Source organism: Actinoplanes awajinensis subsp. mycoplanecinus (assembly GCF_001509495.1).
Taxonomy (GTDB): Bacteria; Actinomycetota; Actinomycetes; order Mycobacteriales; family Micromonosporaceae; genus Actinoplanes; species Actinoplanes palleronii.
The window spans coordinates 1-57,149 of record NZ_LLZH01000235.1; the positions used below are offsets into that span (position 1 = coordinate 1).

General features: G+C 71.7%; 47 protein-coding genes and 1 pseudogene (1 of these 48 running past the window's edge). 26 read left to right on the forward strand and 22 right to left on the reverse strand.

Annotated elements, in window-relative coordinates; all coding sequences use genetic code 11:
• A pseudogene (locus ADL15_RS53190) lies at positions 1-111 on the forward strand (IS5/IS1182 family transposase); the annotation flags it as partial.
• Positions 112-270: 159 nt separating this feature from the next.
• Here ADL15_RS53190 and ADL15_RS51700 read toward each other — a convergent pair.
• Positions 271-723 carry a transposase gene (locus ADL15_RS51700; RefSeq protein ID WP_083971666.1) on the reverse strand — a complete coding sequence of 151 codons (453 nt, stop codon included), beginning with the start codon at positions 721-723 and terminating at the stop codon, positions 271-273.
• 231 nt (positions 724-954) lie between these two features.
• Here ADL15_RS51700 and ADL15_RS24015 point away from each other — a divergent pair, with 231 nt between their 5' ends.
• Complete coding sequence (locus tag ADL15_RS24015) at positions 955-2,439, forward strand: MFS transporter (RefSeq protein WP_269748372.1); 1,485 nt, start codon at positions 955-957, stop codon at positions 2,437-2,439.
• A 123-nt stretch (positions 2,440-2,562) separates the two neighbouring features.
• A complete protein-coding gene (locus ADL15_RS24020; RefSeq protein ID WP_067695445.1) occupies positions 2,563-3,531 on the forward strand; it encodes an Lrp/AsnC family transcriptional regulator in 969 nt (322 codons plus the stop codon).
• 76 nt (positions 3,532-3,607) lie between these two features.
• Here the strand turns inward: ADL15_RS24020 and ADL15_RS24025 are convergent, their stop codons facing one another.
• A complete protein-coding gene (locus ADL15_RS24025; RefSeq protein WP_067695448.1) occupies positions 3,608-4,417 on the reverse strand; it encodes a GNAT family N-acetyltransferase in 810 nt (269 codons plus the stop codon).
• Between the two features lie 273 nt (positions 4,418-4,690).
• Between ADL15_RS24025 and ADL15_RS24030 the strand changes: the two genes are divergently transcribed.
• Positions 4,691-5,875 carry a serine hydrolase domain-containing protein gene (locus tag ADL15_RS24030; RefSeq protein ID WP_067695451.1) on the forward strand — a complete coding sequence of 395 codons (1,185 nt, stop codon included), beginning with the start codon at positions 4,691-4,693 and terminating at the stop codon, positions 5,873-5,875.
• A gap of 3 nt (positions 5,876-5,878) precedes the next feature.
• Here the strand turns inward: ADL15_RS24030 and ADL15_RS24035 are convergent, their stop codons facing one another.
• Together ADL15_RS24035 and ADL15_RS24040 are read right to left on the reverse strand one after the other, a co-directional pair.
• Positions 5,879-6,373 (reverse strand): hypothetical protein, encoded by a 495-nt coding sequence (locus ADL15_RS24035; RefSeq protein ID WP_067695454.1) that lies wholly within the window; start codon positions 6,371-6,373, stop codon positions 5,879-5,881.
• Positions 6,374-6,404: 31 nt separating this feature from the next.
• Positions 6,405-7,406 (reverse strand): zinc-binding dehydrogenase, encoded by a 1,002-nt coding sequence (locus ADL15_RS24040; protein ID WP_083971669.1) that lies wholly within the window; start codon positions 7,404-7,406, stop codon positions 6,405-6,407.
• Between the two features lie 133 nt (positions 7,407-7,539).
• Here ADL15_RS24040 and ADL15_RS24045 point away from each other — a divergent pair, with 133 nt between their 5' ends.
• The 3 genes from ADL15_RS24045 to ADL15_RS24055 all read left to right on the forward strand — a co-directional run bounded on the left by ADL15_RS24045 (position 7,540) and on the right by ADL15_RS24055 (position 9,897).
• The gene (locus tag ADL15_RS24045) at positions 7,540-8,364 is read left to right on the forward strand and encodes an alpha/beta fold hydrolase (RefSeq protein WP_067695460.1); all 825 of its coding nucleotides are present in this window, start codon (positions 7,540-7,542) and stop codon (positions 8,362-8,364) included.
• Between the two features lie 65 nt (positions 8,365-8,429).
• Positions 8,430-9,104 carry a Clp protease N-terminal domain-containing protein gene (locus tag ADL15_RS24050; RefSeq protein ID WP_067695463.1) on the forward strand — a complete coding sequence of 225 codons (675 nt, stop codon included), beginning with the start codon at positions 8,430-8,432 and terminating at the stop codon, positions 9,102-9,104.
• Between the two features lie 61 nt (positions 9,105-9,165).
• The gene (locus ADL15_RS24055) at positions 9,166-9,897 is read left to right on the forward strand and encodes a DUF7873 family protein (RefSeq protein ID WP_067695466.1); all 732 of its coding nucleotides are present in this window, start codon (positions 9,166-9,168) and stop codon (positions 9,895-9,897) included.
• A gap of 406 nt (positions 9,898-10,303) precedes the next feature.
• Here the strand turns inward: ADL15_RS24055 and ADL15_RS24060 are convergent, their stop codons facing one another.
• Positions 10,304-10,678, reverse strand: a complete 375-nt coding sequence (locus ADL15_RS24060) for a VOC family protein (RefSeq protein ID WP_067695469.1) — start codon at positions 10,676-10,678, stop codon at positions 10,304-10,306.
• A 62-nt stretch (positions 10,679-10,740) separates the two neighbouring features.
• Here ADL15_RS24060 and ADL15_RS51705 point away from each other — a divergent pair, with 62 nt between their 5' ends.
• A complete protein-coding gene (locus ADL15_RS51705) occupies positions 10,741-11,871 on the forward strand; it encodes a helix-turn-helix transcriptional regulator (protein WP_083971670.1) in 1,131 nt (376 codons plus the stop codon).
• A 40-nt stretch (positions 11,872-11,911) separates the two neighbouring features.
• Positions 11,912-12,529 (forward strand): DUF4240 domain-containing protein, encoded by a 618-nt coding sequence (locus ADL15_RS24070; RefSeq protein WP_067695472.1) that lies wholly within the window; start codon positions 11,912-11,914, stop codon positions 12,527-12,529.
• Between the two features lie 134 nt (positions 12,530-12,663).
• Here the strand turns inward: ADL15_RS24070 and ADL15_RS24075 are convergent, their stop codons facing one another.
• Complete coding sequence (locus tag ADL15_RS24075) at positions 12,664-14,070, reverse strand: TIGR00374 family protein (RefSeq protein ID WP_067695477.1); 1,407 nt, start codon at positions 14,068-14,070, stop codon at positions 12,664-12,666.
• 79 nt (positions 14,071-14,149) lie between these two features.
• Between ADL15_RS24075 and ADL15_RS24080 the strand changes: the two genes are divergently transcribed.
• Complete coding sequence (locus tag ADL15_RS24080) at positions 14,150-14,737, forward strand: TetR/AcrR family transcriptional regulator (protein WP_067695480.1); 588 nt, start codon at positions 14,150-14,152, stop codon at positions 14,735-14,737.
• 37 nt (positions 14,738-14,774) lie between these two features.
• Here the strand turns inward: ADL15_RS24080 and ADL15_RS24085 are convergent, their stop codons facing one another.
• Both ADL15_RS24085 and ADL15_RS24090 read right to left on the reverse strand, forming a co-directional pair.
• A complete protein-coding gene (locus ADL15_RS24085) occupies positions 14,775-15,419 on the reverse strand; it encodes a response regulator (protein WP_232344313.1) in 645 nt (214 codons plus the stop codon).
• Positions 15,419-17,515: a sensor histidine kinase gene (locus tag ADL15_RS24090; protein WP_198170991.1), complete on the reverse strand. Its 2,097-nt coding sequence runs from the start codon at positions 17,513-17,515 to the stop codon at positions 15,419-15,421. Before ADL15_RS24090 ends, ADL15_RS24085 begins: the two co-directional genes overlap by 1 nt.
• 114 nt (positions 17,516-17,629) lie before the next feature.
• Here ADL15_RS24090 and ADL15_RS24095 point away from each other — a divergent pair, with 114 nt between their 5' ends.
• Positions 17,630-18,037 (forward strand): hypothetical protein, encoded by a 408-nt coding sequence (locus tag ADL15_RS24095; RefSeq protein WP_067695489.1) that lies wholly within the window; start codon positions 17,630-17,632, stop codon positions 18,035-18,037.
• Between the two features lie 496 nt (positions 18,038-18,533).
• Here the strand turns inward: ADL15_RS24095 and ADL15_RS24100 are convergent, their stop codons facing one another.
• Positions 18,534-18,992 carry a hypothetical protein gene (locus tag ADL15_RS24100; protein ID WP_067695492.1) on the reverse strand — a complete coding sequence of 153 codons (459 nt, stop codon included), beginning with the start codon at positions 18,990-18,992 and terminating at the stop codon, positions 18,534-18,536.
• 553 nt (positions 18,993-19,545) lie between these two features.
• Here ADL15_RS24100 and ADL15_RS24105 point away from each other — a divergent pair.
• Entirely contained in the window at positions 19,546-20,604 is a 1,059-nt protein-coding gene (locus tag ADL15_RS24105) for a hypothetical protein (RefSeq protein ID WP_067695495.1), read from the forward strand.
• 6 nt (positions 20,605-20,610) lie between these two features.
• Here the strand turns inward: ADL15_RS24105 and ADL15_RS24110 are convergent, their stop codons facing one another.
• Positions 20,611-32,001, reverse strand: a complete 11,391-nt coding sequence (locus ADL15_RS24110; RefSeq protein WP_198170992.1) for a non-ribosomal peptide synthetase — start codon at positions 31,999-32,001, stop codon at positions 20,611-20,613.
• Positions 32,002-32,186: 185 nt separating this feature from the next.
• Between ADL15_RS24110 and ADL15_RS24115 the strand changes: the two genes are divergently transcribed.
• Positions 32,187-32,663, forward strand: a complete 477-nt coding sequence (locus ADL15_RS24115) for a hypothetical protein (RefSeq protein ID WP_157441576.1) — start codon at positions 32,187-32,189, stop codon at positions 32,661-32,663.
• Between the two features lie 93 nt (positions 32,664-32,756).
• On the opposite strand, the gene ADL15_RS24120 is transcribed toward ADL15_RS24115, so the two are convergent.
• Complete coding sequence (locus ADL15_RS24120; protein ID WP_067695504.1) at positions 32,757-33,068, reverse strand: sulfurtransferase TusA family protein; 312 nt, start codon at positions 33,066-33,068, stop codon at positions 32,757-32,759.
• A 134-nt stretch (positions 33,069-33,202) separates the two neighbouring features.
• Here ADL15_RS24120 and ADL15_RS24125 point away from each other — a divergent pair, with 134 nt between their 5' ends.
• From ADL15_RS24125 to ADL15_RS24135, 3 genes are read left to right on the forward strand one after another with little or no spacing between them, the layout of a single operon-like run.
• Positions 33,203-34,138: a hypothetical protein gene (locus tag ADL15_RS24125; RefSeq protein ID WP_157441577.1), complete on the forward strand. Its 936-nt coding sequence runs from the start codon at positions 33,203-33,205 to the stop codon at positions 34,136-34,138.
• Positions 34,135-35,145 (forward strand): hypothetical protein, encoded by a 1,011-nt coding sequence (locus ADL15_RS54390; protein ID WP_198170993.1) that lies wholly within the window; start codon positions 34,135-34,137, stop codon positions 35,143-35,145. Before ADL15_RS24125 ends, ADL15_RS54390 begins: the two co-directional genes overlap by 4 nt.
• A gap of 20 nt (positions 35,146-35,165) precedes the next feature.
• Positions 35,166-36,191, forward strand: a complete 1,026-nt coding sequence (locus ADL15_RS24135) for a hypothetical protein (RefSeq protein ID WP_067695510.1) — start codon at positions 35,166-35,168, stop codon at positions 36,189-36,191.
• Here ADL15_RS24135 and ADL15_RS24140 read toward each other — a convergent pair.
• Positions 36,188-36,679 carry a carboxymuconolactone decarboxylase family protein gene (locus ADL15_RS24140; protein WP_067695513.1) on the reverse strand — a complete coding sequence of 164 codons (492 nt, stop codon included), beginning with the start codon at positions 36,677-36,679 and terminating at the stop codon, positions 36,188-36,190. The two genes, ADL15_RS24135 and ADL15_RS24140, sit on opposite strands and share 4 nt — an antisense overlap.
• A 70-nt stretch (positions 36,680-36,749) precedes the next feature.
• Between ADL15_RS24140 and sigJ the strand changes: the two genes are divergently transcribed.
• The 3 genes from sigJ to ADL15_RS24155 all read left to right on the forward strand — a co-directional run bounded on the left by sigJ (position 36,750) and on the right by ADL15_RS24155 (position 39,869).
• Positions 36,750-37,616: an RNA polymerase sigma factor SigJ gene (gene sigJ / locus ADL15_RS24145; RefSeq protein ID WP_067695517.1), complete on the forward strand. Its 867-nt coding sequence runs from the start codon at positions 36,750-36,752 to the stop codon at positions 37,614-37,616.
• A gap of 432 nt (positions 37,617-38,048) precedes the next feature.
• Positions 38,049-39,293 carry a glycosyltransferase gene (locus tag ADL15_RS24150; RefSeq protein WP_067695520.1) on the forward strand — a complete coding sequence of 415 codons (1,245 nt, stop codon included), beginning with the start codon at positions 38,049-38,051 and terminating at the stop codon, positions 39,291-39,293.
• A 9-nt stretch (positions 39,294-39,302) separates the two neighbouring features.
• Positions 39,303-39,869: a TetR/AcrR family transcriptional regulator gene (locus ADL15_RS24155; RefSeq protein ID WP_083971676.1), complete on the forward strand. Its 567-nt coding sequence runs from the start codon at positions 39,303-39,305 to the stop codon at positions 39,867-39,869.
• Positions 39,870-39,873: 4 nt separating this feature from the next.
• On the opposite strand, the gene manD is transcribed toward ADL15_RS24155, so the two are convergent.
• Genes manD through ADL15_RS24190 form a run of 7 tightly spaced genes read right to left on the reverse strand, consistent with a single transcriptional unit; the run spans position 39,874 to position 49,092 of the window.
• The gene (manD, locus tag ADL15_RS24160; RefSeq protein ID WP_067695524.1) at positions 39,874-41,079 is read right to left on the reverse strand and encodes a D-mannonate dehydratase ManD; all 1,206 of its coding nucleotides are present in this window, start codon (positions 41,077-41,079) and stop codon (positions 39,874-39,876) included.
• The gene (locus ADL15_RS24165; RefSeq protein WP_067695528.1) at positions 41,076-41,909 is read right to left on the reverse strand and encodes an ABC transporter permease; all 834 of its coding nucleotides are present in this window, start codon (positions 41,907-41,909) and stop codon (positions 41,076-41,078) included. Before ADL15_RS24165 ends, manD begins: the two co-directional genes overlap by 4 nt.
• The gene (locus ADL15_RS24170; RefSeq protein ID WP_067695531.1) at positions 41,906-42,793 is read right to left on the reverse strand and encodes an ABC transporter permease; all 888 of its coding nucleotides are present in this window, start codon (positions 42,791-42,793) and stop codon (positions 41,906-41,908) included. The genes ADL15_RS24165 and ADL15_RS24170 overlap by 4 nt, the downstream gene beginning before the upstream one ends.
• Positions 42,790-43,827: an ABC transporter ATP-binding protein gene (locus ADL15_RS24175; protein WP_067695534.1), complete on the reverse strand. Its 1,038-nt coding sequence runs from the start codon at positions 43,825-43,827 to the stop codon at positions 42,790-42,792. Before ADL15_RS24175 ends, ADL15_RS24170 begins: the two co-directional genes overlap by 4 nt.
• Positions 43,824-45,032 (reverse strand): ABC transporter substrate-binding protein, encoded by a 1,209-nt coding sequence (locus ADL15_RS24180; protein WP_067695537.1) that lies wholly within the window; start codon positions 45,030-45,032, stop codon positions 43,824-43,826. The genes ADL15_RS24175 and ADL15_RS24180 overlap by 4 nt, the downstream gene beginning before the upstream one ends.
• A 13-nt stretch (positions 45,033-45,045) precedes the next feature.
• On the reverse strand, positions 45,046-46,122 hold the full coding sequence (locus ADL15_RS24185) for a LacI family DNA-binding transcriptional regulator (RefSeq protein ID WP_083971677.1): 1,077 nt from the start codon (positions 46,120-46,122) through the stop codon (positions 45,046-45,048).
• 51 nt (positions 46,123-46,173) lie between these two features.
• Complete coding sequence (locus ADL15_RS24190) at positions 46,174-49,092, reverse strand: helix-turn-helix transcriptional regulator (protein WP_067695540.1); 2,919 nt, start codon at positions 49,090-49,092, stop codon at positions 46,174-46,176.
• Positions 49,093-49,182: 90 nt separating this feature from the next.
• Here ADL15_RS24190 and ADL15_RS24195 point away from each other — a divergent pair, with 90 nt between their 5' ends.
• On the forward strand, positions 49,183-49,998 hold the full coding sequence (locus tag ADL15_RS24195; protein ID WP_067695545.1) for a class I SAM-dependent methyltransferase: 816 nt from the start codon (positions 49,183-49,185) through the stop codon (positions 49,996-49,998).
• 393 nt (positions 49,999-50,391) lie between these two features.
• Here ADL15_RS24195 and ADL15_RS24200 read toward each other — a convergent pair whose 3' ends face one another.
• Positions 50,392-51,108: a hypothetical protein gene (locus tag ADL15_RS24200; protein WP_067695548.1), complete on the reverse strand. Its 717-nt coding sequence runs from the start codon at positions 51,106-51,108 to the stop codon at positions 50,392-50,394.
• 201 nt (positions 51,109-51,309) lie between these two features.
• On the opposite strand from ADL15_RS24200, the gene ADL15_RS24205 reads away from it, so the two are divergent.
• The 4 genes from ADL15_RS24205 (at position 51,310) to ADL15_RS24215 (ending at position 53,985) form a co-directional block, all read left to right on the forward strand.
• Entirely contained in the window at positions 51,310-51,846 is a 537-nt protein-coding gene (locus tag ADL15_RS24205) for a hypothetical protein (RefSeq protein ID WP_157441578.1), read from the forward strand.
• 132 nt (positions 51,847-51,978) lie between these two features.
• Positions 51,979-52,560: an alpha/beta fold hydrolase gene (locus ADL15_RS24210; protein WP_232344307.1), complete on the forward strand. Its 582-nt coding sequence runs from the start codon at positions 51,979-51,981 to the stop codon at positions 52,558-52,560.
• 23 nt (positions 52,561-52,583) lie between these two features.
• Positions 52,584-52,847, forward strand: a complete 264-nt coding sequence (locus ADL15_RS55580; RefSeq protein WP_232344308.1) for a hypothetical protein — start codon at positions 52,584-52,586, stop codon at positions 52,845-52,847.
• 61 nt (positions 52,848-52,908) lie between these two features.
• Positions 52,909-53,985: a GGDEF domain-containing protein gene (locus ADL15_RS24215; RefSeq protein ID WP_067695554.1), complete on the forward strand. Its 1,077-nt coding sequence runs from the start codon at positions 52,909-52,911 to the stop codon at positions 53,983-53,985.
• A 129-nt stretch (positions 53,986-54,114) separates the two neighbouring features.
• Here ADL15_RS24215 and ADL15_RS24220 read toward each other — a convergent pair whose 3' ends face one another.
• Positions 54,115-54,897 (reverse strand): SDR family NAD(P)-dependent oxidoreductase, encoded by a 783-nt coding sequence (locus ADL15_RS24220; protein WP_067695557.1) that lies wholly within the window; start codon positions 54,895-54,897, stop codon positions 54,115-54,117.
• Between the two features lie 86 nt (positions 54,898-54,983).
• Between ADL15_RS24220 and ADL15_RS24225 the strand changes: the two genes are divergently transcribed.
• Entirely contained in the window at positions 54,984-55,820 is an 837-nt protein-coding gene (locus ADL15_RS24225) for a helix-turn-helix transcriptional regulator (RefSeq protein WP_067695560.1), read from the forward strand.
• On the opposite strand, the gene ADL15_RS24230 is transcribed toward ADL15_RS24225, so the two are convergent.
• Positions 55,783-56,943 (reverse strand): alpha/beta hydrolase-fold protein, encoded by a 1,161-nt coding sequence (locus ADL15_RS24230; RefSeq protein ID WP_067695562.1) that lies wholly within the window; start codon positions 56,941-56,943, stop codon positions 55,783-55,785. The genes ADL15_RS24225 and ADL15_RS24230 overlap by 38 nt on opposite strands.
• A 194-nt stretch (positions 56,944-57,137) precedes the next feature.
• Between ADL15_RS24230 and ADL15_RS24235 the strand changes: the two genes are divergently transcribed.
• A protein-coding gene (locus tag ADL15_RS24235) for a DUF4360 domain-containing protein (RefSeq protein WP_067695565.1) crosses the window boundary here: on the forward strand, positions 57,138-57,149 show its 5' end (the start). 630 nt of this gene lie beyond the right edge of the window; 12 of the gene's 642 nt are visible here — the first part of the coding sequence; the start codon lies at positions 57,138-57,140; its stop codon lies off the right edge, out of view.

Below are 57,149 nucleotides of genomic sequence, written 5' to 3' on the forward strand. Positions count from 1 at the left end.
AAGACCTGGAAACTACTGGTCAAGCTGCGCTGTTGCCCTCGCCGCGCCACCGCGATCGTGCAGGCCATCCTCGTTCTGCACCACGTCGAAGCCAACCGCCACGCAGGATGAAAAAGGCTCAGTGCGCCAAGATCTACTGAGGCGCACACCATTTTCTTTTCCGGCTCGTAGACCATTTTGAGGTTGAGCTGCCGGTAAATCTCGGCCTTGTCCTCCGATTGAGGGGCGCGGATCACGGCGGCAGTGGCAGATTCCGGGTGTCCCCGCCACTCATAGAATCCGGAACGATAAACCCGCAGCCAGCCACATATCGCAATAATATTTGCGCACGCCATCATTGCGTAGTGATGTTTTGTCAGCGCCCTCGGCATCGATTAATTCGGGCGTGTCGCTCACCGATGATCCTTGGTGAAGTACGCGGCTGCTTTTCAGGAATTCGTTCTCCATCCGCAGGTCTCGCGTTTCGCGTTCCAATTGCCGGATCCGGGCACGCTCGGTCACGGTCAGCCCCGGTTCATCGCTGACCTGCTCACGCCGATATCGCGCCACCCAGCTCCCGCGAGTCCCTTCCTGGATGCCGAGTTCCTTGGCTACTTGAACGATCAGACGCGATGTCTCGATCACCAGTTTGACAGCTTCTTCCCGGTACTCACGGGGAGGAGTTTTCTTCGCACGCGGCAAGGGATCCCTTTTCGGTCCACCCCCGATTTCACATGGGCACATGTCCGGAAGGTTCGGAGCGGCTCAGCAGGTCCATGTCCGCCGTATCGTGCGGCTTCCTGCACGAGAAACGCTGAGAATCCGGTCGGGCCACCGGCCAGCGCGGCGTGAGTGCCGGATAACTGCGTTCTGCGTTGATCACGTGACGGAATTCGCTGCGACTATGCCTCTGGCTGGACCCCGTCAAAGCCCCTGCCGATGCTGGAGCCACCTCAGACGGAAGGAATAAGAGTCATGCACAAATGGTGGCCTTTAGTGGTGGTCTGTCTAGGATCTTTCATGTTGATCGTGGACACCACCGTGGTGACCGTCGCGCTGCCGGACATGGCCCGTTCTCTCGATGCGCCGCTGTCCGACATGCAATGGGTGCTCAACATCTACACGCTGGCACTCGGCATCGTCACGCTCAGCGCGGGATCGCTGGGTGACCTCTACGGCAAGCGCCGCATCTTCATCATCTCGCTGCTGCTCTTCGCGCTCGCCTCCCTGACCTGCGGGCTGGCCGGCAATGCCGCAGTACTCATCGCGGCGCGCGGGGTACAGGGAGTGGGCGGCGCGGCGATGATCGGTACCACCCTCGCTCTGCTCGGCAGCAGTTACGAAGGTAAGGACCGTGGCGTCGCGATCGGCTACTGGAGCGCGGTACTGGGGATGGCGGCAGCCGCCGGGCCGATCCTCGGTGGTGTGCTCACCCAGTACCTGAGCTGGCGGGCAATCTTCTACATCAACGCGCCGATCAGCATCGTGGCGCTGGTGCTAGCAGCTATGTTCGTCCCCGAATCCCCCCGTGAACAGCGGGCCCGCGTCGACATTGCGGGCATCGTGACTTTCGCGGTCTTCGCCGGATCGCTGATCTACGGACTAATCACGGCCGGCGAGCACGGCTGGACAGGGACCACGACACTGGTGTTTTTCGGCATCGCCGCGGCGGCACTGGTGGTCTTCGCCCTGCTGGAGCGGGCGCAGCAGAATCCGATGCTCGACATCCGGCTGTTTGCCAACGCGTCCTTTGCCACCGTCATGTTCGGTGTCGTGAGCTCTGCGGTGGCGTTCGCCTGCCTGGTTTACACCTCCATCTGGCTACAGGGTGTGTTGCGCCTGTCGCCGTTGGGCGCAGGCATCGCGCTTGTCCCGATGGCGGTCACCTCGTTCTTGGCCTCATCGCTGATCGGCAAACGGCTGCACCGGGTGCCGCCGCGGGTCACCATCGGCCTGGGCCTGCTCTTCAATACCATCGGGTGTGGCTTGGAATTCCTCATGCTGCACGCTTCGGCGACTGCGTGGACGCTGGCACCCGGCCTGGTAGCGATCGGGCTCGGCATCGGTATCGGGGGTCCCGGTACGAACGCCGCGGTCCTGGCCTCAGTGCCCAAGGAGCGCAGCGGTATGGCGTCCGGTGCAATGGCCACGTTCCGGCAGTTCGGCCAGGCGCTCGGGGTGGCCGCGCTCGGCGTGGTGTTCCTCTCATCGATCTCCAACCGGCTGCAGGGCGACACCGCCGACCCACGCGCCACAGCGGCGGCGGTGGCATCCGGTGGGGCACCCGATCTACCGGCATTGCCGGATGCCGGAGCTCATGCGTTGGGTCTGGTGTTCCTGTCCACGGCGGTGCTGAGCGGACTTGCGTGTCTCTTCACGGTGTTGTGGGTTCGCGGGGCCAAGGAGCCGGTACCGGATCAGAGGCCTGCCCCGGCCACGGGTCACCCAGCCGAGGCGTGAGACCGCAGCGCGGATACCCAGGCACGACCGACGCGGCGACCGGCTGTCCGAGTGGCCGACCGCTGGGGAATATCAATCTCTGCGGGGAATTCGACGGAATCCGTCACCCGATAAGCTGATCTGATGGATGACGTCAAGCTTGACCCCGTAGATCGAGGTTTGATTCACGCCCTCCAGATCGACGGCCGAGTGCCGTTCGCTCGAGTAGCTGACGTGCTGGACGTCTCCGAGAACACCATCGCGCGCCGCTACCGGCGCCTACGGTCCGCCGGGCTCGTACGAGTCGTAGGCGCCGTCGTCGGTACACGACTGGGCCAGATCGCCTGGACGGTACGCCTACGATGCACACCCGATGCCGCCGCGGCGATCGCCCGGGCCCTGGCCGCCCGAACGGACACCTTCTGGGTCCACGTGATGTCCGGTGGCACCGAGATCTCCTGCGTCGTACAGGCAGCCACCGACGGGGAACAAGACGGGCTGCTACTGCAAAAGCTTTCCCGTACCGCCCGGGTCACCTCCGTGACGGCCCACTCGATGCTGCAGGGATTCGCGAGCCCCCGAGGCTGGGCCGGCTTGCGTTACCTCAGCAACGAACAATCCGAACGGCTTCGCCCCGACATCGTCGTTGATGTCGAGACGCCGGTAACCCTGACCGCCGAGGACGAACAACTGCTGGATCAGTTGGGCCGCGACGGACGAGCCAGCCACAAGGCGCTCTCCGACACGACCGGCTGGTCCGAGTCGCGCGTGAAGCGACGCATCGAGCAGCTGGAGCGCCTTGGTGTCCTCTCCTACGAGCTGGACATCCCGTCCACGGTGCTCGGCTATCAGGTCGAGGCACGACTCTGGATGTCCGTCCGCCCCTCCGGACTGGTGTCCGTGGCAACCGAGCTCTCCAGCCATCCGGAGGTGTCGTTCGCCGCGGTCACCACCGGTCCTACCAACCTCGTCGCTGCCGTCATCTGCCGGGACTCCCGCGACCTGTACCGCTACCTGACAGAACGAATCGCCAGCCTGGACGAGGTGCACAACGTAGAGACCGCACCGGTCAACCGCACGATCAAACGCAACGGAGCCATCTTGGCAGCCTGAGCGGGTTCACGCGCCGGCCACAGGCTTCAGATGGGCGGCGCGGCTGAAGCAGGTCCAGATCGCGGGCTGACGGGATTCAAGCCTGCGACCCCTCGACCCGCGGTAGTGGTGTCCATTGGTAGTGCGTCGACGTGGTGATGTCGTGGAAGCCGCAGCGGCGCAGGATCGGGGCGCTGGCCGGGGACGCGTCGACGTGCAGCAGCCGGAAGCCGCGGGCGGCCGCCTCCCGCGCCCGGGCGGCGAGCAGCGCCCGGTAGATCCCCCGGCCCCGCCACTCTTCCAGGGTCACGCCGCCGAGCAGCGCCACGAACTCGGTGCCCGGGTTGTAGATCACCCAGGCAGAGCAGACGACCCGGCCGCCGGCCTCGGCCACCAGGACGGTGATCTGGCCGGGATCGGCTGAGACCTGCGAGTGCAGGTCCTCCGCCACCCAGGACAGGTCGACGCCCAGCACCTCGGTCTCCAGGTCGGCGATGCGGCGCAGGTCGCCGGGTGCGCTGACCGCCCGCAGCGTCACGCCGCCGGGCAGGACCGGGTCGGCGGCCACCTCGTCGGCGACGCCGATCAGCACCGCCGACGACGGCTCGGCCACGAAACCCGCCGCGACCAGCCGCTCGGGCAGCTCCGCGGGCAGGTCGTGCGCCCGCACCTTCCACTCGACGCCCTGACCACGGGCCTGGAAGTAGTCCCGCTGCCGGGCGATCAACCGGTCCAGTGCGGCGCCGGTGACGCCGACGTCGCGCGGCGCCCGGAGCCGTCCCACGTGCCCGCCGACGATCCGGAGCACCGGTCCGTCGTACTCGTGGGTGACGCCGGTCGGGACGGCGCCGGTCGGCATCCGCATCTGCGTGTCGTAGGCGGCCAGCAGTGCGGCGACATCAACCATGCCCCATGCGATCACTTCTGGCCGAGCACGTGCAACAGAGAAACCATGAAGTGGCGTCTTCCTGAGGCAGATAACCGACACGACCGAGCCGTCCACCGCTCCGGACTGTCGGCGCATCTCGTCTCCCTCACCACGAACGCTGGTACCTCACCTGGCCGGGCGCCTGCCACCGGGACCGCCCGTAGGGGTCGCACCAGGGACCCGGGGCATTGACTGTCGTCACTGGCGGTGGCAGCGTCGGCTGCGTCAACGTCGCTCGGGGGGAGACGCATCATGCCCAGTCGTCGCACTGTCCTGGCCGGATCCGCGGCCGCCGCGTTCGTTGCCGGCGCGGGAACCGCCGCACCGGCCGCAGCATCGTCCGGCGGGCTGGACCGGGAGGCGTTACAGGCCGCCCTGGACCGGATCGTCGCCACCGGGGGGACCGCCGCGCTGGCCCGGGTGGACAGCCCGACCGGCAGCTGGCGCTCGTCCAGCGGGGTGGCGCAGCTGGGGCGGCCGGCCCGGCCGGTGGTCACCGGGCAGTTCCGGGTCGGCAGCATCACCAAGACCTTCGTGGCCACCGTGATCCTGCAGCTGGTCGGTGAACGGCGGCTGAGCCTCGAGGACACCCTCGAACGGTGGCTGCCGGGCGCGCTGCCGAACGGCGCGCAGATCACGGTCCGGCAGCTGATGCAGCACACCAGCGGGGTGTTCGACTACACCGAGGCGCTGTTCACCAGCGTCGAGGACGTCCTGCGCGTGCGGTACCAGACCTTCCGGCCGGAGGAGCTGGTCGCGCTCGCGGCCGGGCAGCCGCCGGTGTTCGAGCCGGGCACCTCCTGGTCGTACTCCAACACCAACTACGTGCTGCTCGGGATGATCGTGCGCCGGGTGACCGGGCATGCGTACGGAAGAGAAGTCGGCCGGCGGATCCTGCGGCCGCTGCGCCTGCACAGCACCGAGGTGCCCGGCACGGACACCACGATCGACGGGCCGCACGCGCACGGGTACGAGCCGATCGAGCAGAACGGCGTGGTCGTGCCGCTGGACTTCACCGACCTCAACCCGTCGATGGCCTACTCGGCCGGCGAGATCGTCTCCAGCACGGCGGATCTGAACCTGTTCTACCGGTCGCTGCTCGGCGGGCGGCTGCTGCGCCGGGCGCAACTGGCCGAGATGCTGGCGAATCCGGTGGGCGAGCTGAACTACGGCCTCGGCATCTACCAGCAGCCGCTGCCCGGCGGCCCGACCTTGTGGGGGCACACCGGCGGCATCTTCGGGTATCTCACCTACTCGTTCACCACCGCGGACGCCGCCACTCAGGCGACCGTGTCGGTCAACCCGTGGCTCGGCGATTTCAGCGCCGCCCTGATCGACCTGCTGCTGATCGCGTTCGGCGCCACCGCGCCGGTCGCCAGGGCCGCCGCGCCGACCGGCCTGCTCCTGGCACCGGGTTTCCGCGTCCCGGCGGCGTGACCGTCACCGTGGACTGATCGTGGTCCGGCCGCCCGGCGCTCCGTACAACCACAGGGTGCCGGGCGGTGGACCGGGCAGCGCCCCGCGCAGCAGCTGGGCGAGCGCCCGGCCCAGCTCAGCCACCGGCCCCGGCTCGTACGCGTGGTCCCCGCGGAAGATCAGGTGCCAGTCGTCGGACTGCCCGGGGGTGCGCGGCGGCCGTTCGAGCAGCCGCGCCGCGCTCTCCTCGAACAGCTCGGCCAGTTCCTCGCGCCCCTCGGCGTCCAGGTCGAGGGAGACGTCGAAGAACAGGTCACTGACCATCGCCTGCCGGCGCAGTTCCTCCACCCCGGACACCCACCAGTCCGGGCGGTGTTCCGGCGGGATGCCCTCGACGTCGCGGAGCAGCTGGGCGAGCAGGATCGACAGGGCGCCGTCGTACGCCCAGATCTCCCGCCCCGGATCCGGCAGATCCGGTGGCGGCCCGCCATAACAGCCGATCGACCTGGTTTTGCTCACCGTTCCATGGTCGCCTATCCGCGCCCGCAGGTCACGGCATGAGAATCAACCGGATCGGGTTGTTCTCCTTCGCGTCGAGCTGCCGGACCGCCTCGGCCGCCTGCGCCAGCGGCAGGGTGCCGCTCACCGAGCCGGAGAACTCCACCCGGTGCAGCGCGACCAGCGACAACAGCTCCAGGACGTGTTCCGGTCCGGAGCCGTAGTGCCCGCGGATCTGCTGCTCGAGGAAACTGAACCGGGTGCCGTCCGGGACGGTCAGCGGCTGGTCGGTGAGCCCGACCAGGATCAGCTTGCCCCACCGGGCCAGGGACCGGGCGGCCTGCACCCGCACCCCGGCGACCCCGGCGAAGTCGAACGCGTACGCCAGACCGGTCCCGCCGGTGGCCTCGCCGACCAGGCTCGCGAACTCCGGGTCCTCCGGGTCCAGGGCCAGGTCGGCGCCGAACTGCAGGGCCCGTTCCCGCGCCGAGGGCAGCGGGTCGATCGCCACGATCGGGGCCGCACCGATCATCCGCAGCAGCTGGACGGCGTGCGCGCCGAGCCCGCCGACGCCCCAGACGCCGACCGCCCGGGCCGGTTGCACCCCGGCGGTCGCGGTGATCGCCGCCCACGGCGTGGAGACCGCGTCCGGGATGAAGCAGGCCTGCTCGAACGAGAGCGTGTCCGGAATCGGGACGACGGTGCCGGCGGTCGCGACGGCGTGCTGCGCCCAGCCCCCGTCGTAGTCCACGCCGCGGGTCAGCACCGACCCGCCACGGATCTCGCCGGCCTGCAGCAGCACCCGCTCCCCCACGGTCAGCCCGTGCACACCCTCGCCGACCTCGTCGATCACCCCGGCGGTCTCGTGTCCGAGAGTGACCGTGTCCCCTTGCAGGTACAGCGGTTTGAGGATGCCCTGGATCAGGTGCACGTCGGAGAGGCACACCCCGGCTGCGCGCACCGCGATCCGGACCTGCCCGCGCCCGGCGTGCGGCTCGTCCACCTCCTCGACGGCGAACTTCCCGGTGGACACGTTCAGACGGCCAGCCAGCATGCTGCGACTCTCCTCAAGCCTCGACATCGCTTGATCACATGCGTACCACGAATGACGCGGCAAAACCGGGTATAGCGCCCGCGTGCCAGCACCGTGCCAGCCGGATGGCAGGGCGCCCCGGCACGCTGCGGCGATGACGAACGCGAACTGGCAGGCCGGGCGCACCACCGCGCCGGACGGGACGGCCGTGACGTTTCTCGAGGTCGGCGCCGGGCCCGGGCTGGTCGTGGTGCCCGGCAACAACCGGCGCGCCCACCATTACCGGGAGCTGGCCGTCGCGCTGGCGGACCGCTACCGGGTGACCGTGATCGATCGGCGGGGCCGGGGCGCGTCCGGACCGCAGGGACCGGACTACAGCGTCGAGAGCGAGGCCGGCGACGTCCTGGCGGTATTGGCGGCGACCGGCGCGAAATGGCTGTTCGGGCACAGTTACGGCGGCCTGGTCGCGCTGCACGCCGCGCTGCGTCAGCCCCCGGCAGGGCTCGCGGTCTACGAGCCCGGCGTCAGCCTCGGCGGGTCGTTCACCGCCGGCTGGCTGCCCGATTTCACCCGGCTCGTCGAGCGGGGCCGGCACCACGCGGCGATGACGCTGTTCCTGCGGCGGACCCGGCTCGCCCCGGTCGGCGACGCCCCGGCGCCGGTCTTCCACGCGCTGGCGTTCCTGCTGCTGCACGGCTCGGACGGCGCCGACACCAGGGCGATGATGGCGACCACGCCGCGGGAGATCGGCGAGGTCGTCCGGCTGGACTCCGACGGGAGCCGCTACGCCGCGGTCACCTGCCCGACCCTGCTGCTCGGCGGGGGCCGCACCCCGGCTTATCTCACCGGCGTACTCCCGCTCTTGTCGCAGATCATCCCGGACGCCCGCCTGGAGATGATCGACGACCTGGACCACAACGCGCCCGACCTGAACGCCCCCGCCCTCATCGCCGCCCGCCTGTCCGGGTTCCTGCATTAAAACCCTTTTCCGGTACGGCGTGGAGCCGCGTGTCGTGCCCGCCGCGGGCGTGCTAAACAGTCCGGATGCCCGCATACACGCCGCATTCGGAATGGACCGCTGACGCGCTGACGGTCGTCGCCCGCGCCGAACGGGAGGCGGTCACCCGCGGTCACCGGTGTGTGCGCTCCGAGCACTATCTGTACGCGCTGCTCGAAGCGGACGGGCCGCGCACCGTGCTGGCCACGCTGGACGTGCCGGTCGACCGGCTGCGGCACCGGGTCGGCGAGGTGCTCGCCGGTGAGCTGCCCGGCACCTCCGACGTGCCGCGGGTGCTCGAGGCGGCGCGGTTCGAGATGGACCTCGAGGAGATCCGGTACCTGAGCACCGAGCACCTGCTGATCGGGGTCGCGGTCGAGGGCGACGGGCTGCTCGACGAGGCCGGTGCCACCCCCGACCGGCTGCGCGAGGGCACCTATCAGGTGTTCCGCTCCGCGGTCTACGGGCCACCGCCGGCTTTCGGCCACCACGCCGTGACGGTCCCGCCGGCGCTGCGGGCGCTGGACGACGAGCTCGGCGTGCTCGCCCGGCACCACGAGGCGCCCGACGACGAGTTGCTCGCCCGGCGCCGTGACCTGGTGAGCGAATGGTCCGGCTGGGTGGACACGGTCCGGGTGGTCCGGGAGGCGGAACTGCTGCGGGCCGAGGTGCGGCGTCTGCACCGCTTATTGCGTACGCATGGAGTCGATCCTGGTCGTTGAAATAATGGGTCGGAAATGGTGGCCTGGTGCTGCTACGGTTCGCGGCGGAAAGGGGACCACCGTGCCGAAGCTGAACCAGATCATCGCCGTGGAGAAGGGCGTCAAGAGCAAGGCGTTCGCTGATCTCAGCGAGGCGCACCACGCCGTGCAGAAGACCGGCCCGCTCGCCGGCATCTCCCGGACGTACCAGCCGAAGGACGAGGAGGGCGAGCAGCTGCCCGCCGAGTCCACCCGGGTGCAGATCAAGGCCGAGGACGTGCTGCGAGACGTCGGCGTGACGCTGACCCGGCTCTTCGACGTGACCGCGACGAAGGACTGGACGAACTGCGTGGCCCGCGCCGACGTGGTGGTCGACGGGCGCACCATCGCCGCCCAGGTGCCGGTGACCTATCTGCTGTTCCTCGAGAAGCAGCTGGTCGACCTGCACACGTTCGTCAAGAAGCTGCCGGTGCTGGACGCGTCCGAGACCTGGGTGCGCGACGACTCCACCGACAGCTGGCGGACCGAGCCGGTGCGTACCAACCGGACCAAGAAGGTGCCGCGCAACCACGTCAAGGCCGAGGCCACCGAGAAGCACCCGGCCCAGGTCGAGGTGTACTACGAGGACGTCACGGTCGGGTACTGGACGACCCTGAAGTTCTCCGGTGCGCTGCCGGCCCGGCGGGTCAACGAGATCCTCGAGCGGGTCCTGGCGCTGCAGACCGCGGTCAAGTTCGCCCGCGAGGAGGCGAACAACAGCGAGGTCACCGACCAGCGGGTCGGCGCGGCCGTCTTCGGTTACCTGTTCGGGTGACCTTCATGATCTCCCCGTGGGAGCGCGGGGTGGCGCCGGGAATCCGGCGTGAAGCTGACAGCTGAGGCTGAAACTGAATTGACCGGTGACAGTGTGGGTTCGAGTCCCACCCCCCGCACCACGCGCGGGGGTAGCCCAACGGGCAGAGGCAGCCGGTGTGAGACTCAGATTCTCGCTCCAACGTCAGCATTCACCACTGATCACCAGATCAACCGAGTCGGGACGGAGACAGCGGATGCCGGTTCAAGTCCGGCCCGCCGCGCTGTCGAGCGGCGGTAGTTTAACGGCAAAACCCGTATGTCATTATGAATGATCCCGGCTGTTAAACGTGCTGGTGTGTGCAATTCAGTGGTAAACGGAGGCCCGGGGATTGGCCATATCCCCGGGCTTCACCAATTCCTGGTGCTTATTGGAATCGCGCGAACTTGGCGATCGCGGCCGGCGCGACCGGGGTGAACAGGTTGACCAGGGTTCCGCTCGGGTCGCGCAGCAGCATGGACCGGTTGCCCCACGGCATCGTGGTCGGCGGCAGCAGCACCGCGGCGTCGAGCCGCTCGTGCACGGCGTCCACGTCATCCACCAGGAATTCCACGATCTTTTCGTCCGCCTTGACCGATTCCGGCACTGTCCTGGTGCTGGCGATCGCGAGCGTCGCGGCGCCGGTGGTGATCTCCGCGAACTCCGGGGTGATCTGGTTCGCCTTGATCCCGGTCACCTGCTCGTAGAACGCGATGAGGCGGGCGGTGTCGTCGGTGATGGCGCGGATCGAAACGAGGTTCATGCCGGAGACGTTAGAACTGATACTGGACAGATTCCGCCCAGTATCAGATTTACGGTGAGCCGATGACCCGCCCGACCGCCCGCGTGCTCACCCTGCTGGAACTGCTCCAGTCCGGTGGCGTCCGCACCCTGGCCGACCTGTCCGACCGGCTCGGCGTCGACCAGCGCACCGTGCGTCGCTACGTCCAGCACCTGATCGACCTGGACGTCCCGGTCGAGTCGGTCCGTGGCCGCTACGGCGGGTACCGGGTGGCCCGGGGTCACCGGCTGCCCCCGCTGATGCTCGCCGAGGACGAGGCCCTGGCCGTCCTGCTGAGCCTGTCCGGCCTGACCAGCGGCACCGGCCCGGCCGGCGAGACCGCGGCGGCCAAGCTGCGCCGGGTCCTGCCCGCTCCGCTCCAGCTCCGCCTCGACGCGGTCCTTGCCACGGCCGCGACCACCGCCCCGACCGCTCCCCCACCGGACGCCGCAATCCTGCTGCCGTTGGCCGCCGCCATCCGCACCCACCAGCCCATCCGCCTCACCTACGCCACCCCGGCCGCCGCCGCTCCCGGCGCTCCCGGCGCTCCCGGCGCCCACTCCTCACCCGATTCTCCCCGCATGCCCGATTTTTCCGGCACGCTGGGTTTTTCCGGCTCTCCCGGCACGCCCGGCACGCCCAACTCCCCCGGCACGCCCGCCACGCTCGGTTCGCCGGACTCCCCCGGCTCTCCGGGTTCTTCCGGCTTTCTTCGTGAGCGGACGCTGCATCCATATGGGCTCGTCGTCCACTCCGGGCGCTGGTATGTGATCGGCCTCGACCCGGCGTTCGGCGAGGAACGAACACTTCGCCTGGACCGCATCGGGCAGGTCCGCGCGATGCCCGGCTCTTTCGAGCCGCCGGCCGATTTCGATCCGGCCGAGCGCCTGGTCACCGGCTTCGCCACCGCGAACTACCGCTACGACGTGCGCCTGCGCATCCAAGCCACCGCCGCCCAGATCCGCACCCGCCTACCCGCCACCGTCGCCACCATCCACGAGTCCGCCGGCCCCTGGCTGCACGTCGACATCCGGGCCGCGAGCCTGACCTGGATCCCCGGCGTCCTCGCGTCGCTCGACCACCCCTTCGTCGTCGACCATCCCGCCGAACTGCGCACCCTGATCACCGCCCTCGCCACCCGCCTGACCGCCTCGGCCCGCAGCCCTTCAACCTGAGTGGGCCAACCGGCTGATCTCGGCATGCCAGACTCCTGGTGTGCAGACGGACGAGTTCTGGCCCCTTGTCGAGCAGGCCCGAGCCGACGCCGCCGGACCCGAATGGCCGCTCCCCTCCGCGATCGCCGAGGCCCTGGTCGAACGGCTCATCGCACTCCCGCTCGACCGGATCCTCGAGTTCCACCTGTGTTTCGAACGTGTCGAGAGCCGCGCCGATCGGTGGGAGTTGTGCGCAGCCGCCTACGTGATCCAGGACTACCTGTCCGACGACAGCTTCTCGTATTTCAAGGCTGGCCTGATCGGTCTGGGCCAGACGAGCTTCGAGAAGGTCGTCGCTGACGGCGACGCACTCGCGGACATTCCTCTGGTGCAGGCCATCGCCGCAGGCCGAGCGGACAAGTATCTTCTGTCGGCCGAGTCGATCGACAACGCCGCGTCGACTGCTTATGGCCGTCAGGCCGGCGACGACGATGACTTTTGGGACGACCTCGACACCCTCCCCGAGGACGACGAGGAGCACTCATCGGGCACAGATGAACCGTGGTCAGGACGCTTCGGCAGCCAGGAGGACGCCGCCTTGATACCGGTACGCCTCCCGCGCTTGACCGCACTGTTCTCAGCCGCCAAGAACGCCGCCACGAACCACCCGGAGCCCTAACCACCTGCCCTGGCGGCGCCACCCCTCAACCCACCGCGATCTTGGAGACTTGCGCCCACATATCAACCGCAACTCTCCAAGATCGAGCCGCATAGCCGCATAGCCGCTAGACAGGCCGGCGGGCGAGAGGTGGGTCAGTGGGCGGCCGTGAGTTCGCGTTCGCGGTGAGGAGGGGACGGCACCCGCAGCGGCGGCGCTTCGGGGAGGTCGTCCATCGGGCGGGCCGGGGCGCGGCGCAACCCGAGATACGTGATCAGGCCGATGGGCAGGATCAGCCAGAAGGACAGCAGGCGGTAGACCAGCACCGCGGCGGTCGCGGTGGCCGGGGCGGCGCCCAGGCTCAGCGCGGTGACCAGGCTGGCCTCGACGAAGCCGAGCCCGCCGGGGCTCAGCGGAATCTGCCGCACCACCTGCGCGATCAGGTAGGCCGCCCCGATCGCCTGCCAGCTCACCGGCAGCGCGACCGCGTGAGCCGCGGCGATCAGGCAGAACGCGTCAGCGGCCCAGTTCAACGCGGACCAGAGGATGGCCGCGGCCGCGTCGCGGGGACGGATCGACCGGGCCGCGATCAGGGCCGCCGCCGCTTCCTTCCGGATCCGGCCCACGATCGGCCACCCAGAAATCCCGCGCACGGCTGCAGCCCCACGATCCACCCACCGCCGGACCGCTTCAACCCAGCCACCGCCAGCAGTCCGCCCCGCAAGCACCCCGCGCCTCATCGGCCGCCCCGCAGCAGTGCCATCAGCGCCGGGCCTCGCCGGGGCACCCGCGTCGACGGAGTGTGACGGCTTGATGCCGTGGGCGAGGCCTGCCGCCCGCAGTGACTGGTCGAACTCGGAGACCGGGCGGGATCGATCGACGCCGGCCGCTCGGCTTGTCTGGGTGAAAGCGGTCGCCGGCCGGGGCCTAACAGTTCGCTGCCGCTGGGCGACAACGGTCGCCGGCCGGGCGCGGCCGGGCGCTCGGTGCGGCTGAGCGCCGTCCGGGGCGATGTGCGGGCGGGCGCGGACCGCGATCAGCAGCGCGGCGAGCAGGACGCCCGCGGCCGCGAACGCCTCATACGAAGCGGAACCCCACCAGGTCACGACCGCGGACGGGCCGAACGCGACCGCGCACACCGTGAGCAGGCCGGTGAACGACGCGAGCAGGGACAGCAGGGTGACCGTCGCCGCGGTGGTACCGGTGGCGCCGCGACGCCGGTACTGCTGGACGGCGAAGGCGGCCGACATCGCCGAGCCGGCGGGCAGCGCCATGCTGATCGCCGAGCGGCTGTAGGTGATCGCCAGGGCATCGCGGGCGGAAACGGTCACACCGGCCGAGCGCAGCAGGCGGCGTTGCTGCCACGCGAACGCCGCCTGGGAGAGCACCTGGGCCAGCAGAGCGGACGCCGCCCAGCGCGCGTCCGCCGTACGAAGAATGGTCCAAATCGCACCGGGAGCCGGAAGTCGACCGCGGAGCGTGAGCACGACGGCGGCCGCGGCGATCGTCAGCACGGCGGACCGTGACAGCCAGTGCCTGGTCGCGGTGCTCAGGGTTTTCACAGCAGCTAGTTTCACCCAAACTTGCACTTCCGGCAAGTTTGCACTTTGAGAAGTGGATCACGTCGTTTAGGGTTGCGCCGTGGAGGAGAACCTCGGGCTGCGCGAGCGCAAGAAGCTGGCCACCCGGATGGCGCTGTATGAGGCCGCCGTGCGCCTGGCCGCCGAGCGAGGCGCCGACAACGTCACGATCGACGCGATCGCGGAAGCGGCCGGGGTGTCGCGGCGGACGTTCACGAACTACTTCGCGAACAAGGAAGAAGTCTTCTACTACCGCGACGCCTACCGGATGCGCCGGCTGTGCGCGGCGATCCGCCAGCAGCCGGGGTCCGATCTGTGGACGGTGCTGACCGGCGCGGCCCTGGAGTTGCTGACCGAGGCGTACGCGGACGCGGACACGTCGTGGATCACCCAGCGGCGGCTGCTGCACGGCGATCCGAATCATCTGGCGCACCAGATCGCGGCGTACACCGCGATCGAGCGGGAGCTGGCCGGCGAGATCGCGTCCCGGGTGACCGGGCCCGGCGCGGAGCTGCGCGCCCGGGTGTTCGCGGCGTCGTTCATGACCGCGATGCGCACCTCGGTCCAGTACTGGATCGACCACCCGGAGACGTCCCTGCCGGACACATTCCGCACGGTCGCCGCGATGGTCGCCCCGAAGGGATCCTGATCGGTCAGCGGCCCAGACCCGGGTTGACCAGAACCAGTCAGCGCGGGCGGACCAGGCCCACGTCGTAGGCGATGATCGTCGCCTGCACCCGGTCCCTCGCGCCGATCTTGGTGAGCAGCGCGTTGACGTGCGCCTTGACCGTGCCGACCCCGATGCCCAGCGCCGCGCCGATCTCCGCGTTGGACAGCCCCTGCGCGATCTGCCCGAGCACGTCCCGCTCGCGCGGGGTGAGCGCGTCCAGCCGCGGATCGCTTTCGGGCACGGACGTCACGGCCCCGGTGGCGAACGCGTCGATCAGCCGCCGGGTGACCGCCGGGCTCAGCATCGCCTCACCGGCCGCGACCGTGCGGATCGCCGCGACCAGCTCGGCCGGCTCGGCATCCTTGAGCAGGAATCCGGACGCGCCGGCCCGCAGCGCCGCGAAGACGTAGGCGTCCTGATGAAAAGTGGTCAGAACCAGGACCTTGGGTGGGCGCGGCCCGGCGGTCAGCCGCGCGGTCGCGGTCAATCCGTCAATTCCCGGCATCCGTACGTCCATCAACACGACGTCCGGAGCGACCCGGGCGGCGAGGGCCAGCCCGGCAGCGCCGTCGCCGGCCTCCCCGACCACGTCCAGGTCGGGCTGGGAGCCGACGATCGCGGCCAGCCCGACCCGGACCATCACTTGATCGTCCACGATCATCACCCGAACACCGATGGCGGCACCTCCCGATCCGATCCGGTCATCGCGGCCCCACCATCCCCCGCCTCGCCGGCGCCGGCCGCACCCGGCGACCCGGTAGCGCCCCCGGACTCCATGACCCCGGAAGGCAGCGCAGGCGCGGAAGGCGCCACAGCCGAGGACAGCGACACGGGCGCGGGCCGCGCCGGCGCCGTGGTCAGATTGTCGAGCAGTGCGCGCATCGCCCTCAGCGCCTCCCGGGCAGACGTCAGCACCGTCGGCAGATCACCCCGGTCCGCGGCCTGCGGGAGCGCCGCCGCGTGCTGCAGCACCGCCGCGCGCAACCCGTCGGCGAACCGGGCTCGTTCCGCGCGCGCCCGCAACCCCGCGAGCGCGGTGGCCGACGCCACCCCGGACTCCTCCCGGCTGCGCCGCCGCTCCCGCCGTACCCGGGCCGCCCGCCCGGCCGCCCAGCTGCCGAACATCGGCGCCGCCAGCAGCACCGCGATCAGCACCGTGAAGACCGCCAGCAGCGCCAGCCCGAAAATGTTCACGAACGGGTTGCCCGACGACGCCGCCGAGACCGCCACCATCAGCACGGACAACGCCAGCGCCGACGACAGCGCCGCACCCAGCCCGGCCAGCCAGGTCAACCGCGGCCGGACCCCGTACGCCGCGACCGCATAGACCGCGATCACCTCGGCACCCGCGCTGAACAGGAACACCCACGAGTCCTCGTCGCCGACCACCCCGGCCGCGCCCAGCAGCGGGCCGAGCCAGGTGGTCGCCGCGACGGCGAGCAGCACCCACCAGGGCCCGTGCCGGCGCCACAGCAGCGGCACCACGTGCGCGATCAGCGCCGCCAGCACCAGCAGGGTGGCCGCGGTGTTCAACGCGCTGTCCGGTGCGAACAACCCGGCCGCCGGGAGCAGTACGGCCAGCAGGACCAGGCCCGCGTCGATCACGGCTTGGCTGCGCAGCCAGCGGTTGACCCGCTGGTTGCGGCTCTCCACAAATGGCAGCGAGGCCCGCACCCGCCACCCGCCGCCGTCGCGTGGGCCGGCGGTGAGCGTCCCGCCGAGCGCCTGCGCCCGGTCGCGCATCCCGGTCACGCCGCGCCCGCCGCCCAGCCCCACGACACCGGTGGCCTCGGTGCCCGTCCCGTCGTCGTCGACGGTGAATTCGGCGCTGTCCCGTCCGTACCAAAAACGGATTTTGATGGTGGATCCTGGCGCGTAACGCAGCGTGTTGGTGAGCGCCTCGCGGGCGATGCCGTGCAGCGCGCCGGCGAGCGGCCCGGGCGGATCGCCATCCGGAAGGTCCAGGACGACCTGCTGGCCCAGCTGGGCAAAACCGGCCACCAGCTCGGTCAGTGACGGTGCCTCCTCCTGCGCGTCGGCCGCGTCCGCGGGCAGGATCGCGACCAGCCGGCGCAGCGCGTCGAGGGTGTCCCGGCCGGTGCGCGCCGCGAACGACAGCGCCTCGTCGCGCAGCTCCGGGCGCTGCTCGGCGAGCAGGTCGGCGGCCTGCGCGTTGACCACGATCGAGGTGAGGTGGTGCGCGGTGACGTCGTGCAGTTCCCGGGCGAGCCGACCGCGTTCCTCCGCGGCAGCCTCCCGATGTGCCGTTTCGGCCGCAGCAAGCCGGCGGGCGGCCGCGGCCCGGTCCCGGTGCCAGCGCCGGCGGACCCGCCCGAACGCCGCGGTCATCCCGTTGACCGCCAGCGAGAGCAGCACCTCGAGGGCGAGATCGCTGGTCACGCCGCTCTGCACGGCACTCAGCGCGCCCTGCCAGACGACCAGGCCGCCGAGGCTGAGCAGCATGGTCCGCATCGGACAGCGGGCCGCGACGCTGAACAGCGCGATCAGGTCGGCCAGACCGATCAGCAGCACGGCGGCAACGTGATCGTCCGCGGACACCACCGTGGTGGCGACCGCGAGCGCCGCGGAGACCACCAGCAGGCTCCCGACCGGGCGGCGCAGGCGCAGGCCGAGACCGCCGGCCACGGCCAGTGACGCGAGCACGATCGTCACGTTCTGCCACCGTGACAGCGGGTCCAGCGGCAGCAGGGCGAGTTGTCCCGCGGCGAGGAGGACGGGCAGCAACCAGGTGGCCATGGTGGCCATAGATTAGGCGAGCGCTCCACACCGCCGGGTAGAGGGCGGTTCCTTGATCGCCGCGCTTGACCCGCTTGCTTAGGGTGATCCGCATTCATCGGCGGGAGCATCATCGTGACGGCTGAATACCTGCTGCAGACCGCGGAGACCTACGAGCGCGCGTTCGGCTTCCTGACCGAGGAGTTCGACCTGCGCGCGGACCGCCCCCAGTTCCGCCACGGCGGGTTCGCCCTCACCTACCAGGGCGTTTCCACCGGTGTGCGGGTCGACTGGTACCCGCGCGACCCGATCTCGGTCTGGCTGCTCTGCCCGGAGGCGTTCGACCTGCAGGATTTCGAGGAGCTCAGCGGCCACACCCGGCAGGTCGGCGACGCCATCTACTCCCCGAGCCCCGAAAACGCCCTGCTCCTCGCGGAGAATCTGCGGGCCTACGGCGCCGACGTGCTCCGCGGTGACCTGACCCGGGTCCCGCTGGTCCAGGCCCGCGTCCAGCAACGCGCCGCCGAGTTCAGGGTCCGCTAAACCCTATTCGGTACGTGTACGGAGCGCCCGACCGCAGGCTACGAGCCGAGTCCCGGGCTGGTCTCGCGCGACACCGCCCCGCCTCCGGACCCAGCCGCGCCGTCAGGTCCGCGCCGCTCACACTTCCGGACCGCTCACCACGCGCGACCGCAGCCAGCCCGGCCCGACCCGGCTGACCGGCCGGCTGGCCGGCCGGCTGACCGGCTGCTTCACCGGCTGGCGGTGAGGGGTGCCTCGAGCAGCCGGAGACAACCCTGAGCGCCAGCCACGCACGGCCGGCTGGTGGTGAGGGGTGTCTCGAGCGGTGGGAGGCAGCCCTCAGGGCCAGCCGGGGATCGTGGGGCGCGCGGCGGTCTGGGGTGGCGCGGGCGTGGCGCGAGACCGGCGCGGGGCGTGGCTCGTGGCCTGCGGAGGGGCGCTCCGTCTTCGTACCGGAAAAGGGCGGTCGGAGGGCGACGCCTGCCGCGGGTGATGGGGCAGCAGCGGGCGGTTTCGGTCAGGCTGGTTGTTCGAGGAGGTCGAGGAGGTCGTCGAGGACGTCGGGCCAGGCGACGCCGCGGGACTCGGCCAACTGCTCGAGCATCTCGGCGGTGGCGGAGATCAGGACCAGGCCGTAGGCGGCCGGGCCGATCAGCGGGGGCTGGCCGAAGCCCAGTGTTGCGGAGAGTGCCCCGGCTACCTGTGCGGGGTCGGGCAGGCCCAGCCAGTCGCCGTGCCGGGTCGAGATGCGGGCGGCGAGAGCGTCGGCGGCTCGCTGCCGGGCGGCGGGGTCGTCCGGTTCGCCGACCGTGGCGGAGATCGCCAGGAGCAGTACCGCGCCGGAGAGCCGCAGGGCTTCTTCCGGGTCGTCGGCGTCCAGGCGTTCCAGCGCGGCGGTCAGGGTCGGCGCGTGGTGGGTGGCGACAGCCGCATATGCGTGCCGCAGCACGTCCTCGCGCTCCGATTCGATCTGCATCGCTGTTCTCTCGTCTCGCGGTGGGTCGTGCCCGTCATCCTCAGCGTGCCATGCAATAGCCGCAGATCGGACGCCACTGCCGAATTCGGCCTGCGATCCGGGCCGCCTTGAATCTCCGGACCTCCCGGGTTCCTCGCCGCCCGCAACCCAAACCTCCGGTCACCCCGCGGCCCCAGGCCACCCACGCCCCGGGCCACCTCGAACTCCTGGCCGCCCGCGCCTCGAGGCCGCCCCCTGACTCCAGGTCACCCCGCGCCGCAACTGCTCCGGGCTCGTGCCGCTCCGAGCGCGCTGACCGGCGCTGGCCCGCTGACCGAAAACGACGACCCGAAGCCGAACCGCCGGGCCGGGCCGCCGAGGCCGGGGCCGAGACCGGGGCCGAGGCCGAGACCGGAGCCGGGGTGCTGGATTGCTGGTTAGTCGGCGGGCAGTCGAATGAGAGATATCCGGGTGATTAACGTCCGGATAAAACGATCATGAGGGGGGTTCTGTCGTTTTCCGGGGGCGGCGTCGTGTGCCACTCTGAACGCCCGGATCACGGCCAGGGAGCGGAATGACCAGACGCGTTTTCGTGCATATCGGCGCGCCGAAAGCGGGCAGCACCTTTGTACAGAATGTGTTGTGGGACAACCACGCGGCCCTGAAACGCGCCGGGATCCTGCTGCCCGCCACCCGCACCGCGCAGGACCAGGCGATGACCGATCTGCGCGAGGTCTCCTGGCGCGACCCGCACGCCACCTGGACCTGGGACCAGCTGGTCGGGGGTGCCGCAAGCTGGCCCGGCGACGTGATCATCACGAACGAGGGGCTGGGCGGCGCGACCGCCGAGCAGGCCGCCCGGGCGATCCGCAGCCTGCAGCCGGCCGAGGTGCACGTGATCGTCATCGGCCGCGATCTGTGGCGGACCCTGCCGTCGATGTGGCAGGAGAACGTCAAGTCCCGCAGCGTCGGCGGCTTCGACGCGTTCCTCAGCGCGATCGAGCGGGGCAAGAACGACGCGTTCTGGAACCACACCGCGAACCGGATGCTGCGCCGCTGGGGCGACCTCGTGCCGGCCGAGCGCCGGCATCTGATCACCGTGCCGCCGCCGGGTTCGCCGCACCTGACGCTCTGGCAGCGGTTCGCCGGCGTGACCGGGATCCCGGACGGCCTCTGCGAGATCCGCGAACAGTCCGCGAACGCGTCACTCGGCGCGGCCGAGATCGAGTTGCTGCGCCGGCTGAACCGGGCGCTCGGCGACCGGTACCCGCACCGCGCGCCGTACCGGGCCGGGGTGCTGCGGCACCTGGTCAACCCGCTGCTCAAGCAGGGTCGCAACGAGCTGCGCTTCGGCATCGGCCAGGACCGCAGGCAGTGGATCCTCGACCTGACCGACGAGCGGATCAAGGAGCTCGAGGAGTACCCCTGCCAGATCGTCGGCGACCTCGCCGAGTTGCGCCCGGCCGACCTCACGGCGGCGATCTCCCCGGACGAGGTCACCGAGTCGCAGATCCTGGACGCCGCGGTCGAGGCACTGATCGGCATGATCGGGTATGCCGACGGGCTCAGCCAGCGCGCCGAACGCGGCATCATGACCCGCATCCGCGGCCGGATCACCCGCCGGCTCAGCTGAACATTTTCAGCCCACGACCTCCCCGAGAAGGTGCAGCGGCGCGGCCACGACCCCCACAAGATCAAGAGCTTTCTGGTACGCCATGGCGTGCTCTGGCGTGACCGGCCCGCCCACCAGAGGCAGCCCGGGGGTGACCGCGTGCAGCAGCGACTCGAGCTGGCACGACGCGATCGCCCCGGGCAGCCGGCCGGGATGCGCGGAGATCGGCAGCCCGGCGGCCATGGTCCGGGTCGACGGCCCGCAGTCGAGCAGTCCCCCGCCGACGATCAGTACGTCGTTCCGGGCGCGCATCCGCGCCAGCGCCCGCGTGGTGTCGAAACAGTGCGGGAACGAATCGTCGACCAGGATCGTGCCGGGCCGTAGCCGATCGACGTCGAGAGTGCCGGGCCCACCGCTGGTGGCGGCCACGATCACGTCGGCCCGGTAGATCGCGCCGACCCCGTCGGTGACGATCTCGATCGGCCCCGGATAGCCGTTCCGGCGCAGGTCGGCGCCGAGGGCGAACAGCCGCTCGGCAGCCGACGGCAGGTCGCACAGCACCAGCGCGGCCGGGGGTTCACCGGCCTGGGCCAGCAGCAACGCCAGCGACGACGACCCGATCGAGCCGACCCCGAGCACGCCCAGCACCCGCCCGGCCAGGGAACGACCGGCCGCCGCGAACGTGGTCCGGACCACCGAGGCGGCGGTCACCGCGTGCCCGGTGGTGACCTGCACGTCCGAGCGGATCAGCCGGGTGACCGCCGCGCCGTACCCGGTGTGCGCGGGGATCATGCCGGCCAGCGAGACGGTCCGGGCCCCGAGACCGGCCGCCAGGTCGGCGGCGGCCGCGGCGTCGGGGGCCAGATCAGTTGCGGTCAGCTCGTCGTCGAAGCGGGGCAGGCAGACGAACCCGGACCGCCCCAGCGGGGTGTCGATCGTCTCGAGCAGCCGCGGAGCGTTGCCGGGGAAGAGGGCGGCCCGGATCGCTTCCCGGGAGAGGGTGGGCAGCATGTCCCGTACGGCTGGGGGCAGGTCGCCGGCGAGTGCCGCGAGGTGGGCCGGCGCCGGGAGGTAGCCGACGAGCGCGGCGTCCAGGCGGTCGGCGGCGGTCGTCGTGCCCGATGGCCGGGAGGCGGGACGGGCCGTGGTGCTCGTTGCCGGTCCCGAGCCGGAGTCGAAGCCGGGATCCGGGTCATCGAGCGGTGCGGCGGATTCCAGGTCGGTGCGGAGGTGTTCGGCCAGGGTGGTCAGGGTCGACTCCGGGAGGCGGCCGCGGAAGGTCAGGCGTAGGCCGCCGTCGACCGGGCGGGCCGCCAGCAGCACGTCGGTGCCGGGTGGCACGGTCATTTCGGCGTCCGCGTCGTCCCAGGTCAGACGCAGGGTCTTGCCCTGCAGTGGGCCGAGTGCGGCGAAGTCGAGGTAGGTGAAGAAGAACTGCCAGCCGCGTGGCGCGACGAAGCTGCGAGTGCGAGCCTCGGTCACCGCGGCCGCCATCCGTTCCAGGTCGGCGCGGAACCCGGCGGGCGGGCCGGGCCGCACGGCGACCGCTGTCGCGCACGGTCCGAAGATCCGGGCCAGGTCCGGGAGGGCGTGATCGCGACCGGTCACCGCGACACCGATCGCCGGGTCCGGGCGGTCCAGCACCCGGCTGAGCGCCCGGTGGTAGGCGGTGAGGACCGGCGCCATCGGGGTGGTGCCCGCCGCCACGGCGAGGGCCCGCAGCCGGGACACCGTCGCCGCGTCGAGCGTGATCCCGGCCGTCGCGGTCGCCGTGCCGTGCCCGAGCGGCACCCCGTCATAGGGTGCGGACTCCGGCGCCAGCCCGTCGAGCAGCCCGACGTAGTCCCGGAACGACGACCGCAGCGGTGCCAGCTCTTCCTGGTCGTAAACGGTCAACAGTTCCCGCGCGAGCAGCGCCACGCTGTACCCGTCACCGACCAGGTGGTGCGCGTGCAGCAGCAGGGCGTGCTCCTCCGGACCGACCTGGATCAGCCGCAACCGCACCAGTGGCCAGCGCGCAGGGTCGAAACGGTGTGCCCGCTCGGCCGCGATCGCCGCCTGCGCTGCTCCCGGCTCGGCGGCCGCGACGTATTCCACGGTCAACCGGGCTGTTGCTGACAGCTCTCGCTGCACCGGTGGGCGGGCGTGCCGGCGGAACACCGTTCGCAGCATCGCGTGCCGCTCCACCAGGGTGTTCACCGCCTGCTGCAGACGTTCCCGATCGATCGGGCCGTGCAGACGCGGCGCGGCCAGCCAGGTCGAGTCGGCGCCGACCGCGTCGGCCAACAGGAACCCGCGTTGGCTCGGCGTCAGCGAAAACTCCGCGTTGTCGGGAGCCGCCGTGCCGCCCGCTGCGGCTGCCCGGTCACCCGAGCCGGTCTCCGACGCCGCCTGTGCCGCATCGATCGCTGCGGCCAGGGCCAGCACGGTGCGGTGCTGATAGATCACGGTGGGCCGGGGCAGAATCGGACACTCTGGTTCCAGGGCCGCGAACATCTCCAGGACCCCGATCGAGTCACCGCCCAGCGCGAAGAAGTCGTCGTCGCGCCCGACCACCGGCACGTCCAGCTGCCGCGCCCAGATCCGCGCCAGCAGCCGCTCGGTCGCGGTGACCGGAGCCGCTCGCACCGGTTCCGCACCCGCCACCAGCACCGTCCGGTCGATCTTGCCGGTGGCGGTGAGCCGCAGCTCCGCCACGATCTCGATCCGCGCCGGCACGAGATAAAACGGCACAAACCTTTCCGCGTACGATCGCAGCTCCGCTCCGGTCACCCCCGCGCCCCGGGCCTGCACCCACGCGATCAGCCGTTTCCCGTCCACCCGCACGGCGACCCGGTCCACGTCGGGGTGCCCGCGCAGCACGGCCTCGACCTCACCCGGCTCCACCCGGTACCCGTGCAGTTTGACCTGGTCGTCGAGCCGCCCGCGGAACCACAGCACCCCGTCGCGGTCGCACACCGCCCGGTCGCCGCTGCGATACCAGCGCCGCCCGTCGCGCTCCACGAACACCGCCGCGGTCTGCTCCGGATCGTCCAGGTACCCGGCTGCCACCCCGGCACCGCCGATCCACAGCTCCCCGACCTCACCCGGCGCGCACACCCGCCCGTCCACGCCGACCACCTCGACGACCGCACCGCCGACCGCGCGCCCGATCGGCAGGTGCCGTACGTCGTCGCCCGGCCGCTCCGCGATCACCTGGAACGTCGCGTTGATCGTCGTCTCGGTCGGGCCGTACAGGTTGGCGACCCGCTGACCCGGCCCGACCAGGTCGAACCAGCGCCGTACGTGCGCCGGGGACAGCTCCTCGCCGCCGACGTGCACCCACCGCAGCGCGGACAGGTCGGCGTGCTGCCGCTCGGCCGCCGCCAGCAGCTGCTCCCACAGCGTCGGCACCGAACTCCACACCGTCACCCGGTCCGCGACGAGCCGGCGCACCAGCTCGGCCGGATCGCGGACGGTGTCGCGCCCCCAGCACACCACTGTCGCGCCGACCAGCAGTGGGGCGAGCAGCTGCCGTACCGAGGCGTCGAAACACGGCGACGCGGTCTGCGCCAGGCGGTCGCCGGCACGATAGCCGAACTCCGTGATCGCCCAGTCCAGGTAGTTGGCCATCGCCCGCTGACTGATGGCGACACCTTTCGGGCGGCCGGTCGACCCCGACGTGAAGATCACGTATGCGTCGTCGTCGGGGTGGGTGGTGACGGCCGGGCGCTTGCCCTTCGTACCATCGAGGGTGATTGTCGGTCGTGGGCGGACCTGCCTCCGGTCGCCTGCGGAGACCCCCAGCGGCCTGTCGTCGTCGACGTTGACCAGCGTGAATCCGTTGAGGAGCGGTGCGGTGGTGGTGTCGCAGACGAGCACGGTGACGCCGGCACGTTCCAGCTGGCCGGCCAGGCGCGCGGGCGGGTGCGCGGGGTCGAGGGGCACCCAGGCCGCGCTCGCCTTGAGGATCCCGACTACGCCGGCCACCGTGGCGAACCCCGGGCCGGTGATCAGGCCGATCCGGCGGGCTCGATGGCTCGCCAGCCGATCCGCCAGCCGATCCGAGGCTTCGTCGAGGTCACGGTAGGTGAACGGTTGCCCGTCGGCGAGGACGGCTGTCGCATCCGGGGTGCGGCGGCTCTGCTCCCGGATCCGGTCGATCACCGCAGTCTGTGCGGTCGGCGCGGGATCCACGACCGGCGTGATTTCCGCGGGCGGCGCGCTTTCCGCGGGCGGCGTCGTTGCCGTCGGATGTTCCGCGGCGATCGGCTCCGCGCCCTCGTCGGGCAGGGCCAGCGACACGATTTCGGCCAGGTGGTCCGCGGCGAAGCGTTTGATGGTGGCGGGGTGGAACAGGGCGGTCGGATAGTTCCAGGAGAAGTGCAGGGTCTGGTGGGATTCGAAGCAGACCAGGCCCAGCCGGGTCGCCGCCGACGCGGTGCCGGCGGTGGTCGCCAGCACCGGTGCCGCCGCGCCGCCCGCGCCCGGGAAGCGGGCGAAGCTGAAGCTCGCCGGGCTGGCCGTGCGCGGACCGGCCGGACCGGTGGCCAGCATCCGGGCCAGGTCCACGGTGGCGACCGAGCCGTGGCGTTCGCTGTCCAGCCACGCCTGCCGCAGGCGGTCGGCGAGCGCCACCGCGGGCTCGCCGGGCACGATCCGGGCGAGTACCGGCAGGGTGTCCGCGAACGGCCCGACGATCCGGTCGATGTCGGCCAGCCGTGCGGTCCGGCCCGCGCGGGCGACCTGCACCGGTATGTCGTCCTGGCCGCTCCAGCGGGCCAGGCAGCGCACATATCCGGCCAGGAGCAGGTGGAACAGCGAGACCCCGGCGGCGCGGGCCCGCTGCTGCAGCCGGGCGCTCAGCTCGGCGTCGATGGCGACCTGGTGCACGGCGTAGGGCGGCTCCGGATCCGTGCCGGGGTCCCCGTCGAACGGGAGGGCCAGGGCGGGATATCGGGTGAGCTCGGTCTGCCACCAGCGCAGATCGGCGGTCTCGGGCGGGACGCGGAGCGCCTCGTGGTCCGCGAACGTGGCTACCGGCGCCGCGGCCGGCTCGCCACCGGCGTAGCGGGCCCAGAGTTCGTCGCCGAGAATCGCCAGGCTGTAGCCGTCGGCCGCGGCGTGATGCGCCACCAGGATCAGGTATGCGGTGGCCGGGCCAGCGATCGCGAGCACCGCCCGCAGGGGCGCTTCCCGGTCCAGGGCGAAGGTCCGGTTCCGCAGCGCCGCGTCAAGCTCCGCAACCGGGCCGGGCAGGTCAGCGGGACGGTCCCCGACCGATCCGCGCAGGGCGGGCGCGGGATCCGCTGCCGGGCCGCGCAGGTCGGTGACGGTGAACCACGTCGGCCATTCGCCACTGCTTGCGGGTTCGACGTGCTGGCCGCCCGCGCCGAGGCGCACCCGCAGCATCGGATGCCGTTGTTCCAGGTCGGCGAAGGCAGCCGCCAGGCGCTGCACGTCGATCGGCCCGGCCAGGGCCTGCCGCACGTAGGCGTACGACGGCACCTCGGGATACAACCGCCCGTTGGTGTGGAACGCCCGCTGCACCGGACTGAGCGGAAACTCCGGGCCGGCGACGGCACCGACCGGAGTCTCGCCGACGCTGAGGTGCCCGGCCAGTTCGGCCACCGTCCGGAACTCGAAGAACAGCGTCGTCGACAGCGTCCGCCCGAGCCGCGTCTCCAGCTCCTTGACCAGGTCGACCGCGGTCAGCGAGTCGAGCCCCAGCGTCAGGAACGGCTCGTCCATCCCGATCGTCCCGGGTTCCCGCTCGAGCGCCCCGGCCAGGAGCTCCCGGATGATCGACGCCAACCCGTCCCGGCCCGGCGCCCCCGTCTCGGCCTGCCCGCGGGCCGCAACGGTGCCCGTCGAACCCGCCGTGGTCCGGTTGCCCTCCATCGGCGCCACCGCGGGGCTCGCGGTCCGCACCGCCACCCGGGCCATCCCCTCCGGCAGCGCTCGGGCCAGGCCGGACGGCTCCGGGCGTGCGGCGACAGGCGGCGATCCCCGCAATGCCGCGGCAGCCCGCGCGTCGGCGCCGGTCCGTGCTTCCGGGAGGGAGACCAGGACCTGGGCGACGTCGAGGGCGGCTGCGGCCCACAGCAGGTCGGGCAGCAGGTCGAGAGCGAGAGCGTCGCCGCCGACACCGTGGCCGGCGGCCAGGCCGCCACCGGCCAGGGCCGGCAGATTCACCGCGACGAATCTACGGCCGGCGGCGCGCTCGGCCGCCGCGAAAGCATCGAGGTACGCGTTCCCGGCAACGTAGTCGCCGACCGCGCCGGCCAGGCCTGGCAGCACCGACGACACCGAGGACAGCGCGATCACCAGCGGCAGTGCTGGGAGCTGCGGCTGCGGCTGCGGCGGCTGTCCCGACAGTGGCTGCGGTTGCAGCTGCGGCGTGCCGGAAACACCGGATACACCGGATACACCGGATACACCGGATACACCGGATACACCGGATACACCGATTATTTCGGTTAAGTCGGGTGCTTGGCGGTCGCCGAGGACGGCTCGGGCCAGCACATCGGTGCCGCGGACCTTTGCCGCCAGCCCGGCAGCCAGATCGGAATCGGTCTTCGCGCGCAGGCTTCCCGGGCGCACCACCCCAGCCGCGTGCACCACCACATCGAACGAGCGGCCGGCCACCAGCGCCGCCACGTCCTCTTCGAGCGAAATGTCCGCACGCCGATACTCCGCGTTCGCGCCCAGTCCGCGCAGCTCGGCCAGCAAGGCGACCGGCTCGGCCGAACGCCCGGCCAGCAGCAGGTCCGGGTGCCCGCGCCGGGCGAGGTGCCGGGCGATCGCCGCGCCGGCCGCACCCGCGCCACCGGTGATCAGGTAGTTCCCGTCCGGCGGCAGCACCAATGATTCACCCGACAAAACCGCATTTAAGGTACGAGTGAGCCGCCGCCCGCCCCGCCACGCCACGATCTCCGCGGGACCGGGCGCGGGCGGGACCTGCGCCTCCTCGTCGACGGCGGCGAGCCGGACGGCTTCGGGGGTGCCGGAGGTGACGTCGATGATGCGTACCCCGAGGGTGTGGTTCTCGTCGGCCAGGGCCATCAGCAGCCCGGACCAGACCGCGTGCGCCGGGCTCGGAGTTTCGCCGGGGTTCCCGGTCGCGTAGAGATCCTCGGTGACGACCAGCAGGTGCCCGGATCGCGGCAGCGTGGGCAGCGTGGCGATCGCGTCCGGCCCGCCGTGATCAAGTCGCAGCACCGAGGCCGTCGGGGGCGCGGACGACGGCGGCGCCAGCGGCGTGTCGACCCAGCGGACCGTCGACAGGACCGGCGGGCGCGGGTCGGTCACCCAGTACCGGCGGCGCTGATAGGGATAGGTCGGCAGCGCCACGCGGCGGGTGCCCCGGTCCAGTTCTGACCGATCCAGCACACCCCCGAGCCGCCACCACTTCCCCGCCGTCGTCAGCAGTTGCTCGTCGGCGACCAGCACCACGGCGCCGCTCGACCGCCCCGCCGGGACGCCCGCGCCGATCACGACGGCCAGGTCATAACCCGCCGTCACGAGCCACCGCACCGCCCCGTCGCCGTCGCTGTGGCAGCCGGGCGCGCACCGCGCCGGATCGAGGAGTGTGACGTGGTCGCCGGTGGCAGGGTCGAGCAGTGGGATCCGGGCCGTGCCCGGCTCACCGCCGACGGACACGTCCGGTGCCACCGGCCGGGCCGGACCCGACTCCCCACCGTCGGACTCGGGCGGCATCGCCAGCCGGATCGCGGCCGCCGGGCGGAGCGCACCGGTGAACACGGCCGCGGCCAGGGCGGCCGCTCCGAGCCCGGTGACGGCGTCCGGGCGTACCCCGGAAGTCCGCAACCGATCGCCCACCGCGATCCCGAAAGCGACCGTGACCAGGCCGCTGACCTCGGGTTTCGCTGCGGCGTCCGGGTCAGCGAACCAGGACGTGAGGGATCGCCCGGCCACCGGGCCGACCTCGGCGGACAGCTGGTCGACGGCGGCGCGGACCGCGGGCGTTGTCGCGTACAGATGACTGGCCTGACCCGGCGCCGGCGCGCTGAACAGCAGAAACGTCCGGGCGGTCCGGAGCACCGGAGGCCCGGTGGGCGCCGACGCGAGGCGGTCGGCGAGGTCACCGTCAGCGACGACCGCGATCCGGTAGGGGCCGTCGTCACGCGCCGTCGACGCCGTCGCACAGACCTCGGCATCGCGGAGTTCCGGATGGGCGCGCAGGTGCGCGACCAGGTCATCCGCCGCGGCCCGCAGCCCCGCCGCCGACCGCGCCGACAGAGTCAGCAGACGCGCCCCGGCACCGGCCGGCACGGCAGGTCCGGCCGGCCCCGAGGCGGGCGCGGAGAGGATCGCGTGGGCGTTGGTGCCGCCGAAACCGAAGCTGTTGATCGCGCCCACCCGCGGCCCCACCCACGGACGACGCTCGGTGACCACCGCGAACCCCGCCCCGGCCAGATCGAACCGCGGCGACGGCCGGCGGTGATGCAGCGACGGCGGCAACTCACCGTGCTGCAGCGACAGCACCAGCTTCACCAGCCCCGGCATCCCCGCGGCGTTGAGCAGATGACCGATATTGGTCTTCACCGAACCGAGCCACCGCACCCGCCCCTCCGGCAGCGGCGCAAATGCGTGCGCGAGCGACCGCGCCTCGATCGGATCGCCGACCGCGGTCCCGGTCCCGTGCGCCTCCACATAGCCGACCTCGGCCGGATCCACCCCGCACTCCGCATACGCCTCGCTGATCACCTGCTGTTGCAGCAGCGGGTTCGGAGCCATCAGGCTCAGCGAGCGGCCGTCGTTGTTGACCGCGGTGCCCCGCACCACGGCCAGCACCCGGTCACCGGTCGCGTCGGCGAGCCGGGTCAGCACGAGCGCCGCACCGCCCTCGCCGGGGACGAACCCGTCCGCGCCGGCGTCGAAGGCCCGGCAGCGCCCGGTCGGCGAGAGCGCCTGCGCGCCGGCCAGCAGACGATGGGCGGTTCCGGTCAGGTTCAGGTTGACGCCGCCGACCACGGCGATGTCGCAGTCACCGGCGGCGAGGCTGCGGCGGGCCAGGTGCAGGGCGACCAGCGCGGACGAACACGCGGTGTCGACGGCGAGCGCCGGGCCGTGCAGGTCGAGCAGGTGGGCGACCCGGGCGGCGGTGAGGTTGCGCAGCGTGCCGGTCAGCGCGTGCGCCTGGTCGAGGTCGGTGTCGTCGAACAGTTCCGGGTAGGCGCTCTCGCCGACCGCCGCGAACACCCCGATCCGGCGGCCACGGCGGCGCGGGCCGGCGTACCCGGAGCGTTCCAGGGCCTCGTGTGCGAGTTCGAGCAGGATCCGGGCGTGCGGGTCGAGGTAGCGGGCCTCGGTCTCGCCGATCCCGAAGTAGCCGGCGTCGAACTGGGCCGGATCGGACAGGAACGCGCCATGACCGTCCCAGCCGGTGGCCCGGGTGACGCTGTCGCGGCCGGCGAGCAGGTTGGCCCAGAACTGCTCCGGGGTGTCGGCGTCCGGGAACCGGCAGGCCATCCCGATCACCGCCAGTTCCCCACCGCCCGGGCGCGCCACCGGGGCGGGCCGCTCGGCGGGTGCGGCGCCGGGGGTGAGCAGGCGGGCGGCCAGGGCCGGCACGGTGGCACAGTCACGCAGGTCAGCCGGGTGCAGCGAGCGGCCGAACGCGTCCTCCAACTCGGCGAGCACTTCCATGGCGGCCAGCGACGTCCCGCCGATCGCCAGGAACCGGTCGTCGGGACCGATCTGCTCCGTGGGCAGGCGCAGCACCCGGGACCAGGCGGCGCGGATGAGCTGCTCGGCGTCGTGACGGGTGCGCGGAGGTCGTACCGAAGACGTGGGTGGCGGAGAGACCGCGGGCGTCTGGTCAAAAGCGGTCGCAACCGTCGTCAGCAGGTGGTCGCGAAGCCGGTTGCGGCGCAGCTTTCCGCTGGTGGTGCGGGCGAACGTGCCGCGCGGCACGACGTGGACCTCGACCCGGTCGTAGCCGAGCGCCTCGGCGACCCGGACCCGGGCGTGTTCGGCGGCGGCCGGCTCGTCGCGCACCGCCGGCGCGGATAGGAAGACGGCCACGCGTTCGCCGCCGGTGCCCGGATCGGTCACCCCGACCACCGCGACCGGACCGGCGCCCAGACCCGGGGTCGCCGCCACGAGCTGTTCCACATCGGCCGCGTGGAAGTTGCGGCCATGGATGAACAGCACGTCCTTGGCGCGACCGGAGACGCAGAGCCGACCGGCGCGCAGGAAACCGACGTCGCCGGTCCGCAGCCAGCCGTCCACCAGAGCATCCGCGGTCGCGGCCGGATCCCGGTGGTAGCCGCGCATCACGTTCGGGCCGCGCAGCTGGATGCCACCGGTCAGGCCGTCCGCCACCGGACGGCCGGCGTCGTCGACGATCCGGATCTCGCAGCCCGGCACCGGATGACCGACATCCATCAGCTCGACCGTGTCGTCCGACAACTCGGCGACCTCCACGGCGACACCCCGGGACAGCGCGGCACGGCTGAGCCGGACCGGCTCGGCCAGCGAGAACATCGGCGGGAACGCGACCGCTACGGTCGCCTCGGCCAGCCCGTAGACCGGCTGCAACGCCCGCGGGTCGAGCCGGGCCCGCGCCAGCTTGTCCGCGAACGCCCGCCAGACCGCCGGCACGATCGGCTCCGCGCCGACCATGACCAGGCGGACCCGGCTCAGATCCAGCTCGGCGAGGACCTCGTCGCGGACCCGGCGCACGGTCAGCGCGAGCGCGAAGTTCGCCGCGGTCAGTACGGTCGCCCGGTGCGCGTGCGCGGCCCGCAGCCACACCTCGGGTCGCTTCGCGAAGGTCATCGGACTGATCCGGATCTGCCGGCACCGGACAAAAAGCGGCCCGAGATGGGTGCCGATCAGGCCCATGTCGTGGAAGTACGGCATCCAGGTCAGGATCACGTCGTCCGGTCCGGTGCCGGCCGCCTGGGAGGCCTGCTCCAGGTTCGCCACCAGGTTGCCGTGGGTGAGTTCGACGCCCTTCGGCGCGCCGGTGCTCCCCGACGAGAACTGCAGGAACGCCAGGTCGTCAGGCCCGGCCGAGACCGGCTCGGTCAACGCCGGACCGGCCAGCAACTGACCGATCGTGAACAGCCGCCCGCCGTCCGGTGCCAGATCGCCGGCCAGGGCCGGCTCACCCAGATGCCGCCAGACGGCCTCGATCCGCTCCGGTTCCGGCGGCAACGGCACGGGTACGACCCCGGCCAGCACCGCGCCCCAGAACAACGGCAGGAACTCCGCGCTGTCCTCGGCCACCAGGAGCAGGAAGTCACCCTGCGTGAGCCCGGCGGCGCGGAGTCCACCGCCGACCCGCAGCGCATCGGCATACAACTGCGCGTAGCCGGTGTGCCGCTCCGCACCGTCGCCGCCGACGTGCACCACCACCTGCTCGGGGGCGTGGGTGGCCGCACGGATCAGCACGTCGATCAGCGTCATGATCAACATCCTATCGGCGCAGTTCAACCCGTCTATCTTTACTGTCCGTGAGGTTATAACCATGCACCAGCCTGCAAAAAGCGCTCATTCCGTCGGCCGGGAGGGGCAGATCGGACGTTCCGTGCATCACACTGAGCTACCCCGATCCGCTTCCGCACCACGCGGAGCAGGTAGCCTCCCCGACCATGCGTGGATCCACCATCGCAGCTGTCGCCACGTTTACCCTCCTGGCGATCACCGGCTGCGCAAACAGTGACGAGTCAGCTCCCGCCGCCACCGCGGCCGGGTCTGCGAACATGGCCGGTTTCGACAAGGGCACGGCGGGCGCCTGCACGGTGGCCGACCAGGCCACCCACGGCGAGGAAGGACGCGACCTGGACCTGGCTACCGCCAGGGACATCGTCACTTTCGGTAAGACCTCGAAGAGCACGATCATCACCGCGGCCACCGAGGTGCTGAACAGTTCGGTGGCCAGGGCGCAGGCCGCGGCCGGCGAACCGAACGAGGCGGTCCTGACCGCCGAGGTCAGCTCCGCGATCCTGAAGGTCCAGACGGTCTGCAAGGACACCGAGGCCGTGAAGGCGAGCATCACCACGCCGTCCACGGTCAGCGACTCTGAGGACGCCACCCCCGGTACGGTCACCGACACCAAGGCCAACTGAACCGGATTTCTGCCGCGGGCCGGGGACGCTGAACCATCAGCGATCCCGGCCTGATTCTTTTCGGTCAGCCAGCACTGGCCTGCTTCTCATCGGTCAGCCAGCACCGGCCGGGCGCCACGGGTGCCCCGCCTCGGTCGGCTGCGCCCCCGCGACAACCTCGACGGCATAGGTGGGCCGTTCCCCCGGCCGCTCCCCCGGCCGCTCTCCCGCCACCGGCCCGAGATAACGGTGACCGGTCAGATGGCACCAGGCCGGCAGGTCCAGCGGCGCCGCCGGATCCGTGGCGATCAGGTGCACCACCGCGCCCGGCGTCAGCGTCGCGATCAGCCGCCGCAGCTCGATCAGCAGCAGCACACAGCGCCGATCCCCGCCGTCGAGCACCACCGGCACCACGTCGATCCCCACGCGCTCATCCCATCACATGCGGGATCCGGCTGAAGATTCCCCACTCCCGCCGCCCCTCGGCGCCACCGTTGCTAGCTTCAGGCAAAACGCGCATATAGCTCATTGCGCGGCCAACCGCAACGGGTGGAGACGTCATGCCGGCAGCACTCGAGGGGCACGGCACGCAAGCAGAGGAAATCGGGGTCCTCGGTGAGGCCGCCCTCGCCGACGGGGTCCGCGGCATCAGCCACGCGCCCTACAAGAGCGGTGTGATCGGCATCAACGACGCGGCGAGCCCACAGGCCGGGCCCGGCGTGCAGGGTGTCGGCAAGGTCGGCGCGGGGGTGGTCGGCGAGAGCGAGCGCTGGCACGGGATCTACGGCAAGACCGACAGCACCATCGGCGGCGCCGGCGTGATGGGCGAGGGCGCCGCCGGCGGCCCCGGCGTACTCGGCAAGAGCCAGCACTGGCACGGCGTGTACGGCGAGACGTCGGCAGCCGGAACCACCGGCGCGGCCGCGGTGTGGGGCGAGAACAAAGCCGACGGCACCGGCGTCGTCGGGCACAGCGCCCACGGCACCGGCGTCTACGGCAAGAGTGACACCGGAGCGGCCGGCATCTTCGACGGCAAGCTCGAGGTGCGCGGCGACCTGGACGTGGCCGGCGACATCAAGCTGCTCGGCGGGGACCTCGCCGAACTGTTCGCCAGCCGGACCGCCACCCGCCCCGCCGAGCCCGGCACCGTGATGAGCCTCGACGAGAACGGCACGATCGCACCCAGCGCCGCCGCCTACGACAAGAAGGTCGTCGGCGTGATCGCCGGCGCCGGCAGCTACCGGCCCGGCGTGATCCTCGACGCCGGCTGCGGGGAGCAGGCCCGGCCCATCGCCATGGTCGGGAAGGCGTACTGCCGCGCCGACGCGTCCTACGCGCCGATCGAGGTCGGGGATCTGCTGACCGCCTCGCCCACCGAGGGACACGCGATGAAGGCGACCGACCCGTCCCGGGCGTTCGGCGCCGTGATCGGAAAGGCGATGGCCGCGTTGCCCGAGGGCACCGGGCTGCTGTCCATCGTTGTCACCCTGCGATGAACCCTGCCAACACCGGAGCGGCCGACATGGACGACACCTCGCTGTCTCAGAAGACCTCGTCGCGGCGCACGCTGCTGCTCGCCGCGGCCACCAGCGGCGGGCTGGTCCTCAGCGGCGGCATCACGGTCCACGGCACGGCGGCTCACGCCGATGTCGCCGCCGCACCGGAGCTCGCCGTGCGGGGTGCCGTGCCGTCGCTCCGCACCGCGATCACCCAGTTGGGTCTCGAGGGTGTGCGGCCCCGCGGCATGCGCGCCGTCCTGGCCCAGGCGCACGTGCACACCGTCCGCGAACTCCTCGACCAGGCCCGGACCGCCCGGGAGTTGCCGCCGCAACTGCAGTTCCGGCTCCGCGGCTTCTCCGAGCACGCCTCGAACGACAAATGGATCAACGGCGTGAACGACGAGGTCTATCTGTCCGCTGTGGGCACCGACTCCAGCGACGTCACCCTCGACGCCGACGGAAAGCCGCGGGCTCGAACGATCATCACGCCGTCGTTCGGTGACGTCTCCGACGATTCGATCAGGAACGCGTGGAAGCAGAACCCACACGTGCTGATGAGCTTCGACCTGCGGCATCCGGCCAACTGGCCCCGGGCGTTCGTGGTGACCCTGTTGCTCGTCGAAAAAGACGACGAGGACCTCGCCAACTCGTTCCAGGAGCTCCTGGGACAGGTCGGCGGCAAGATCAGAAGTGCCGTGGAGAGTGCGGCCGCCGCCGGAGCGGGGGCCATCGCAGGCGCAACGATCGGCACGGTGATCCCGGGCATCGGCACGGTCGTGGGTGCCGCCGTCGGCGCGCTGGCGGTGTCCGCGTACGACGAACTCGTCACGGCGGTCACGAACGGCCTCAAGAACGACATCTTCTCGCCGCTACCCGTCGGGATCACGTTTCCCGATCCCGGCCAGGTGCGCCGGCACACCGCCATCGGCAAACCTCAGGTCCTGGAGATCAAGGAGCTGGGAGCGCACTACACCATCGAATACGACTGGTTCCTGGCAAGCTGAGAAGCAAGGACAAAATCATCATGGGTACGGAGATCGAAGGCACCACGACCGAACCCGGGACCGCCGGCGTCAAGGGCACCAGTGACCGGTGGAACGGCGTGTTCGGGGTGAGCGTCGCACCAGGCCAGGCGGGCGTCGCCGGCGTCAACGAGAACACCACCGGCGGAACCGGCAACGGCATCTACGGCCGCGGATCCGGCCAGGGCGTCTGGGGGCACGGAGCCGTCCAGGCCGACGCGGTCGGCGTCTGCGGCGTCAGCGACCACAACGACGGCGTACGCGGCTACTCCTCGACCACCGCCAAGACCGGCGTGCTCGGGGTTCACCAGGGCGAAGGCGGCCGGGGCGTCGCCGGAGTCGCCGACAAGGGGCAGGGTGTCTCCGGGGTCAGCGTCACCTCGCACGGCGTGTTCGGCCGATCCGAGCAGAGCGAAGGCGTGCGCGGCGAATCCAACAACGCCCAGCACGGCGGCGTGGTCGGGGTCAGCCTGGCCGCCGGCGGCCACGGCGTCTACGGCACCTGCGACAACGGCACCGGGGTGGTCGCCATCGTCAAGAAGGGCAACGCCCTCTACGCCAAGGCCGACGAGGGAACCGCCGGGACGTTCGACGGCGACGTCGTGATCACCGGCGATCTCCGGCTGAACGGCGCCGACTACGCCGAGTCGCTGACCGTCGCGGATCCGGCGGTCACCGCCGGCATGGTCGTCGTCATCGACGCCGAGGGCAGGATCCGGCCGTGCGTGACCGAATACGACACCCGGGTCGCCGGGGTCGTCTCCGGCGCCGGCGGCGTCAAACCCGCCATCGTCCTGGACCGGCACGACGGCGGCGTACCGGTCGCCCTGATGGGCAAACTGTGGGTGCTGGCGGATGCCACGTCCGGGCCGATCCGATGCGGGGACCTGCTGACCACGTCGTCGACGCCGGGACACGCCCGCCGGGTCACCGATCCGGCCAGCGCCATCGGCGCCATGGTGGGCAAGGCGCTGACCGAACTCGACCACGGCACCGGGCTCGTCCGAGTGCTGGTGAGCGCGACCTAACCGGGCTCAGCCGTCCGGTAGTTCCTGCCGGGCGGCGCCCCCGGGACCGGCTTCGCGATCAACGCCACCGGCACGAAGAAACAGATCTGCGCGATGACCAGCGTCAACGTCCACAGTGCCCGCTCGTCATAGTGCTCCGCCACGCGGGCGAAAAGCCGATCAGAAACCCTTTCACCGTACGAAGGAACCGTCAGCACCGCCTCCACCAGCTCCAAAGCGACCCGTTCGGCCGGGGTGAAGAACGGCGCGTCCACCCACGACGCCACCGCCGTGATCCGTTCCTCGGTCTCCCCCGCCCGGCGCAGGTTCCCGGTCTGCCGGACCGTGTGATAGGTGTTCCCGACGATCTGCCCGGCCCGCAACTGCACCAGTCCGATGGTGATCGGCGGGATCGCTCCGTTGAGAGTGGCCTTGGTCAGCGACGCGGCGAACCCGGCCATCTCCGGGAAGTAGCCGGCGGGGTCGCTCAGGCGTGAAGTCTCGGTCATGTCCGCTCGACGAGACAGCCCCGGCTAACGTGAGGCCTCACATTCCCGCGCGCTGTTCCGTCGGAAGGACATGCGCACCACCATGACCGTCCCGCTGAACGAGCGACGCCAGCTGATCAACGTGGCCTACCGGCTGCTCGGCTCCCTCGCCGACGCCGAGGACGTGGTCCAGGAGACGTACGCCCGCTGGTATGCCCTGACCCCCGCCCAGCAGGACGCGATCGACGTCCCCGGCGCCTGGCTGACCAAGGTCGCCAGCCGGATCTGCCTCGACCAGCTGCGCTCGGCCCGGGTCCGCCGCGAACGCTACGTCGGCTCGTGGATCCCGGAACCGCTCCCCGCACCGGACGGCAGCGACCCCGCCGACCGGATCACCCTCGACGAATCGGTCAGCATGGCGTTCCTGATCGTCCTGGACGCGATGACCCCGGCCGAACGGGTGGCGTTCGTGCTGCACGACATCTTCCGGTACTCGTTCGCCGAGGTGGCCGAGGTCGCCGGCCGCACACCCGAGGCCTGCCGCCAGCTCGCCTCCTCGGCCCGCCGCCGGATCGCGGCCCAGCCGGTGCTGCCCACCCCGGCCGACCAGCAGGCCCGGGTGGTCCGCGACTTCAAGGACGCCTGGGAAGCGAAGAACATCAAAGCCCTGATCAGCCTGCTCGACCCGGCCGCCACGGTGATCGCCGACGGCGGCGGCCTGGCCGCCGCGGCCCTGCACCCGATCGAGGGCCGCACCCAGATCGCCCGCTACGCCGTCACCATCGCCGACCGCGCCCCCGACATGCACTTCCTGGAACGCACGGTCAACGGCGAGCCCGGCCTGATAGCCCAGGTGAACGGCCAAACCACCGCCGTCCTGGCCTTCGAACTAACCGGCCACCTCATCAAGAACATCTGGTCCATCCGCAACCCGGAGAAGCTGCACCCCTGGCGCTGACCGCCAGGTCTTCGGCTGCTCCTCAGGGGTGCCTCCGGGCGCCGGAGGCACCCCTGAGGACCAGCCAAAGACCGCGAGCTGCACTGGGACCGCGGGCGGTCGCGGGTCTCGGCTGGCGGTCAGGGGTGCCTCCGGCGCCTCGAGACACCCCTCAGCGCCAGCCGGGGACCGCGAGCTGCGCTGCGACGTCGAGCGGTCGCGGGTCTCGGCTGGCGGTCAGGGGTGCCACCGGCGTCTCGAGACACCCCTCAGCGCCAGCCGTGGGACCGCCTGGTACGCGACCTGCTGCGGCGCTGTCATGATCCCGAAGCTGGGCATGGCTCCGCCTCTCTTTCCGGAACGTGGTTCCGGTAATCACTATACGGAACATGGTTCCGATTGCGCGAGGGAACGACCGTTGCCTGGCTACTACGATCGTAGTAGCTTCGGGGCATGGCACACGTGGTGATCGTGACGATCGGGACTCGGGGTGACGTCGTCCCGTACGCAAGCCTTGGTGCCGCCCTCACCGCGGCCGGTGACCGGGTGACGGTCGTGACCCACGCATCGCTCCGGGCGTACGTCGAAGAAGCCGGACTGGGACATGCCGCCGTGCCCGTCGAATTCGGCGCGGGACCACTGACTTCCGTGCGGTTCGCGCGGACCCTGGCCGGGCGCTGGCTCGACGTCGGCCGGGCGATCGCGGCAGCTTCCGGCGACGCGGACCTGCTGGTCCTCGCGCCGATGGGCACACTCGGCTACCACGTGGCCGAGGCGCGGCGGATCCCGAGCATGGGCGCGTTCCTGCAGCCGCTCGAACCGACCCGCGCGTTCCCGCCGCCGCTGTTGACCACCCGGTCGCTCGGCGGGTGGGGTAACCGGGTTGCCGCTCGAGCGTTCCGGGTGGCGGGGCAGGTGCCGTTCGCGCGGGCCACTGCGAAGTTCCGCCGGGAGCTGGGATTGCATCCGCTCGGGGTGCGGGCGACGTTCCGGCGGATGGAGGAGGAGCGGTGGCCGGTGGTGCACGGCTTCAGCCCGTCGGTCGTGCCGCCGCCGGAGGATTGGCCGGCGCACCGCCCGATCACCGGCTACTGGTGGCCGGCCCCGACGGGACAGGGCGGGCTTTCCTCCCGGGTTCGCGCCTTCCTGGACGGCGGCGAGCCTCCGATCTTCGTCGGCTTCGGCAGCATGGCGTGGCCCGGCCTCACCGCGATCGTCGGTGCGGCGCTGGCTCGTCTCGGCCGGAGGGCCGTCGTTCAACGGGGGACGGCGGACCTGTCGGCTGACGGCGCGAACGTCCTGGTCGTCGACGCGGAGCCGCATGCCGAGCTGTTTCCGCGGATGGCCGTGGTGGTGCATCACGGCGGGGCCGGTACGACCGCGGCGGCGCTGCGGGCCGGTGTGCCGTCGGTGGTCACGCCGCTCACGGCCGACCAGCCGTTCTGGGCTTCGCGGGTGGCCACGCTGGGTGCCGGGCCGCCGCCGATTCCGCTGCGGCGGCTGACCGCGGGGCGGTTGGTGGCCGCGATCGAGGCCGCCGCCGCATATCGGGAGGGCGCCGAGGCGATCGCGCGGCGACTGGCGACCGAGGACGGCATCGGCGCCGCGATCACCGAGATCCGCCGGCGGACGACAGCCACCCCGGAATCCGACAGCGCGGAGCTTCCGCCGGGGTCTGGCGGAAAGCGCTTTCGGTAAGGTGGGACCGTGCCGCACCCCACCGCTGTCCGGATCACCGATGCGGCGTTGGAGGTGCTCGGCGCCGGTGGTCTGCACGCGCTGAGTCACACCCGGGTCGACGCGACCGCCGGGCTGCCGACCGGTTCCACCTCTAATCATTTCCGGACCAGGGCGGCGCTGGTCACGGCCACTGTCGCCCGGCTGCGGGAGATCGACGCCGAGAACTATCAGGCGCGGCTCGCCGCGGGGCTGCCGGCCAGCCTGGACGAGCTGGCCGACGCGTACGCGGCGTTCGTCGACGACGCGACCGGGCCGTCGCGGGCCCGGACCGTCGCGCGGTACGTCATCTTCATCCAGGGTGTGGTCGAGCCCGCCCTGCTCGAACAGCTGAACGCCGACCGCCGGTTGCTGGCCGACTGGACCGCCGCCGCGCTCACCGCTGTCGGCGCGCCGGCCGGCATCGCCTCGACCCTGCTGGCCGCCGTGGAGGGGCTGATCCTGCACCGGCTCACCGACTTCACCACCGGCCCGGCCGGCCCGGACGTCCGCCGCCTGGTCACCGGCCTCACCGGCCGCGGAGAGCACCACCCGTAAGGGCTCACCAGCTGTGCAACGTCCCGTCCGTCAAGCGGCTGACCGGCAACGACGCCGCCCGGTACGGATACGACCCCGCCAGCTCCTCATCGATGTCCACACCCAGCCCCGGCACCTCGCCCGGGTGCAGATACCCGCCCTCGAACCGGTACCCATGCGGGAACACCGCGTCGGTCTCCGCGCTGTGCGGCATGTACTCCTGCAGCCCGAAGTTCGGGATCGCCACGTCCACGTGCAGCGCCGCGGCCATGCACACCGGCGACAGATCGGTGGCGCCGTGCGACCCACTGCGTACGTGATAGATAGCCGCCAAGTCGAAGATCCGTCGCAGATGGGTGATCCCCCCGGCGTGCACCACGGTGGCCCGGATGTAGTCGACGAGCTGCTCGGTGATCAGCTGGCGGCAGTCCCAGATGCTGTTGAACACCTCCCCCACCGCCAGGGGTGTCGTGGTGTGCTGCCGGATCAGCCGGAACCCCTCCTGCAACTCGGCCGGCACCGGGTCCTCCAGCCAGGTCAGCGCGTACGGTTCGAGGCTCTTGCCCAGCCGCGCCGCCTCGATCGGCGTCAGCCGGTGGTGCACGTCGTGCAGCAGCTTCAACCCCGGCCCGAACTCGGCGCGCACGTCCGCGAAGACCCGCGGCAGGTGATCGAGGTACCGATCGGTGTCCCACACGCTCTCGACAGGCACCGCCGCGGAGGCCGGCTCGTAGGCCCTCCCCTCGCTGACCCCATAGACCGAGGGCAGTCCCGGCACGCCGCTCTGCACCCGGACCGCGCGATACCCAAGACGGACATAGTGTGAGATTTCCGAAAGCAAGGCGTCGCTGGTGGAACCGCTAGCGTGGCCATAAACGGTCACCCCCTCCCGCGACCGACCCCCGAGCAGCCGATACACCGGCACCCCCGCGACCTTCCCGAGGATGTCCCACAACGCGGTGTCCACCGCCGCGACAGCACTCATCGTCACCGGCCCCCGCCGCCAGTACGCCCCTTTGTAGAGGTACTGCCACATATCCTCGATGTTCCGAGCATCCCGCCCGATCAGCACCGGCACCACGTGCTCGCGCAGATACGCCGCCACCGCGAGCTCCCTGCCGTTCAGGGTCGCGTCCCCCACCCCGCTGACCCCGTCCTCCGTGACGATCTTCAGGGTCACGAAGTTCCGCCCCGGGCTGCACACGATCACCCGCGCCTCGGTGATCCTCATTCGCTGTCGTCCTTGACCCGGGCCACCAGCTGGGTCGGGTTCACGAACCGCAGCGCCACCACCAGCAGGATCACCATCATCACGCAGTAGATGACCGCCATCGCGTCCACCGACTGCTGCGCCCGGATCCCGGCCGCCGACATCGAGTAGAACAGCGCCACGACCAGGGTCTGCGAGTCCGGCCCCGCCGTCAGGAACGTCAGCTCGAACATCCCGACGGTGCGGACCACGACCAGGATCGACGCGGCCAGGATCCCGGGTACCAGCAGCGGCGCCAGGATCCGGCCGAACACGTGCCGGGTCCGCGCCCCGCACATCCGCGCGGCCCGTTCGACGGCCGGGTCGATCTGCTCGATGAACGGCGTCATCGTGAGGATCACGAACGGCACCGACGGGACCAGGTTCGCCAGCACGACACCGGACAGGTGCCCGGCCAGGCCGTACTTGTAGAGGACGGTGGCCAGCGGGATGCCGTAGGTGATCGGCGGCATCAGGATCGGGAGCAGGAACAACAGATACAGCAACCGGCCACCGGGAAACTTGCGGCGGGCGAGCACATAGGCCGCGGGGACCCCGATGAGTACGGAGATGCCGGCCACCAGCAGGCACACCACGAGCGTCACGGTGAGCACCGGCAGCAGGGTGAAGTCGGTCCACGCCTGGCCGTACCACTGGGTCGTGTACGCCTCGGGCAGCCACGTGTCGAACCAGCGCACCCCGAACGAGTTGACCACGACCGACCCGATCACCCCGGCGAGCCCGACGAAGAAGATCGTCACGAGTCCCCACACCACCCAGGCCCCGGGGCGGGCCACGATCCGGCGTCTCACCCTTTACCTCCGGCTGTCGATCCGGTGTAGAGCAGGCTGCGCAGCCCGAGCACCACGCTGATCACGACGAGCTCGACCACACCCATCACGATCGCGGCAGCCGACGCGGCCGCGTAGTCGTAGCGCACGTAAGCCGCCTCGTACGCGGCGATGCTGATCACCCGGGTGCTGCCGGTCGGGTCGCCGACCAGGATCGCGGACGGGAACACGCTGAACGCCAGCACGAACGTCAGGCAGAACGTGGTGGCCAGCCCGGGCGCGAGCAGCGGCAGCGTGATCCGGAAGAACCGCTGCGCCCAGCCCGCGCCCAGGGTGGCCGCGGCCCGTTCCAGGCTGGGATCGATTCCGGACAGGTAGGACAGCACCAGCAGGAACGCGAACGGGAACCCCGTGATGATCAGGGAGAGGAACACGCCGGTGTAGTTGTGGGTGAGCGTGACCGGCTGGTCGATCACACCCAGTGACAGCAGTGCCCGGTTGAACCAGCCGGTCGGTCCGAGAAAGCCCAGCAGCCCCTCGGCGGTGAGCACCGTACCCAGCGTGATCGGCACGACCAGCACCGTGGTCAGCAGCCGCTTGCCGCGGAACTTCCCGCGCATCCGGTACGCGATCGGCACCGCGGCGAGCACGTTGACCAGCGCGGCCGGCAGCGCGATGCCGAGCGTGGTGGTGATCGTGTCGCGCTGGTAGGCGTCGGTGAAGAACGCCCGGTAGGCGGCGAGCGCACCGCCCTGGGCCGGCTGCAGCGAGACCGCGATGCCGTAACAGAACGGGTAGACGAACAGTGCGATCACGAACACCGTCGCCGGGACCAGCAGGAACAGTTGCGGGTCGATGCCCCGCTCGGCGAGCCGGTGCCGGATCGCGAGCGTCGAGGTGGTCATCCGGGGAACACCAGCAGCCGCGACGGCGGGAGGGTGACCTCCACCTTGTCACCCGGGGCCAGCCGCTGCGACGTGCGCAGGTGCAGGGTCAGGCCGTCGGCCGTGCGGACCTCGGCGGCGATCTCCCGGCCGTGGTACTCGGCGACGTCGACGGTCACCTCCAGCCCGGAGCCGATCTCGACGTCCTCGGGGCGGATCGCGGCCACCACCGGATCACCGACACCGATGGCGCCGACGAACGAGGCGGACGGTCGTACCCCAAAGCCGTTGATCTTGATGGATGAGGCGGAGACCGCTTTGCCGGGCAGCAGATTGCGGAAACCCAGGAAGTCGGCGACGTGCCGGTTCGCGGGGCGGTTGTGCACCTGTTCCGGACTGCCGATCTGCTGCACCCGGCCGGCGCGCAGCACCACCAGGCGATCCGCCATCGACAGCGCCTCCTCCTGATCGTGCGTGACATAGACCGTGGTCAGTCCGAGGTTCTGGTGCAGGCGGCGGATCTCGGTGCGCATCTCCAGGCGCAGTTTCGCGTCCAGGTTGCTCAGCGGCTCGTCCATCAGCACCAGCGACGGCTCGACCACGACCGCGCGGGCGATCGCGACCCGCTGCTGCTGACCGCCGGAGAGCTGGCCGGGCAGCTTGCCGGCGTGCTCCTCGAGGTGCACCAGCCGGATCGCCTCGTCGGTCCGGCGCCGCGCTTCGGCGCGCGGCACGCCGCGCATCTGCAGACCGAAAGAGATATTTTTCCGTACGGACATGTGCGGGAACAGCGCGTAGTTCTGGAACACCATCCCGAAGCCCCGGCGCTCCGGTGGCAGGGTGTCGAGCCGGGTGCCGTCGCGCCAGATGCTGCCGTCGCTGAGCGGCAGCAGCCCGGCCAGGCAGTTCAGCGCGGTGGACTTGCCGCAGCCGGACGGCCCGAGCAGCGCGATGAACTCGCCGCGCCGGATCTCCAGGTCGAGCCCGGTCAGCGCGTCGGCGCCGCCGAACCGGCGGGTCACCCCGTCCAGGCGCAGCGTCGTGAAGGCCGTCACTTCTTGACCTTGGCGCCGCCGATTTCCCGGTCCCAGCGATCGAAAGCGGCCACCAGTGCTGTCGCCTCGAGCGGGATCTGCAGCGGGTGCTCGATCAGCAGCGTGTGGTACTCCGGGCGGCCGTACTCGGCGATCGCCTGCTGGCTCTCCGGCGGGGCCATCGTGATCGGCACGTCGGCGATCGCGGGGCCGGGGTAGAAGTAGCCCTTGTCGTACGCTTTGGCCTGCTGTTCCGGGGTGAGCATCCAGGCGAGCAGGGTGAGCACGGCGGCCTGCTTGTCCGTCGAGACGCCCTTCGGCACGACCGCGTAGTGCGCGTCGGTCACCCAGTTGAAGCCTTCCAGCGCGCCGACCTGCGCCTCCTTGGGCACGGTGCCGAGCACCCGCGGGTTGATGTCCCAGCCGGTGGTGGTCGCGATGATCTTCGCGGAGCCGTTGGCCAGGTTCTTCATCGTCTCGCTGGTCGCCGACGGGTAGAGCGTGATCGACTCGCCGAGCTGCTTGAGGTAGGCCCAGGTCTTGTCCCAGCCGTTGACCGGGTCCTTCGGGTTGGTGTCGCCGAGCAGGTACGGCAGCCCCATCAGCAGCGTGCGCCCCGGCCCGGAGTTGGACGGGCGCGCGTACTGGACCGCGCCCGGGTTGGCCTTGGCGTACTCCAGCAGCGCCGCCGCGGTCTTGGGCGGGCTCGGCACCTTGGCCGGCAGGTATTCGATCAGCGGGCCGGACGGGTAGTAGGTGACGGTCACCCCGTCGTTGCCGGCGAGCTTCTGCATGGCGGCGGCGCCGGGCAGGTACTGCTTCATCCCGGACAGCCGGTCCGCGTACGCCGGCAGCAGCGGCACCCACAGCTGCTGGGCGATCCCGGCGGCCAGCCCGTCCACTCCGGTCAGCACCAGGTCGATGTCCACCCGGTTCGCCGCCTGCTGCGCCTTGATCTTGCCGACCAGTTCCGGAGCGGTCGCCTTGGTGTAGGTGACCCGCTCGACCACGCCGGCGTTCTTCGCCACGAAGTCGTCGATCATGCCCTGGGTGAGCTGCAGGTTGCCGGCCACGTCGAGCACGTTGAGCGTGACCGCTTTCGACGGCTTGTCCGGGACCGCGCCGGTGGCGCTGGTGGCCGGGCTGTTGTTGTCCGGCGGGCTGCACGCGGCCACGGTGGCGGCGGCGGCTCCCAGAACGAGAAATTGACGGCGGTTGGGCGACATGTCGGTCCTCTCCTCAGCGAGCCACGGGGCCCGTCGAACCACGCACGATGAGCTGGGTGGGCACCACCCGGCGGGCGCGCCCGGCCTGGCCGGAGCCGGCGCGCTCGGAGCCGGCGCGCTCGGAGCCGGCGCGCTCGGAGCCGGCGCGGGCAAGCCCGGCGGTCCCCGGGGCGGCCATCAGGGCGAGCAGCAGGTCCACACCGACCCGGCCGATCTGCTCCTTGCCGATCGCGACGGTGGTCAGCGGCGGGCCGACCAGCGCGGCGACCAGGATGTCGTCGAAGCCGACGACGCTGAGCTGCCCGGGCACCGCGATCCCCCGGGCCTGGAACCGTTGCACCAGGCCGAGCGCGACCAGGTCGTTGTAGGCGAGCACCGCGGTGACCGGCGCCGCGGCGACCAGGTCGGCGGCGGCCGCGCCACCCGCCACGGTGGGTGCCACGTTGCCGATCTCGATCAGGGTCATCCCGAGCGCCGACGTGGCGGCCCGCAGTCCGCGGAGCCGGTCGCGGTTGGACCACGAGGTGCGCGGCCCGGCGACGTACGAAATGGTCCGATGACCCAGAGCGTGCAGGTGGCCGACCGCCTGCCGCATCCCGCCGGAGTTGTCGGCGGTGACCGACGGGAACGGTGAGATCCGCCGGTTCAGCACCACCATCGGTTTCTCGGCGACCGCCCGCAGTTCGTCGTCGGCGGCCCGCGGCGAGCAGAGCAGGAACCCGTCGACCTGCATGGCGAGCGCCCGGATGGCCGGCACCTCGACCGCCGGGTCCTCGTCGGTATCGGTCAGCAGCACCGCGTAGTCGCCGCGGCGCGCCTGCGTCTGTATCGCCTTGACCACGGTCGGGAAGAACGGGTTGCCCAGGTCCGGCAGTACCACGCCGATGTTCGCGGTCCGGCCGGTGATCAGGCTGCGGGCGACCCGGTTGGGGTGGTAGCCGAGCTGCCGGGCCGCGGTCTGCACCCGGTCCCGGGTCTCCGGCCGGACCCGATCGGGATCGGCCAGCGCCCGGCACACCGAGGACGCCGATACCCCGGCGAGCCGCGCCACGTCCTTGATGGTCACCGCCACGCCCGGCTCCCTGATCATTCGATGACGATCGATTGATGAGGCCAGTCTGGAATCGTTTCCAGAACATTGTCAAGACGTTGCCGTCAGCGCTCCCGGCAGGCTGGTGGCGAGCTGGGCGCGGCTCGTCACGGCGAGTTTCTGGAACGCGTGGGTCAGGTGGGTCTCCACCGTCCGCCGGGTCACGAAGAGCTGATCGGCGATCTCCCGGTTGGTGTGCCCGAGCGCGGCCAGTACCGCGACCCGGTGCTCGGACGGGGTCAGCGCGCCCGGCCCGGTGACCACCGCGCGCCGGGGGCGGCCGCCGGCGGCGAGCAGCTCCTGCCGGGCCCGGGCCGCGATCAGCCGCATGCCGCCGCGGTCGGCCAGGTCGAGGGCCTGGGTCAGCGGTTCGCGGGCGGCGGCGCGCTGGTTGGTGCGGCGCATCGCGGCGCCGAGGTCGACCAGGATGCGGGCGTACTCCAGCCGGACCGGTGACCCGGCGAGCAGGTGCGCGGCCTGGGTGAGCAGCGGGATCGCCTCGGCCGGAGCCACCGTGCGGGCCAGCGCGCGCAGTCCGGCGCCCCGCGGGCCGGGCAGGCCGAGGCGGGCCGCGAGGCCGAGGTGCTCCTCGGCACGACGGCGGGCCGCCGGTGGGTCACCGAGGGCGGTCAGCGCCAGGCTGTCGTCGACCCGCCAGGAGGCGAGACCAGGATGGCGTACGCCCAGAGCGTGCCAGCTCGCGGCCGCCGCGGTCAGGTCGGCGTGCGCGTCGGCGGGGCGGTGCCGGGCCAGGTGCAGCCGGGCCCGGCGCTCCAGGAACATCGCGGTCCGCAGCTTGCCGGGCTGTGGTTCGGCCGCGGTGCCCGGCAGCGACCCGGGCGCGGGCGCGGCCGCCGCACCGGTCATCCCCGCCGCGACCAGCGCCGCCTGCGCCGCGGCCGGCTCGTCCGCCTCGACCAGCGCGTCCACCAGCGGGAACAGCGCCCACACCACACCCGGCGCCGGGCTGTTGGCGAGTTTGAACTCGAACGCGAACCGGGCGTCGGTCACCGCCTCCCGCACCCGGCCGGCCTGCACCAGCGCATGCGCCCGGATGAAGCTGCCGTGCGCGAGCGCGGTCATCCACCCCCGCGGGCGCGCCTGCTCGATCAGGGCGTCGCACAGCGCCCGTACGGTGTCCAGGTCCTCCGCCGCGACCAGGCCGAACTTGACGAACGTTGCCAGCAGCGAGTCGCTCTCCACGTCCGTCACGCTGCGCAGCAGGGCCAGCGCCTCACGCGCCGGGCGGCCCTCGATCGTCGCCAGGTGACCGCGGTGCACGTTCCAGAGCGGCAGCGCCGACGCCGCCGCCCGCGCCGTGCGCTCGCGCGCGTCGGCGGCCTCGGTGGCGTCCAGCCACGCGTCGGCGACCAGTTCCGCCTCGAGCCGGTCGAGCAGCTCCGGATCCGCGCCGGCCGGGTGGTCCAGGACGGTGCGGCACAGGCGCAGCGCCTCGTCGGCGTACCCGGCCAGCCCCAGCGCCCGCGCCCCGGCCAGCGAGATCCGGGCACGCTGATCAGGATCGGTCGCATGGTCCACGGCGTCGGCGAGCAACCGGCATGCCTGCGGCTGGACCTGCTCGGCGGCGAGAAGGCCGAGCCGTCCGCGCAGCTCGGCCTCGTCGTCCGTCCCGGCCGGCGGCTCGGCCAGCGCCCGCCGCAGGAACGTCGCGGCGTTCTGCGGCGCCCCGCGGCGCCAGGCCCGGTCGGCGGCCGTGCTCAGCGCGCTGACCGTACTGGCCTCACCAGCGGGTTCGGTGCGCAGCAGGTGCAGCGCGACGGTCTCCGGGTCGGCCCGCTCCCGGGTCAGCAGGCGCGCCGCCCGGGCGTGCCACAGCGCCCGCTCCCCCGGCGGCAGCCCGCCGTAGATTGCCCCGGCCACCAGTGGATGGACCAGCCGGTACCCGTCGGCACCGCCGGTCAGCAGCCCCGCCACCCGCAGCCGGTCCGCGAGCAGCACCGCTCGCTCATGGTCACAACCGGACAGGTCCCGGGCGTGCCGGAGCAGCGCACCCCGCCCGAGAACGGTGAACGCCCGCGCCAGCTCCGCGGCCCCGGCCGGCATCCGGGCGAGCTGGCGCTCCACGGCCCGGCCCACCTGCTCCGGCCCGAAGTCGCGGATCGGGCCGGCGGATCGGGGCGCGGCGACCGCGGCGGCGACCGCGATCGGGTCGGCGCTGAAGTCGCCGAGGCGCCCGATCCGCGCCGCGACGTCGCCGTTCGGCGCCAGCCCCTCCGCGGCGAGGTGGCCGAGCAGTGCCCCGAGCAGGAACGGGTTGCCGGCCGTCGCCGCGTGACAGGCGAGCACGAACTCCGGCCCCGCCGCGGGCAGCCGCTCGCGCAGGATCAGTCGTACCGCGTCCGGCCGCAGCGCCGCGGGCCGCACCGGCGGGCCGGCCGCCGCCAGCAGTTCGGCGAGCAGATCCGGTTCGGCCGGCGGCTCACCGGAGCGCACCGCGCACAGGATGCCCAGCGGCAGACCGGCCAGCCGCCGGGACAGCTGCCCGAGCCAGCGCAGCGACGGCGCGTCGGCCCAGTGCACGTCGTCGACGACCAGCACGGTCCCGGACCGCGCGGCGAGACCGCAGGTCAGCCAGGTCAGCCCGTGTGCCGCGGCGTGCATGGCGTCACCGGTCGGCGCGGGCGCGGCCAGGTCGGCGTCCAGCGCTCGCCGGGCCGGCGCCGCGGCACCCATCACCAGCGCGTCCCACTCCCGGCTCTGCCACAGCGGAGCGAACAGCTGCCGGGCGATCCCCCACCCGGCGTCGTGTTCCAGCGGACCACCCCACGCGGTCAGCACCCGCAGCCCGCTCGCCGCCGCGCGGCTCCCGGCCGCGGCCAGCAGACTGGACTTGCCGATCCCGGCCGGCCCGTCCACGACGATCACCGCACCGGCGCCCGCGCGCACCTGCCCGAGCCGGAGATCGAGCATCGCCAGCTCGGCATCGCGCTGCACCAGGGTGCGCGGCATGCCGCCGACCGTACGGGGTGCCGGCCCCGCCCGTAACCTCGTGGTCGGATCCACGATTCAACCCGGCCGGCCGGTGCCGAGTCTCAGAGGATGAACACCACTGACTACGCGCTGGGCCACACGCCCGCCGAATACGACCGTGTCCGCGCCCAGGCCCGCCTCTGGGAGTCCGACACCGCCCGGCTGCTGGACCACATCGGCGTCAAGCCCGGCGCCCGCTGCCTGGACGCCGGGTGCGGGCCGGGCGAGACGATGCGCCAGATGGCCGACCGTACCGGCCCGTCCGGCACGGTCACCGGCCTGGACATCGACCCGGCGATGGGCGCGGCGGCCGAGGCCGCGCTGCACCGGGACGGCCACACCCAGTGCCACGTGCGGGTCCACGACCTGACCGCCGACGAACCGGTACCCGGCGGGCCGTACGACCTGGTCTACGCCCGGCTGCTGCTGTTCCACCTGCACGACCAGGCCGCGGCGCTGCGCCGGCTCTGGCAGGCGGTCGCGCCCGGCGGCCACCTGCTGATCCAGGACTACGACATGCGCACCGCGGGCGTCATGCCGCCGCTGGCCAACGCGGACGCGATGACCCGCCTGCTGATCGACGCGTTCGGGCTGGCCGGCTGCGACGTGCACGCCGGCGCCCGGCTGCCCTACCTGATGGCCCGTTCCGGCGTCGGCGCCCCGGACGGCACCGACGTCGCCGGCCGGCTGGTGCCGATCGCGGCCGGCGCCCCGATCCTGGAATCCGTCTACCGCAGCCTGCTCCCGCTCGCCCACGCACGCGGCCTGATCACCCCGGCCGCGTCCGAGCAGGCCATCGCCACGCTGCACCACGACACCGCCGAGCATCCCGACCACGCCGTGCTGCTGCCGCTGCTGCTCGCCGCTTGGAAGCGCAGGTCCTGACCGCTTCGCTTTTTTCGGTACGACCGTGGAGCGCCCCGCCGCGGGCTACAAGCCACGCTCCGGGCCGGTCGCGCGCCACGTCCGCACCACCCGGGACCGCTTGGCGCCTCCCGACCCCGGCTGGTGGTCACGGTCGCCTCACGGCTCCCGAGACGGCCATCAACACCAGCCGAGACCGCAACCGGTCCGGGCCGCCACGCACGTCGCGGTTCTGGCTGGCTCTCAGGGGTGTCTCACGGGCCGTGAGACACCCCTGAGAGCCAGCCGGGGACCCTGGAGCGCGCTGCGGTCCGGGGTGGCAGGGGGCTGGCGCGCGGGCACTGCGGGACTTGGGTTGCGGGCGAGTGCTTTGTTGCCGTGCCGGGAAGGGGACGGTGGTCCGGGGTCGAGGGGTTAGGGCAGGGCGCCTAGGCCGGCCAGCAGCTCGAGGCGTTCGTGCTGGTCGAGGGCCTGGTAGATCGGCTCGTCGCGGCGGTTGGTCTCGTCCTCGAGGGCTTGGCGTTCCGGGCCGGCGGGCAGGGCGCGCACCTGGTCGACGGTCAGACCGGCCGCTTGCCAGGCCGCGCGGTGGGCGTCGGCGCGGTGGTGGCGGAGCGCGCCCAGCCTCGTGGTCAAGCGGACCGCGGGGGACGCGTCCGGGGGCTCGTGGACCGGGGCCAGCGCGCGGAAGGCCGGGCCGCCGGTGGCCTGACCTGCTGCCAGGAGGCGGCCGACCAGGTCGGCCAGGCGGGGCACCGAGGCCGGGCCGGGGAGCACGGTGTCGAAGGGCGGGCCGGGACTCCAGCGCTCGGCCGCGGTGTCGCCGAGCGCCTGCTGCACGGCCAGGGCCGCGGCCCGGCCCCGGTCGGTGAGCCGCCAGGTCCCGTCGGCGTCGACCTCCGCGATGCCCTGCTCCAGCTCGCCGGTCATGTCCGCCCCGCCGTAGGTGGTCGCCGCGGCGAAACCGTCGGCCGGCATCGGCCGGGCCAGCAGACCGAAGTAGAAGCTGGACTCGAAGCCGGGCCGCAGGCCGTGCGCGGCGTAGACGGCGAGGACCCGCTCGCGGGCGCTCGCCCGGACCCCGATGTAGAGCCGATCGACGACCGGCCTGATGCTTCCCGCGTAACTCATGAGCGCCAAGGTTAGCCAGCCGGTCTGGTTGATCAATTGTGCGACGGATCAGGCCGCAGGTCAGGCCGCGGAGAATGGCGACCACAGGTTCCTATTCTCTCATTCACGTCGGGGGCGCCGAGGCATGGTCGCGGCACCCTACCAGCGCCATTATCATGTTTCAATATTGTTAAGTCTCTATGCCAAAGGTAGATTGGCCCTATGACTCATCAACGCATCCCGCGGTACGCCACAGCGGCCCTCAGCATTGTTGTCGGCGCCACGGTAGCCACACCGGCCGCGGCCGCGACTCCCGACAGCCCGCAATTCACGACCGTTCTCATCGGAGCGGTGCAGCTCACCGCCGAGGGTGCGGGCGCTTTCCAGATCACCCCGGCCACCGCCGGTGCGAAGGCACCCACCCCGGTCACCACCAGCGCCGCACCGCGCAGCGCGCTGGCACCGGGCGACGCCAACATCGTCAACAGCCGGTCGTCCATCGCCGGCGGTTCTTTCAATGCCTGCAAGGACTTCAATACCACGACGTGCATTCTGAGTAATGGTATCGGCACGCTCAACCCGGGCGAGAGCACCAAGGGCAGATACGGCTGGCCCGATTCTGACGGCTTCTACTGCCTGAGCCACCGGAGCTTCCAGGTATTCTCCAGCACCGTGACGTGCAGCACCGATAAATGGGTTAAGGTTTCCGGCGGCGCGGTCGGCCAGATCGACGTTCCGATTATCGTCCGCAACCGGTGATCGCCACGGCCACCCGTCTCGCCCGCACCGGCTCGCTTGTCAGGCGGCGGATCGTCCCTCACGCATCCACCGGCGGGAAGTTTCCCGCGTGAAACCGGTTTGGCCGGGAGTGGGAGCGGTCATCCGCGGTTCATGACGATGTTCGACGGTTTCCGGCTCGAGCACGTCGACCTCGGCGAGGTGAGCGTCCGGGTACGGTACGGCGGCGCCGGCACCCCGGTGGTCCTGCTGCACGGCCATCCGCGGACCCACACCACGTGGCATCGGGTCGCCCCACTGCTCGCCGAGCGGCACCTGGTGGTGGCACCCGACCTCCGCGGCTACGGCGGATCGACGCTCCCGCCGGACGAGCCGCGGCATGCCCAGTCCAGCAAGCGCGCGATGGCCCTCGACGTGGTGCGGTTGATGGCCCGTCTCGGTCATCAGCGGTTCGCCGTCGTCGGCCACGACCGGGGTGCCCCGGTGGCGTTCCGGACCGCGATGGACCGTCCCGACCTGGTATCGCACCTGGTGGTGATGGACTCCTTGCCGCTGGTCGAGCATCTGGAGCGCACCGACGCGACGTTCGCCCAGGCCTGGTGGCACTGGTGGTTCCTGGGCCAGACCGACAAGCCCGCCGAGCGAGTGATCTGCGCCGACCCGCACGCCTGGTACACCACACCGGAGCCCGGCGCGATGGGCGCCGGCAACCACGCCGACCTCTGGCGGCCCTGACCGACCCGGCCGTCGTGCACGGCATGTGCGAGGACTACCGGGCCGGCCTGGGCATCGACCGGGAGCACGACGAGGCCGACCGGGCCGCCGGCCGTCAGGTCACCTGCCCCGTGCTGTTGCTGGAGGCCGCCGGCGACGACCTGGACATCCACGGCGACCCGGCGGCGATCTGGGCGCCGTGGCTGGCCCGGCCGCTGACCCACCGGGTCGTCGACTCCGGGCATCACCAGGCCGAGCAGGCGCCCGGCCAGGTGGCCGAGGCACTGCTCGGCTTCCTCGCGCCGTGAGCCGCGCCGCCACCGAGACCCAACCGGTCAGGTGGCGGCTGCCGGGGCCGATGGTGTGGGTATGGGTGCTGTGACGCGACCGTCCACCTGGCCCGCGGTCGTGCTGCGCGGGCTCGGGCCGCGACAGGCGGCACCGGCCCGCCTGTGGATCATGATCATGATCGGTACGTGTACCGCGGTGTTCTTCACCGCCGCGCTGCTCGGCGACGGCGGGCTCGACCCGCTGCAGCTCGGGTGCGGCATCGTGCTCGCCCTGTTCTGCCTGACCGTGCTCGCGCTGCGACCGGAGCGCGCCGCCAGCCTCTGCGTGGCCGGGCCGCTGCTCGGCGTGGCCGGTGTCGTCGTGCTGGACCTGGGCACCGCCGACGCCGGGGTGACCGGGCAGATCTTCTTCACCATGCCGGTGCTCTACGCCGCCGTGCACCTGCGCGTGCCGGGGTCCGTGCTGGTCACCGCGGCCGCGATCGGCGGTGACGCGATCGTGGTCGGCCGGCTGCTCCCGCTCGAGGAGGCGCTCACCGACCTGGCGTTCACCGGCGGCATGCTGATCCTGATGGGCTCGGTGCTGACCCGGGCCATGGTCACCCAGCAGCGACTCGTCGAGAAGCTGCGCCGGCAGGCGTCGGTCGATCCGCTGACCGGCCTGGTCACCCGGCGGGTCCTCGACGACGCGGTCAGCGCGATCTCCAGCGCCACCTCGGACACCGGCACCGCGCTCGTCCTGATCGACGTCGACAAGTTCAAGACCATCAACGACACGTACGGGCACGCCGTCGGCGACGACGCGCTGGTGCACATCGCAGCGGTGCTGTCCGCCCGGTGCCGGCCGCAGGACGTGCTGGCCCGGATGGGCGGGGACGAACTCGCCGTCCTGATGACGGGCTGCAGTTACGAGACCGCGCTCAGCCGCGCCCGGGACTTCGTCAGCACCATCCACGACCAGCCGTTGCCGCTGGCCGACGGGCGCCGGCTCGCCCTGTCGATCAGCGCCGGCGCCGCGCACGCCCACCAGCACACCGGTTCGGTGCGTGACCTCTACATCAGCGCCGACACCGCCCTCTACGCGGCCAAGCGCGCCGGTCGGGGGCGGGTCGGCGAGCTGTCCGGCGCCGAGCGCCAGGCCCTGCACGTCGACTGACATCGACCAGGTGCGGGCGAGGTCCGCCGCCGGGTGACGGGAGGGTGCGCTTTTCTGATCGTACGATCAATGGCGGTGACCCGGACGGCGCCGCGATCGCAAGCCGGCGGCGGACCTGGAGAGGCGCGGTCAGGCTCCGGCGCCGCCGTCGACCGGGACGATCGCGCCGGTGACCATCGAGGCCCGGTCGCTCAGCAGCCACGCGGCCACCTCGGCGACCTCCCGGGGCTCGGCCATCCGGCCGGTCGGGGAACTCGCGTTGATCTGCGCTTTGATCCCCGGGGTGGCCGCCTCCCACGCGTCGATCATCTCGGTCGCGGTGCCGCCCGGGGTGATCCCGTTGACCCGGATGCCCTGGCCGGCCCAGGTGACCGCGGCCGTCTCGGTGATGCTGTTCAGGGCGCGTTTCATCGCGCCGTACGCGGGGAGCGCCGGGTTGGCGCGCCGGCTGCCGATGCTGGACGTGTTGACGATCGCGCCGCCACCGGTGCCGCGCATCAGCTCGGCCTCGGCGGTCATCGCGGTCCAGTGCGCGCGGAAGTTGACCGTGAACTGCAGGTCGATGTCCTCGTCGCTGGTGGTGTCGAGAGGGCCGGGCTGCTGGATCGCGGCGGCGTTGTTGAAGGCGCCGTCCAGACGGCCGTGCAGCTGGGCGACCCGGTCGACGGCGGCGCGGATGCTGCCACGATCGGCCAGATCCATCGGTACGGCGTCCGCGGTGCCGCCGTCGGCGCGGATCTGTTTGACGATCTGATCGAGCGCATCGGTGGAGCGGGCGGCGAGGACGACCGCGGCACCCTCGGCGGCGAAGAGCCGGGCCGCCGCCGCGCCGATGCCTCGGCTGGCGCCGGTGATGAAGACGACCTTGCCGGTGAGCAGGCCGATCGGGGTGGAGTCGCTGTGCTGGGTCATGCCGACAAGGCTGGTGCGGCCGGCCGGGTGGATACAGGCACAAGTGGTACCAGGCTCGGCCGCCGGGCGCCGGGCACACTTGCGACATGAACAAGCAGGAACTCGGGGCGTTCCTCCGGACCCGCCGGGAGCGGCTGCGGCCCGAGGACGTGTCTCTGCCGTCCGGGGCGCGACGCCGCACGCCGGGGCTGCGCCGGGAGGAGGTCGCGGTGCTCGCGCACATCTCCACCGAGTACTACGTGCGGCTCGAGCAGGGGCGGGCACCACGGCCGTCGGGTGAGGTCCTGGCCGGGATCGCCGGGGCGCTGCGGCTCACCGGCGCCGAGTCCGATCACCTGCACGTGCTCGCCGGGACCGCGCCGAGCCGCACCGGGCTGCACCGGCGCGACGTGCGGCCGAGCATCCTCGCGCTGCTGGAACGGCTGCCGCAGACCGCCGGGCTGGTGACGTCCGCGGCGTTCGAGGTGCTCGCCTGCAACCCGCTCGCGGCGGCGCTGATGGAGGACTTCACCGAGCTCGCGCCCCGCGACCGCAACCTGGCCCGCCGAGCGTTCCTGGAGCCGGGCCCGCTCTACGGCGTCAGCGACGCCTCCGAGTTCCGGCACCACGTCGTCATGCAGTTGCGGCTCACCCTGGCCCGGTACCCGTCCGATCCGGCGGTCACCTCACTCGTCGACGAGCTGCGCGACGGCAGCGCCGATTTCGCGCGGCTCTGGGAGCGGCACGACGTGCAGGCCGCGCCGATGCTCACCAAGACGTTCCGGCACCCGGTCGTCGGCGAGGTGACGGTGGACTGCGACACGCTCACCCTCGACGACCGGGACCAGCACCTGGTGCTCTACACCGCGCCGGTGGGCTCACCCAGCGCCGAGGCCCTCGCGCTGCTCACTGTGCTGGGGTCGGAGCGGTGGCCTGTTTCATGATCCATTCGCGGATGCCGGGGAGGGTGTAGGCCACCTGCTCCGCCGAGCCGCCGGTGATGCCCACGACGTTGACGGTGGCCTTCTTCGCTTCCAGGGCGGCCACGTCGGCGGCGGTGGCGGTGCTCGGCCAGGTGGCGTGGGCGGCCGGACTCGGGGAGGCCGGGGTGGCACCCTCGCCGGCCAGGATCCACAGGGGCTTCTTCGGCAGCGTGGCGGGCCACTGGCCGGCCACCACATAGGCGGCGGCGAACAGGTCCGGGTGCGCGGCGGTGATGCCGAGCGCCAGGGTCGCGCCCGTCGACTGACCCGTGACGTACCGCCGCGACTTGTCGAGGTTGTACTGCCCGGCGAGCGCGGTGAGCAGGTTCAGTGTGGTGCCGGCGTCGCCGCTCGCGGCGGTGGCGTACTGCGGGGCGAGCACGAACGCCGGGTTCTTCGCCTGGTCGGCGGGGCTCGCCCAGGCGACCGCGCCGAGGCCCTGCACCAGCGCGCCCTTGGCCCCGGCACCGGCCACGCTCGCACCGTGCAGGTAGAGCACCAGCGGGTACGCCTTGGCCGGGTCGTAGCCCTTCGGCACGAACAGGTTGTACGGCAGGGTCTGCCCGGTGGCCGGGTCCGCGAAGGACAGCTGCTTGAAGTCGTCCACGATCGGGCTGACCACCGAACTGACCGGCACGGCGGTGTCGGTGGGCTCGAAGACCGTGCCGCTGACCGCGGTGACCGCGCCGACCTTGGTGACCGAGGTGGCCGCCATCGTGATCTTCGGTGCCGCACCGCCCGAGGCCGGTGTCCACAGCGCGGCGCCCTCGTCGTCCGGGGACAGCTCGACGATCACGAACCGGCCGTCGGCGCCCTGCTCGGCGACCGCCGCGGCGGTGTTCGCGTACACCTTCGTCACGGTCCGGCCGTCGACGGTGAACGCCGCGGCGCTCAGCTTCGCGGTGGCGATCGGCTCGGTGAACTGCACCGCGACCGCGATGAACTTCTGCCCGTCGCCGTCGACCCGGGTGATCGCGATGGCGCTCGTGTTGGCGGCCACCGTGCCGGACTGCGCCGAGCAGGCCGCGACCCCGGAGAACATCAGGGCGCCCGCGACGCCCTTGAGCAGTGCTCTCCGCTGCATGAACCAGACCCTTCGTCGACGATCCGCCAAACAGACACTACCAACGAGTCGATCATGCACGATTTGCGACAGTATTACCTTTACGCGCCGCGAGCAGGCATCGGGGCTTTTGCGGGATATGCGGGTGGAAAGTACGTTCCGTTGCGGTTGGCCAACCACGATCGTCACGACCGCCAGCTCGGAAAGGTTCCACCATGCGTATCGCA

Bases quoted from the DNA above. Each gene is read 5' to 3' on its own strand.
- ADL15_RS24045 (WP_067695460.1), top strand. From the start codon at position 7,540: ATGACGAACGCGAACTGGCAGGCCGGGCGCACCACCGCGCCGGACGGG.
- ADL15_RS24050 (WP_067695463.1), top strand. From the start codon at position 8,430: ATGCCCGCATACACGCCGCATTCGGAATGGACCGCTGACGCGCTGACG.
- ADL15_RS24190 (WP_067695540.1), bottom strand. From the start codon at position 49,092: ATGCCGCGCACCCTGGTGCAGCGCGATGCCGAGCTGGCGATGCTCGAT.
- ADL15_RS54390 (WP_198170993.1), top strand. From the start codon at position 34,135: ATGAACCCTGCCAACACCGGAGCGGCCGACATGGACGACACCTCGCTG.
- ADL15_RS24015 (WP_269748372.1), top strand. From the start codon at position 955: ATGCACAAATGGTGGCCTTTAGTGGTGGTCTGTCTAGGATCTTTCATG.
- ADL15_RS24185 (WP_083971677.1), bottom strand. From the start codon at position 46,122: ATGATCAGGGAGCCGGGCGTGGCGGTGACCATCAAGGACGTGGCGCGG.
- ADL15_RS24210 (WP_232344307.1), top strand. From the start codon at position 51,979: ATGACGATGTTCGACGGTTTCCGGCTCGAGCACGTCGACCTCGGCGAG.
- ADL15_RS24200 (WP_067695548.1), bottom strand. From the start codon at position 51,108: ATGAGTTACGCGGGAAGCATCAGGCCGGTCGTCGATCGGCTCTACATC.
- ADL15_RS24110 (WP_198170992.1), bottom strand. From the start codon at position 32,001: ATGACGCTGATCGACGTGCTGATCCGTGCGGCCACCCACGCCCCCGAG.
- ADL15_RS24085 (WP_232344313.1), bottom strand. From the start codon at position 15,419: ATGATCGTGGACGATCAAGTGATGGTCCGGGTCGGGCTGGCCGCGATC.
- ADL15_RS24040 (WP_083971669.1), bottom strand. From the start codon at position 7,406: ATGCTGGCTGGCCGTCTGAACGTGTCCACCGGGAAGTTCGCCGTCGAG.
- ADL15_RS24140 (WP_067695513.1), bottom strand. From the start codon at position 36,679: ATGACCGAGACTTCACGCCTGAGCGACCCCGCCGGCTACTTCCCGGAG.
- sigJ (WP_067695517.1), top strand. From the start codon at position 36,750: ATGCGCACCACCATGACCGTCCCGCTGAACGAGCGACGCCAGCTGATC.
- ADL15_RS24135 (WP_067695510.1), top strand. From the start codon at position 35,166: ATGGGTACGGAGATCGAAGGCACCACGACCGAACCCGGGACCGCCGGC.
- ADL15_RS24030 (WP_067695451.1), top strand. From the start codon at position 4,691: ATGCCCAGTCGTCGCACTGTCCTGGCCGGATCCGCGGCCGCCGCGTTC.
- ADL15_RS24100 (WP_067695492.1), bottom strand. From the start codon at position 18,992: ATGCAGATCGAATCGGAGCGCGAGGACGTGCTGCGGCACGCATATGCG.
- ADL15_RS24170 (WP_067695531.1), bottom strand. From the start codon at position 42,793: ATGACCACCTCGACGCTCGCGATCCGGCACCGGCTCGCCGAGCGGGGC.
- ADL15_RS24220 (WP_067695557.1), bottom strand. From the start codon at position 54,897: ATGACCCAGCACAGCGACTCCACCCCGATCGGCCTGCTCACCGGCAAG.
- ADL15_RS51700 (WP_083971666.1), bottom strand. From the start codon at position 723: ATGTGCCCATGTGAAATCGGGGGTGGACCGAAAAGGGATCCCTTGCCG.
- ADL15_RS24225 (WP_067695560.1), top strand. From the start codon at position 54,984: ATGAACAAGCAGGAACTCGGGGCGTTCCTCCGGACCCGCCGGGAGCGG.
- ADL15_RS24115 (WP_157441576.1), top strand. From the start codon at position 32,187: ATGCGTGGATCCACCATCGCAGCTGTCGCCACGTTTACCCTCCTGGCG.
- ADL15_RS24125 (WP_157441577.1), top strand. From the start codon at position 33,203: ATGCCGGCAGCACTCGAGGGGCACGGCACGCAAGCAGAGGAAATCGGG.
- ADL15_RS24025 (WP_067695448.1), bottom strand. From the start codon at position 4,417: ATGGTTGATGTCGCCGCACTGCTGGCCGCCTACGACACGCAGATGCGG.
- ADL15_RS24195 (WP_067695545.1), top strand. From the start codon at position 49,183: ATGAACACCACTGACTACGCGCTGGGCCACACGCCCGCCGAATACGAC.
- manD (WP_067695524.1), bottom strand. From the start codon at position 41,079: ATGAGGATCACCGAGGCGCGGGTGATCGTGTGCAGCCCGGGGCGGAAC.
- ADL15_RS55580 (WP_232344308.1), top strand. From the start codon at position 52,584: ATGTGCGAGGACTACCGGGCCGGCCTGGGCATCGACCGGGAGCACGAC.
- ADL15_RS24230 (WP_067695562.1), bottom strand. From the start codon at position 56,943: ATGCAGCGGAGAGCACTGCTCAAGGGCGTCGCGGGCGCCCTGATGTTC.
- ADL15_RS24180 (WP_067695537.1), bottom strand. From the start codon at position 45,032: ATGTCGCCCAACCGCCGTCAATTTCTCGTTCTGGGAGCCGCCGCCGCC.
- ADL15_RS24105 (WP_067695495.1), top strand. From the start codon at position 19,546: ATGACCAGACGCGTTTTCGTGCATATCGGCGCGCCGAAAGCGGGCAGC.
- ADL15_RS24020 (WP_067695445.1), top strand. From the start codon at position 2,563: ATGGATGACGTCAAGCTTGACCCCGTAGATCGAGGTTTGATTCACGCC.
- ADL15_RS51705 (WP_083971670.1), top strand. From the start codon at position 10,741: ATGACCCGCCCGACCGCCCGCGTGCTCACCCTGCTGGAACTGCTCCAG.
- ADL15_RS24060 (WP_067695469.1), bottom strand. From the start codon at position 10,678: ATGAACCTCGTTTCGATCCGCGCCATCACCGACGACACCGCCCGCCTC.
- ADL15_RS24215 (WP_067695554.1), top strand. From the start codon at position 52,909: ATGGGTGCTGTGACGCGACCGTCCACCTGGCCCGCGGTCGTGCTGCGC.
- ADL15_RS24150 (WP_067695520.1), top strand. From the start codon at position 38,049: ATGGCACACGTGGTGATCGTGACGATCGGGACTCGGGGTGACGTCGTC.
- ADL15_RS24205 (WP_157441578.1), top strand. From the start codon at position 51,310: ATGACTCATCAACGCATCCCGCGGTACGCCACAGCGGCCCTCAGCATT.
- ADL15_RS24090 (WP_198170991.1), bottom strand. From the start codon at position 17,515: ATGGCCACCTGGTTGCTGCCCGTCCTCCTCGCCGCGGGACAACTCGCC.